The organism is Streptomyces sp. NPDC033216 (genome assembly GCF_055577115.1).
The window spans coordinates 1-44,717 of record NZ_JBVIQK010000036.1 but is presented as its reverse complement, the minus strand read 5'-3'; the positions used below and the strand labels follow the sequence as shown (position 1 = coordinate 44,717).

Below are 44,717 nucleotides of genomic sequence, written 5' to 3'. Positions count from 1 at the left end.
CGTCCCTGCGGCCACAGCGCGCAGCCACGCGGACACCTGGCGGGCCTCATCGGTGAGCAGACACGGATCGGCGAAGGACCAGCTTCCCTCAGGAGGATGATGTGACACAACGTGGTGCCCGATGGAGCATGCGCGGCGGGCAAGTCCAGTTCGAGGGATGGCTATGAGATCGTTCTCCGTCCAAGGGCGTGAGTTCATGGCTCTGGTGATCCTGAGTGATTACAACGACTACGAGTCGATGGAAGTCGTCGAGATGATTGACGGGAAGCGGGGAGACCTCCTGCTGGAGTTCCGCATGGACGACAACTCGGCCAGACTGAGCTACGTCCGCCCGGAGATCGACATTCCTCTGCTCAGGGCTTCCCTGGACGTGTTCCGGGAGGAGTTCGTGGACCCGAGGAAGGCGAGTGGCGCGCCGTGCCCACCCTGGTGACAGGGCCTGACATGGGGCGCTGACAGCCCCTTGCGAACGAAGGTGAAACGACGGCTCCCCCGTGGGTTCATCCGGGGGGCCTCACAATCTGGACCGCTCGACTATGACAGCGCCGACACTCGCCCGGCGCTGCTCCTTCGGGCGGCACTGCCGCTCCCCTACCACCTGAGGACACCACAACGTTTACACGGAATTCTGGGTCGCCTTCGGCACTGGAGTCGTTGACCTCATCGCACTGATCACCAGCTCAGCCGGCGCCGCCAAAGCCCGCGTCAAGACCATAGAAGACGCCTACATCGCACGCTACTGGCAAATCCTCGACCGCTTCCCTGTCCCGGCCCTCGTCGCCGATGACGGCACAGCATGCAGCGACGAGGAACTCCGGCGCGGCGTTGGGGTCGGCAGGGTCGATGGTTTGTCACCCGCCCAGTGGCAGCGGCTGGAGGGGGAGCTGAAGCGGGGAAGCGCGTGGAGTTGCTGATTGGCCGGCTGTTCCACGTCGGCTACGCCGTCCAAGTGTGTGGCGGCTGCTGCGGCGGCATGGCTGGGGTTGCCCGGTGCCGGCCCGTCGGGTGCTGGAACGCGACGAGGCGGTGATCGAGGTGCGGAAGCCCGAGGTGTGGCCGCGGGTACAAGTCCGCGCACAACCTTGGCGCCAACGCCACCCCCGGGCCCATGAGTCCGACCAGTAGCTTTCCGCCAAGGCCCAGAGACACCTCCCCTCGGCGTGATGTCCCTCGGCGCCGCTGCGATGAGGCCGTAGACACGCTGCCCGCGGACTCAGCAGCAGCCGCCCGGCGGCATTCCCAGCCCCGGGCCCGGGCGCCCAACTCGTACCCGAACGACTCTTAAGGCTTGCGCTCACGTCGCGTCACCCATAGAGTCTTAAGAGTCACATTCTGCTAGGGTTCGCGGAGGACCTTCACGACGGCCGCCGCTCCTCGCCTTTGGAGAGCCGTATCGATGAGCACCGAGATCAAAATCAGCGAGTACACCCGGGCCGCCGACCAGGCCCTCACTCAGACCCGTGCCTGGGAGACCCTGGCGACGTACGCCACCCAGACCCCGGACCTCGCCGACGCCCTGGCGGCCATCGACCTCACGGATCTCGACGGTTCCCTCGACGGCACCGCCATCGAGCTCGGCCTGAGCGAAGCGCGCAAGGAGTTCGAGCGCAACCAGGCTCTGGCGGAGGTCGAGACGCGCCGCATGAAAACCGGCGTCGCTCCAAATGCCCGCTGTACGTGCGGTCACCTCGGCCCCGTCCACGCCCGCCGGGTCGTCGGCGGCCGACTCCCCTGCGGAATCGCCGGCTGCCGCTGCGAAGACCTCACCTTCGGCTCCTGAGCACCGAACTACGAACGTGAAGGAGGCGGGACCGTCATGACGAACAGCCTGGTGCGGACGATCGCACGCGAGGATGCACTGGGGGGGGGGCGGGAATGCCCGCCGACGAGCGGACCACCTGCTACGCCCACAAGGCCTGGGCCTTCGAGTACACCGACCAGCACCTGCCGCTTACCGCTGGGCGAGTGCTCGCGGCGCTGCGCGAGGTCGACCGCGTCCGGTGGCACGCTGCCGGGGCCAGGCGCCGGCCGTAGCGGACCAGCGCTCGGCCAGGCCGGTCCCCGCCCTGCCGGCGGAAGCGTTCAGCCGGGGCCCCAGCCGGCCACCAGACCGAGTCGGCCTCGGCCCCGCCGGGAACGAAGCACCCACAGTCTGTCGTATCGTCGACCCGACGCAAGCTATAAGAGACAGGATTGTTAGAGATGAGTAGCACGGACGACGTAGACGTTATCGACCTGACCAAGCGGACAGAACCGCTGAGCCTGAGCGAGATCAGTCGAGCGCTAGGGCTGAAGTCGCGCACAGCCGCGCAAAAGTGGCACAAGCCGCCGGCGCAGAAGGCTATGGAGGGCAAGGCGCCGGCCAACGAGCCAGCTCTGCACGTGGTTGCCGAAGCGCTGGGGATCGACCTAGGCAACGACATCCTGGTGACCTCAACGCCGCGTTTCCCGGTGAAGGTCGTTCTGGCTCTAGGCAAAGCCCTGGGCTACCTCGACCACACCGGTCACATCGTCGAGGAGATCGCGAGCAAGGGCCGCGGCCGCTGGCTACCGGTCGCCCCGACGATCGACCCTGCTTCGGGCCGGCGCCGGGTTTACACCAACCACCTGGCCGCGAAGCTGGGCGTCAAGAACTCGTCGATCGAAATGGCTCTCCACAGGGGTCACTTCACAGCCTCGGACGGGACAGATGAGATCGGCCGCGTTTTCTGGTGGGTGCCAACCGCCAACAAGATCCTCAAGGACAAGAACATCGCGGACCGGTTCTGAGTACCAGCTCGAGCGCGCTTCAACCTGCGGTGGAGAGGGGGCCGGAAGCAGGCATTCGGCGCTCGGAGTGACTGGCCTGGCTGCCCGGGCCGGGGTCAGCGCAACCTACCGTCCTCCGCGAACCACCGGGGTACACCTTCCCCTCGGCCGGAGGTGAATCAGGCGGACGCCCGTCCCAGAGCACCCTGGGACGGGCGCCGGTGTTTCGCCAGAGGTCGTCACAGCGCCGTACCGTTCACCGCGAGGAGTGAACATGCTCCCGCTTGCGGGGCCATGGTTCCCGAACGCCAGCCCTATCCTCCCGTCCCGTAGCACACTGACGCCCCAACGTCCGTGCTACACCGAGGGAGATGTTCGAATGATGAGGCCGACCACCACGTCTGAACGACGGACGGGCCGTTGCCAGTGCGGCGACATCGCTTACGAGGTGGCCGGCGCCCCGCACGACCCCCACCTGTGTTCCTGCCAGCACTGCACGCGTATCTCCGGCTCGCCAGCGGTGGCGTGGGTCGGATTCCGCGTCGAGGACCTGACCTGGACGGGCCCCGCCGGCGAGCCGACCTGGTTCGCGACCTGGCCAACCCTGCGCCGCGGCTTCTGCCCGCGCTGCGTTATGCAAGCAGAATGTGTGTCCATGTGTCTCGTGTCTCAAGCCGTGCACGTGACCGGCATCGTGTACGGGAAGATCACAAATACACGGGCCAAGCCCCTCGAAGCTCTGCGCCAGGGGCGGGGGCTATTAGCAAGTCGCAGGACTCGAACACACGACAGAGGCAGTCACCCACCTGGTACTACAGCCGTGGTTCGCGATCTCGCTTGTCGCGGGTGGCGTAGTGGCAGCGTTGCGCGCGGGCCTGGTCGGCTCGGCGCCAACGTGACTGGATGATCACAGTCTCGACGAGCGGCGGCCTGCCCTGCACACGCGCCCCAAGCAGGAGCCGCTGTTCACCATCCGGCGGGGCTGGGCCCCGGTGCTGGCCCGACTGCGGAGCGCACCGGCGGGCGAGCCGCCGTTGACCGCGACCGCCCGCCACCTCAAGGGCATCCCGAAGTCGATCCCCTCCGACCTGCTGATGGGACTGCTCGACCAGGCGGCGACACCGCTCGGCCGCCTGGTGGTGGTCCTCGCCGCCGTTCACGCGCTGCCCGGCAAGGAGATCCGGACCCTGCACACCACGGGCCTGGATCTCTCCCGGGGAACGCTCGAAGTTCGGCGCGGTCTGCTGCGGCACACCCTGTCCCCGGTCTTGAAGATGGCTCCCGAGTAGGCCGGGGGGCAGCGGCGCGGCCTGCGCCCGGGAGGCCGCGGTCAGCATCTGCAGGGCTCCGGCCTGCTGGGATACTGTCACGGGCGTCTGGGACGGCGAGGTCTGGGCCTGGGACGACGAAGCGGCCAGGATGGCGGCGGAGGGCCACCGCTGTAGCGAGAGCGGTGCGCTTGAGGGTGAGACGAGATGCCACCGCAGGTGCTCTTCGGATGAAGGCGAGATGATTTTCGGGCGCGGGGCGGCCCGGATCGCCTAACGAATACAGATCGGTGGAGACACGGACGAAACTCCCCATACGGGTGTGGGGCGTTGACTGTGGGCACCTCGGCTGGCGCAACCGGCGCGTTGCTGCGTCGTTTACTTCTCGGGTGTAGTCGGCACTGGTGGCAGGACTGTGTCCTTGGGTGATGTTGTCGTGCTGACCTGCCACAGGCAGGAAGATCGAGGAGTCCCGTGCGCTGTTCCACCCTGTTCAAGGTTCCGATCACCGCGCACCTGATGGGCGACTGCCCCACCGGCACCGCCCCCGACCGGCATGTCGCCGATCCCTACCACCGCGTACACGGCTACCCCACCCTCCACATCACCGACGCCTCCCTCATTCCGGGCAACCTCGGCCTCAACCCCTCGCTGACGATCACCGCCATGGCAGAACGGGCCCTCGCCGCCTGGCCCCCCACCGGCGCCCCCGATCCACGTCCCCACCAGGACGAGCCCTACCGCCCGCTGCACCTCATGAAAGCGTCCGCATGCCGCACCCACTCATCTTCCGCATTGGCCGCACCCGCCTGTTCACCGCCCTCGCCCCCCGCCTGCTCCCCGCATACGACCTCGCCGTACACCGACTCACCGGCGGACGGCTGCTCCCCAGCAGCCTGCTCATCGACACCGTCATCCTGATCACCACCGGACACCGAACCGGCCAACAGCGCGCCACCCCCCTGTGCGCCCACCACGGTAGGGACGGCAGCTGGCTCGTCGTCGCCAGCAACTTCGGCCAACCCCACCACCCCGCCTGGAGCACCAACCTCCTCCACACCCCCACCGCCCGTCTCACCCACCAGAACCGCACCATCACCGTCACCGCACGACAGCTCACCGAGGAAGACAAAACGCTCCTCCGGAACCGCATCCTCACCACGGTGCCGATCTACGACACTTACGCAGCACGAGCCCGCCCCCACCGCGATATCCGCGTCTTCCACCTCGCCCCCCACCCATGACCGCCAACGGCACCGCAGGCCGACGGCAGGCTCCCCGGGGCCACCACCTTCGTCCAAGGCCGCAGCATGAGCGTCTTCGACCCCGCCCGCGGTGCGGAGCGCGGTTGGTCGGTGCCCAACAACGGCGGCGATGAGCTCCGTGGTGAGGCACCGCTACAGATCGGGTGGCCGTCGAAACCAGCGACGGCCGACGTAACCATCCTGCGCCAAGAGCACCCCGACTACGCCCCCTCCACGGCTGCGCCACGCTTGCATGCCAGCCCGTGACTGGCGCGCGGCGCCTGCACCAGGACGCGGGTGAAAGGCGGTGTCCCGAACCCTGCGTCCTGGACTATCAGGCCGTCATGTTCTCAGCTCACATCCGCCTTGAGGACCAGGGAGAGCCCCGGCGTCGCGGTACGCATGACAGACCGCTCAGGGTCGCGTGTGGAGGATGACGCGGCAGCCTTGGCCTGGGTAGATCTCCGAGCCCGATCGGTGCTTGACCTCCTCGTCTCGGCGTGAGGCCGGCTCGAGGCTGCCCCGGCGAGCAAGGGTGTGCATGAGCTCCCGGGCCTGGACGAGAGCAAGTTGGGTGGCGACGCAACCGTGCGGCCCGGTCCCGAAGGGCAGCCAGGTGCCGCGGGCCGGAGGGTCCTCCAAGAACCGTTCGGGGCGGAAGGTCTCGGGATCAGAGTGGAGATCGGGGCGGTGGTGCAGACCCCAGATGCTCAGCACGACCCACGTGCCGGCCGGTACCCGGTAGCCTCCGACATCACAGGGCTGGTGAAGATAGAAGGGGGTCGTGGGGATCGGCGGACGCAGCCGCAGAGCCTCGTTGATGACGGCGTCCGTGTAGGGCGTCGGGTTTCCGTCCTGGGAGGCCCCCTCCGCGGAAACTTTGGCCCATGCGTCCGGGTGCCGGAGCGCACGTTCCACGGCCCAGGCTGCGGCGAGGCTCGCGGACTGACCACCAATCAGGTACAGGGTGACCTGGTCGATCACCACGTCCTGCGTCATGATCCCTTCCTTCGACGCCAGCATCTGCCCCAGCGTGTCGTCGCCCGGTACACCCGCGCGATGCCGACGGGCGATCTCCCCCCTGATGAGCCCGCTCAGTTTCTGACGTGCCCAGCGCGCCGGCGGATAGGGAAGGGGAAAGCCCACGGCATGAGACGCAGCCAACGGGTTGGCCGCTTTCCTCCGCACGCGCTGGACAGCGTCGCTCCACACACGCAGTTCACCAGGATCGTCAATGCTCACGCACGAGGCAATGTTGGCTTGCAAGACAGCCCTGTCCAGCAAAGGCAGGAGAGGAAACGGCACACCGTCGGGGCAGGAAGCCGCCATCTCCCGGGCCGCTACCGCGATGCTGTTCCGGCAGCGGCCAAGGGCCTGGCCACGCACGCTGGCCGCGAACACGCGACGCACAGCACGATGCTGCTCTCCATTGAGCTGCAGCAACAGCGTCGACGCACCGACGGCACGTCCGATGCATCGCCCCATCGCACTCGTCTCAACCCCTGGGCTGCGAAGGACGTGTGCCATGTGCTGCGGATCGCGCAGCCACACGATGCGGCCCGGGCCCGGAGCCCAATCAGGGACGACCTCCCCATGCCGGGCGAAACGGCGCTCCATGTACCGCGGCCCGACAAGCAAGTGCCCAAGGGCAGCCGGAAATGCGGAAGGAGACGGCAGCGGCTGGATCAGCAATTGGGACAAGTCGGCTCCTCGCAGGCATGAACGGTAAGGCCGCTGAGCAGCAACGCGTCAGTGGCGGGACAGGCTGCAGGACTGCACGCCGAGCGCAGGCGTGGTGCACATCCTCGGCTCCAAGTCCGTCCTCTCCGCATGCCGGAACCGGCCCTGTCCGATTCCATAACGACGTCGGGGGTGAGATCGACACGGCCCTCCGCTGCCAAGGGCGTGGCCGAAGAGGGTCGGTTGGGAAGAACGTTCGCTGCCGCCGCGCGGCCCGAAGACGATTCTTCAGCGGGTGCCCCAAGGCGGCAGCTCAGGCTTTCGAAGCACGCATTTGGATGGCGGCGAGGCGGGCTGGATTGCAGCGGGAGCGTTCCGAGGTGCTGGCGGCCGCCGCCAGCACCCGCTCGCGGTCCGGCGTGCACAGCACGGTGAACGCGTTGTGGTTGCAGGTCAGAAAGGCCGGACCCGGTGGGGTGAGATGCCGTGCCCATTCCGCCTCGTGATCGTTAGGCCATTCGGTCGCGGTCGGTTCAGGTGTACGGGGGGAAGACGGGCGTGGCAGTCAAGGATGTGCACCATGCCTACCGGCGGCGCGTGGTCTTGCAAGGCGTTGATCTGCGGCTGCAGGCCGGGACACTGTGCGGGATCGTCGGAGAGAACGGCGCCGGCAAGTCCACGCTGCTGAAGATCCTTACTGGTGAGCTGCGGCCCACGCGCGGCTCCGTCCGTCACGGCGACCGGTTCGGGTACTGCCCGCAGCACGTGGTCCTCAATGACGCGCTGACCGTCCGGCAGCACCTGACGTTCTTCCAGACGGCGTACCGCCTGGCCGATGTGCGGTACGCAGAGGAGATCATGGAGGTGCTGGGCTACACCGGGTACGCCGATGAGCGGGCCGGGGTGCTCAGCGGCGGCACGCGGCAGAAGCTGAACGTGACGCTGGCGCTCATGCACCAGGGACTACGCCATCCACTTGTCGAGCGAGGCCAGCATCCGGTTCCAGGTGACGACCTCGATCCGTTCGTCGGGGTCCGCCGCGAAGAGTCGGGCTTGCTTGAGAGCACGCAGGTCCGCTCCGGTCATCTCCCAGATCGTCTTGCTGCCCCTGCCTTCGTGGAGGAATCGGCAGACGAGCGTCAGATCCGAGCAGTACGCCTGTTAACCGTTGGCCGAACGCACACCCCAACTCGGCAGGTCTCGGATCATCCGATTCAGATCCAAGTCGTAGGAGCCGTCCGGCCCGAGGATGAATCGCTGCCCCTCCTCCACACCGGCCCGGTGCAGAACCCCGGCTGCGTCGGCGCGGTCCACGGCTGCCAGACCCACAACGGTGCGATGCCTGTCAACCACCGCCTCGGCGACTGCTTCCTCCACGGCGTGGGACAAGCCGCTCTCCTGACTTCCGGTGAGACACGTAGAGAGACCGCATAAGTTCGCGATCTCTGAGACACCTCATCATGCCGAGATAAGCTGCGGGACGCACCTCGCATCTGTCGCCGACGGATCAGAAATGATCATGGTGACGATCTTCAGCCTCGCCGAGTCGACCGGCCTGAATCCCGTAGGGCACAGCTTCCGCGATGCCGCCGTGCCATGGATGGCCGTCACGCTGCCCCTCGACCCGCTCGGCAAGTAGCGCCGCAGGGAGCCGGCGCCGGCGGATGACCATCCCCTCCGGCGCGATCGCGAACATCACTTGACCGTCTATGCGGCACGCAGAGATAAGCGCCTCGCTGTCGGACCGCATGCAAGATTCCAGTGGGCGAGGCTGTGACCTGAGCGCTGAAATCTTCCGCGCGGCGGTTCATGACGCGCCGGGCGCACTGGTTGCTTCAGTGTCCGATTTGGCTGCCCGATTCTGCCGAGCCCTGCCGTGGAAGCGCTGGGGTCAGCGTTTGACGCGGTTGCGGACGGCCAGGACCGCCAGGCCCAACAGGGCTGGCTCGGTCACGCGGGACGCCATCTCGATGTAGGTGCCGGCGGTGGTCAGGTCCTGGCCGGAGGAGCGGAACACCACCGAGTTGAGAGTGACGTTCAGGGCCTTCTCGAAGCGCTCGCCGGTGAACCTTTTCCCTGTGGGGTTTTGGGGATCAGCCTTGTCGATCTCGAATGTGACCCTGCCGCCGCCGGACGGCACAGTGCCGGTCGCCTCCTGCTTCGGGGAGTCCTTCGGGAGCCCGAAGCCCATCAGCAGCATGATGGTGATGAGCATGGCGGCAGCGAGCCAGCCCAGGGCCCGGGAGGCGCGCAGGCCGTAGCCGGACAGCATCCAGTAGCCGTGCAGCAGTCCGCGTTCGGCGGGGGAGGTGCCGGTGCGGTCGTGGCGGCGCATCTCCATCTCGCCGTAGTAGAAATCCGCCGCCCCCGGCTCGTCCTTGCTATCCTCGAACGCCTTGCGCAGCGCCCGGTACACCGGCGCCAGCTGCGCCGGTCCGACGCGTCGGGCGTCGAACACCGCCACGTTCCAGCCCCGGACTGCTGTCGGCCGGCTCGCGCGCCAGTGGTGTTCTTCGGCGAGAGTGCGGCGCTGGGTGAACCGTACGGGGTGCCGGCGCATCGTGTTGAGCGGGACCTTGTCGAAGGAGCAGGTGCCCTCCAGCCGCAGCTGGTCCAGGTGCACGGTCCCGGTGAACAGGCAGCCCGACAGGTCGACGCCGGCGAGGACCAGGTGGGCCGCGTCCACGCCACGCAGCGAGGCCATGCGCACCGTGGCGTCGGGTGCGCTGGCAAGAGGCTGCTCTGCCACCGGCCTTCCGTTGGGGAGCACGAAGGGGTCGGCCTCCGCGGCTATCGTGAGGGGGTACTCGACGCTTCACGCGGTATGTCCCGCCGCCGTGCCCGGTGGCGCCCAGGATCGCGCGGACCGTCCACCGTCGCTTCCCGCGCCCGTCGCGAGCGATGACCCCCGACGGGGTGTCGCTGCCGTCAACATAGACAGGCGTGCGCCCGTCCTCGCCGGCCTGTCCGAACCGGTACCGCTCCGTCGTCGTGGTCATCGCACGCGCTCTTCCGATGTGGGGTGTTGGGAGTCCCCGGCGGGTGTCGGCGGCCCGGAGCGCCGTGCGGCTCTAGCCGTGGTCAGTCACGCCCGGCCCGTCGCTGCGCGCACCGAGGCCGGCCAACTTCGCCGCGATCAGATGAGGTCGGGGATAGCCCGCCATCACAAGGCGCCGGTCGAATTGGCTGCCGTTGAACGTCGCGGCGAACATCAGGGATCCGGTGATCAAAGTGACCGGCGTTCAGCGCACCGCTGACGGTGGTGAGCTCATTGCCATGGGGTGCCAGGAGCTCCCTTGTGGCCTGGAGCCGCACAGCGCCTCCAAGAGCGGCCTTCGAGGGCGCCGACGAACACGGCACCCCTCTGGCGGACTGGCTGCGCTCACGGAAGGTGGAAGAAGTCGACGTGGTGGGCATCGCCACCGACCACTGCGTGCGCGCGACCGCCCTGGACGCCGTCAAGGCCGGATTCCGTGCCCGCGTGCTCCTGGACTACTCGGTCGGCGTCGCCCCGGACACCACAGCGTCGACTCTGGAGGACTTCCGCCGGGCAGGCGTGGCCGTCTCCGGCCAGGCACCGGTCCCGCAGTAGCAGCCGGAAGCCGCGCCCCCAACGGGGTATGAAACCAACGGGCTCCCAGGATTGCCTGAAGGGGGCGCGGGAGCCCGTCTGGCGAGCTGCGATACGCGCGCCACCGCCGGCGGCCGCACCACTGACCCGGGCCCATCAGTCATCCGTCCCCTTCGCCCGGTCCTGGAGAAGCCTCCGCATCCCCACGACCGGTCCGGGCCGGCCACGCAACACGCCCGACGGCCCGGCCTGGTGGCCGCCCGCGTCGATGTGAGCGGCCGGTGCCATCTGAGCGTGACACCGGCCGCTCACCTCGGTCACCTGAGTCCGAAGGCCCGAGTGATGGTCTGGGTGATGCCGCCGCCGTTGTGCTGCTCGGCCACCACCCGGATGGAGACGTACCCGGTGCGCGGGGCCGCCTTCAGTGACGTGTGCCAGGTCCCGTTCTTCTCCCGCAGGGCCTGATGCCGCCAGGTCGCCCCGTCGTCGTAGGACACCTCCAGCTCGAGCGAGGAGACCGCGTCCCGGGGGGAGCCGCCGCCGAGCACGGTCGGGGTGACGGAGAAGGGTGATGTGCGTCGGGCGCGTCCTGCCGGGTCCAGGTCGGCTGCGTAGTCGAGTTGCACCAGCGGGACGGGCTTGTTCTCCGCGGCGCCGGAGATGAAGCGCCACTCCGTGTGGGTGGTGGTGGAATAGCGGAGCGAGTCGCTGTTGCCCGCCGTGTCGACAACAAGCCGGTAGGGAAGGTTCTGCGGTTCCAGGTCACCCACTCCAAACTCGGGCCGTGGCCCGCTCTGTGCCAGGAGCCTGTCTCCCTGATGGAGCGAGAAGCTGCGCGACATCAGGAAGCTGTCGCCGCTGTGGGCGGATCCCCCGTCTCCGAAGCCCGCGATCATCCCGCCCATACCGTTGCCGACCCGGTGCGGGACCTCGAAGCTGACCATGCGCGGCCTGATGACGGGCCCGAACCAGCGCTCGTTGTGCACACTGCGGGGCTGATAGCCGACCACGTCGGTGAACGTGGACCAGCCGTCGACGGACGCGTACTGCTGCCATTTGACGCCGTTCCCGGCAGACACCCAGTCGGTACGGTGCCCCGGCGCGACCGGCTCCTTCGGGAACGGAGGCACGCGCGTCATCCCATAGCCGGCGTAAGGGTAGGCGGCAGGCCAGTGCTCATACGACGGGCTGTCTTCCCTGCTCTCCCTGATCTGCATACCGGCGGGCGGGGCGAAGTCGTTCTCGATACGGGCGAGGCTGCCGGGATCCGTGGCCGCGGAGGGGTCCTCGGGCACACCTCCCCGGTGATAGTCGGCCAGGTCGTACAGGTAGCGCGGGGTGGGATGGGCTTCGACCGCCAGCTTTGTCCGGCTCTTCGCCGCGGTCGTGATCCTCTTGATGAGGTCCTCGCCCTCGTCCATCGTGAGCGAGGCGACCGGAAGGGAGCCGGCTGTTGTGCCGTCCGGCTCGCCGTACCAGGCGCTCTTGCGCCCGACGCCGTCGTTGACCACCAGGAGCATCGCCGCCCCGGCGCCGCGTGCCGCGGCTGCCTGCTCCCTCGGTGTCACGGTTGCGCTGCCGCGGACGACCACGGCCCTGCCGCGGGCGGCCAGGCCGGCGTACGCGGCCTCTTCGCCAAAGCCGGCGAACACGGCGTCGACATGCGTGGTTCCGTCACGGAACGGCGCCGATCCGGGCTGCACCAGCAGCGTGTCGTCGAGATGGTGTCCGCCGTAGGTGATCTTCAGCGGGGTCTGCTTGGCACGAATGCGGGTGGTGAAGACGAAGCTGCCCTTCTTCACCCTGCTCTTCGTCGGCAGCGCCCACAGGCTGTCGTACTGGTCGGACGGCATGAGGATCTGGTGCAGCGCCCGCTCATCGTCGGGAGTGGGCTCACTGGAGGTGAAGGAGCGGTAGAGGTCGAGCCTGCTGGCGGTGACGGCCGCGGGCTCAGGGGTGTCCACCTTGACCCGGCGGGCGCGCGACGCGTCCAGTTCCACCACACGGTCGGTCGTGAGGTCGACTTCGGGAGCGGTCAGCACCGCGTATCCGAGAGAGTGCGGACCGCGGCGTCCTTCCACGTCGAGGACCGAGACCACGGTGTAGGAGCCGGGAGCCCAACGGCTGGTCAGCGTCCCGTTCCTGACCCACATGACGGTGGTCTGTCCGTCGCTGCCGGTGATCTCGACCTCGCCGTCGACGGGCCTTCCGGCCCGGTCCTTCACGTGGATCGTCAGGTTGTGCCTCTCGGACTCCACGGAGAGCCCCGCGACCGTGTGCACGGCCCCGAAGGCGGAACGGGCGGTGACCTGGGCGGCGTACTGGCCCGGGGCGAGCCCTTCCGGTCTGGCCACGAGGCCGACCGTCGAGACTCCCCGTGCCGGTACGGTGACGCTGTCGGCCGCCGGCGTGAAGACCCCCGCGGGCGAGGCACCACGGTCGACCGACAGCCGCAAGGTGACAGGACGGTCCGTCGTGTTGGTGTAGGAGATCTTCCGCTTGACCGGCTGCCGTTGCCCGCCGGGCGCGTAGCGCACCAGCCCCGCGTCCACCGATCCGCTCGCGATCACCTGGCCCCCGAGAGACGCGGAGCCGATGTCGAGGCGACCGCTGCCGGCCTCGTAAGGGGTGTACGCGGGGGTTGGCGCACTGGTGCTCATCAGCGCGTCCTTGACCTGGCGTCCGGTCCACCCCGGGTGCTGCTGGACCAGCACAGCCGCCGCCCCGGCGACATGGGGAGCGGCCATGGAGGTGCCGCTGTCCGAACGGTAATAGCCTTCCCCGCCCCCGTTCATGTGCTGGGAGCGCGCGGCGAGTACGTCCACACCGGGAGCGGTCAGATCGGGCTTGAGGCCTTCGTCCATGAAGCGCGGCCCGACGCTGGAGAACGGTGCGAGCCGGTCGGAGGAGTCGACGGCACCCACGGTCAGCGCGGCGTCCGCGGTGCCCGGCGCGCTCACACTGTGCGGGCTGCTCCCGGAGTTTCCGGCGGCGACGACGAAGAGCGCACCCGTCTCGGCACTGAGCCGGTTGAGGGCCTCGCTGAGCGGATCATCCTGGGTGTGCCAGGCGGGTACACCCAGACTCATGTTGATCACCTTGGCGTGCTCGGTCCGCGCCGCCCACTCCATTCCGGCGATGATCCCCGATATCGCACCTGATCCGTTGTCACCGAGGACCTTGGCCACGACCAGGTCCGCATCCGGAGCAACGCCCCGTTCCCTCCCGTGGGAGGCTGCGCCGGTCCCACCGACGGTGGACGCGGTGTGCGTGCCGTGGCCGTTGCGGTCGATGACGTCTTCGTCCGCGACGAAACTGCGCGAGGCCACGATGCGCGGGGCGAGGTCCGGGTGCGTGAGGTCCGCCCCGGAGTCCAGCACCGCGACCCGTACACCTGCGCCTGTAGCCCCCGCCGCCCAGGCCCGAGGGGCGCCGACTTGCGCCGTGGTGTCGGCCAGGGTTGCCGTCGCTCTCACGTCGAGCCACACCTCGTCGATACCGGCTGCGAAGGACGGGACGCCCTCGGCGTCCGTGGTGGTCCCCGCGCCGGCCCGGGAACCCGGCTGCCCGCCGGTCAGAGTGGACCAGAAGGCGGCGGCCTTCGACCGCTGGGTCCGAACAGCTGCTCCGCGGACGGACGGAAGGCTCAGCACCTGCTTCGTTCCCGGCAGCGCAGTGCCGAGGGATGAGCGGGAGGAACCTTGGGAAGCACCGTGACCTGGGGGAGCGGCGTGCTGGGAGCGGATGACGAGCAGGGGGAGGCGACTCGCGTGTGCGTCGTCATAGCGGTGGGACACCAACTGGGTGATGTTGAACAGCTGCTTGTCGAGCCGTCCTGCCGCGACGTAGGCCATGGCCTCGTCGGGATAGACATAGGTGTCTTTGCCCTCGGTGACCACCCGCACCGACCCCCGCGCTCCCGGCGCGCGTTCCACATTCACCAACGGAGCCGCCTGAGGGCCGTCCTGAGTGAATGTCACCTTGTCACCGGTGATCAGCGTCACCGCGATGGGCTCTCGCCGATCGCTGCCGTCGCTGCCGTCGCTGCCAGAAGCAGCCGCCGCACCGGCGGCAGGACCCGCGTGAGCGGCCACCGGGGTGACCAGCGCGGCGACAAGCGCAGCGGCAACTGCCATTGCCGGTCTTCGGGTTGCGGACTGCACCGTGCCTCCAGAACAGTAGATTGACCGAATCCGATCATCTCCGGCGGCACAATGTAAGTACTTGACATGGCAAGCGAACTGCTTTACGGGTCAAACGGGTTCCTGTCCTGAGCGGGCCATGGACGTGTTGTGGCAGCTCCAGGGCGAACCGACTCATTCCAGGGGCCTGGTGGTACCCGGACCCCGGCCAGGTGGACATGTTCCGCAAGGGGGTGGCAGTCGAGGGGAGCGGCCGTGAACTGCCCTCCGTCGTCGAGGACTTGGGGAAGACGGGATACGACAGCTGCGGGGACGTGATGAAACGCCCCTCACGCGGCTACCCGACGAGCCACCCCCGTACGAACCCGCTGTGAAGCGCGACGCCTGACGGAAGCCGCACCGTTGACGCGCGTAGTACTTGGGCTCAGGCTGGGTCGACGGCCGCGCGTGAGCGGTGGACGCACCGACGACCCGGAGGTCTGGATGTTCAGACGGTTCGCACGCCTCTGCACTGTGATTGTCATGTTCGCGTCAGGATTGGTGGTGGGTGTGGGCGCCACCGCGGGCACCGCACACGCCGACGAGTGCTACACCTGGAGCCGCCCCCTTTCCCAGGGCACCTCCGGAAGCGACGTCACCCAGTTGCAGATCCGGGTCGCGGGCTGGGTCACGTCCGGGGAGCGCCTCTCCTACGACGGCCAGTACGGCGCCCGCACGGCCGCCGCCGTGCGCACGTTCCAGTCCGCGTACGGCCTCGCCGCCGACGGGGTCGCGGGGCCGGCGACCTTCAGCAAGCTCTACGCGCTGCAGGACGCGGACTGCACGCCGATCCACTTCTCCTACGCCGAACTCAACCGCTGCAACTCCGACTGGTCGGGCGGTGCCGTCCCAGCGGGCACCGCCAAGGCGAACGCGCTGAAGACCATGTGGAAACTGGAGGCGATGCGTCACACGCTCGGGGACGTCCCGCTCACCGTCTCCAGCGGCTTCCGCTCCCACGCCTGCAACAGCGCCGTCGGTGGCTCCTCCACCAGCCGCCACCTGTACGGCGACGCCGCCGATCTGACCGGCGCGCCCACCCTCTGCCGCCTCGCCCAGCAGGCCCGCACGCACGGCTTCTCGGAGATCCTCGGTCCGGGCTACCCCGATCACAACGACCACACCCATGTCGCACTCGACCCTTCCCCGTACTGGTCCGCCCCTACCTGCGGCATCTGAGCCGCGTCGTCGGTGCCGGCGGACGTCAGTGCCCGTGAACGAGGCTTCTCGGGACAACCGTCCGCCGCCGCCGGCCGCACAACCGCCCGCGGCGCCCTGCTGATCACCGGCGCTCCCACACCGCGCTGTCCACGTCCGGCCGGGCAGCACCACCACCGGCACGCATGCCAGCCGTCGAAGGCACCACCACCCGCCCGGCTTCGGCGCACCACAGCGGGTCTGGGAGGATGGCCGGCAGCCGTCCCTGAGCGGATCCCCATAGTGCACGGATCCGGAAAAGCCGCGGGGCGGCGCGAGAACGGGCGGGTACGGGCAGCGCGGCCCGGCGGGCGGGAGAGCGGAGCGGTGCGGCACATGCCGGAGTACCCCGAATACCTCGCCGCGGTCGCGTTCGCCGCGGGTGGCGTCCTCAACGCTCTGCCGGCACCGCACCGGTTCTCCACCGCCGTCCTGTTCAGCCTGGCGGCGACCTCTGCCGGACTCGGCGTGGCCGGTCGCAGTACGGCAGCCCACCCGGCCATCGCCACCGTCCTCGCCGTCGCCGCCCTGCTCCCGGCGCTCGCGCTGGGCCTGCTGCTACTCGCCGACGGCGTCCTCCTCGTCCGGCGCTACGGACCGCAGGCAGCCCTGCTGGCAACGGGAGGCGCCGGCTGCGCGGTGCTGGCGGTGCTCGGCCTCGACGCGGCCTTCCACGCGGTCGGCGGCGAGGCGTTCGGTGCCTTCGTGATCGCGGTCAACGCGGCCGCGGGATACCTCACTCTGCTCTTCCTCGTTTTCGCCGGCTACGTCTTCCTCCGGGGCCGCAGCACCCCCCTGCCGGGAACCACCCACGTCGTCGTCCTGGGCGCCGGCCTCGACGGCGACCGGCCCGGCCCGCTGCTGACCCGCAGGCTGGAGCACGCCCTCGCGATCGACGCCGCCCGGGCACCGGACACGCCTCGTGTCGTGTTCGTCGTCTCGGGCGGCCAAGGCGACGACGAGACCCGCTCCGAGGCGGACGCGATGGCCGACTACGGCCGGGAGTGGTGCCGTCCATGAGGGCCGCGCTGAAGCGGAGGTTCTGGCCGGTGTTGACGGAGCGGTCCTCCCGCGCGATCCGGTCGGCGGGCACTCCGCGTCCGCGCACTCCTGCGCGACGGTTGAGTCATACTCCACGCGTGACTATGCCGACCGGCGCGTGATCCTCTTCGATGACGATCACCACATGTACGTCCTGCAGGATCACGCCTCGGCCGAAGGGTGGTGGGAGATGCCCGACGAGTACGCCTGCGGGTTCGATGCTCTGGCCAGGCCGTTGCGCATGACCGGTGAGCCACATCGAGTCACTCTCGAACTTACGGGCGATGGACCGGCCGAGTCGGACCTGCGCCGTCTCGTCACCAACCACTACCAGCGATTTCTGCATGGGCAGCTATGGGGACGCACCACGGCGGCCGCCTCGTCTGCCTCGCCCGCCTGCCCCTCGGTTCCGGCGTGCCCAGTGCACAGCGGCCGCCAGTCGGCCCCGTGGTGCTCCTGCAGCAGCACGGCCATGCGGCCCGGTTCCGGCTGGGCGGTGCGCTCGGCCCGCAGGCGGGCGGGCCCGCTGCCGCACTGCGGCAGCTCCTCCTCGGCGGGCTGCTCGTCGCCCTGGTCCTTGACTTCGGCGGCAGCGGCGGCGGGGAACTCGGCGAGTAGCTCGGCCTCGGCGTGCGTGCGGATCAGGGCCCATGCCGCGCGAGCGTGAGCGGTCGCGCCCACCTTCGCGCCCGGCTCGCGGTCGTTGAGCACATGGACCACGAACGGCGACTTCCGGCGCCCGTCGCGGTCGACGCGGTACCGGTACCCGTACGCCGTGGTGACGTCGATTGCGTACCCGTCGGCCTCCCCGTGCTGGTACGTCGACTCATCGCACTCCGCGCCTTCCGGGCCCTCCTCGACCTCCGGCACGGCCGCGCACCACCATGCGCAGTAAGACAGGCGCTGCGCCCGCTCGTGAGCGGCCTGAGCGCGCCGTACCTCGGTGGCCGTGTCCATTGCGTCCGAGATCCCGCTGTACCCGCCCACGGCGAGGGCGAGAATTTCGGCGTCCTGCTCGCCGCCGGTCAGCCGGCGGGCCACGTCGTGAGCGTCGGTGTAACGGCCGAGGCACCACCGGTCAGCCTGCCAGGGCGTCCCGTCGTGCTCACCCGTGATCAGGAATCCGTACCGCTTGCCGCACAGGTCGCACTTGCCGCCCCACTCGAGCACGCCCGTCGCAACGGTGTTCGCCGCAATCGGCGTTTCGTCGCTGGCCTGGGCGGCCGCCTGCAGACCCTCCCACGACGCGACCGGCACACGGTCAAGCGGGACCACGCTGCCCGGGATGAACTCCGGGCGCGGCGCGTCGGCTTCCGGCGCCGGGCCCTCTTCGCCCGTGATGTGCCACACCCACAGCGCAAGCGCCGCGTCCAGCGTCGTGCACCAGCCGATACGGCGGCCGCCCCGGTAGATCTCCAGACCCATGCAGTCCTCGCACATGCAGCACGCCGCGTACTTGCCGCGGTGCTGCGTCGCGATCCCCTTGTACGTGCGCCCCCGCCACTGGCCCCACTGCAGCCGGAACGCGGAGCGCTTGGCGTCGGCCAGCTCGGCATCCGTGACCACCTTCACGCGGTCGATGGACTCGCACAGCCACGACTCACGCTCGGTGCCCTCGTGGGCGCCGGCGCGCACCATCCAATTCCCGTTCTTGAACAGGTCGACGACACGGTGCGCGGTCTGCTGCTCGTGGAAGTCCTGAATCACCCACGCCCCCGGCACGACTTCCGGGCGCAGCTTCCCGCCGTACTCCTGCGGCTGCTCGTTCACGTCGTAGCCCCCGGCGCGGACCTCCCAACCGTCCACCGTGCGCGGGTACTTGGGCGCAGCCTCTGCCTCGTCGCTATCCGCCGCCCCCGGGCCGGCCGGGACCTGGAGGGTAGTGACGGGCCCGGCGTCGGCGGCCTCCCGCGCGGTCACGATCGCCTCACACGCGGCCCGCGCGTGCTCGTTCGCCTTGTCAGCGCGCTCGCGGACCTCGGCCACGAACACGCCCGCGTGCTCGGCGGCCTCGGCCGCGTCCAGGGCGTCTACGGCGTGCTCGGACGCCTGCCCGGCCGCCTCCTCGGCCTTGCTCCACTCCCCAGCCTGGGCCGCCTCTACGGCCGTCTTAGCGTCGGTGTGCGCGCATATCTCGGCGTAGCTCGCAGCGTCCAGGGCGAACGCCCCGGCGACCAGCGCGGCACGGTCGGCGCGCTCCTCGACTGCGGCGGCCGCCGCCGCGTCCTGGACCTTCTTGCCTGCCCTGGGCTGCTTTTCGCGCACTGTCGCGCGGGCGGCACGCTTGGCCCGCTCGTCGCCCTCTCGCACGCTTCGGCGAGCAGCTGCTCCACCATGTCTGCGGACGGCCACGGCGCCACCTGCCCGGCGCTCAGAGCGTCCGCGAGCATCTGCCCGGCAAGCTCTGATGCGCGGTCGCACCACTGCTGCCAGTTGAGCTTGCACAGCTTCGGCGACGGGTCACCCCCGGCCAGCCGGCCCACGACGTCCAGCGCGGTGCGCCCGTGGCGACGCTCGCCGTCGAGCATCCAACCGGCCAGGCATCGGCCGCACGTGACGATCTCGCCGCGCTCCCCGTCGGGCCCGACACGGCCACCCGGAAGAACTCTCCGGACCGCTTGCGGCTGCACTTGCCGACGAACGGCGCGGACGTCGCACAGGTGGGCTTCTCGTCCTCGGCCTCGGTGACGACCGCGAGCACCTCGAACGGCCGCTTCGAGAGCGACGTGAGACCGGACGACCACGCACACCACGACCGCGTGTAGAGCGCGTGGTCCACCTGCCGCCGCTGCCATGTCTCCGGCGTCGAACCGTCCATGTCGCCGCCGCGCGCGTGGTCCCAACCCCACCGCGCTTCGACCAGCAGACCGGCCACCCCGAACCGTGAGACGAGCATGACGCCCGCCTCCACCTCGGTGCGCTTCTCGTCGGCCGACCAGTCGACCTCGCCCGTACGGTCGCCGTACCGGGCCCACACGTCGGCGAACCGCGCCCGGGTCTGTGCGTCGCACCGGATACGGCGGAGCAGGGCGGAAAGCGCGCGGTCCTCAAGGTCACCGTTCCACCAGTAGGTGTCCTCCCCGTGCCCGGCCTCCCACAGGTCATCGCTACCCGACCAGCCACAGCGCCGCACCCGGTACACGTAGCCCTCGACCGTCACCAGGTGCCATCCCTCGCCCCCCGCGAACCCGGTAGGCGACAGGGTCTCGCCGGGTTCCAGCGCCCCATCAGGGAAGCCGTGCCCGGCCTTGGCGACCGGAGCCGTCTCCTCGTCGCTGGCCCGGCCCGGCCGTGGACGGGCCGGGCCGAAGAGCGCCAGTTGGGTGGTGTGCGGGGTGATCGGGGGTCATGCTGTCGATGCTCCAGAGATCGAATGTGCAGGAGGGGTACGGGGCGGTGGGCCGCTGGGAAGACCCGGACGATCAGCGCCGTGGAGCAACCGCCGTAGGCGGGGAACGGGGCATGCGAAGCGGGGACAACCCAATTGACTCTTAAGACTATACGTAACCGCGTGGGGTGATGCAAGTTTTAAGAGACGAGTAAGTGGTGTGGTCGGATGCGTACGGCTTGAGCGCCGGAACGAGCGCCGTGCAGAGCGCCGCTGAGCACGGGGTTCCAGCGGGACGAAGAGGCGGCGGCGTCTGCCCGGCACTGCGAGGATCGTCCGCATGGATCGCAGGGACTATCTCGGCCAGTCGATGATGACGCCGCCGTACTGCCGGCGCGTGCCGCCTATCTCATCCGTACGGGCAGCCACACCGGCTTCCGCCGGGCCGTACAGGAAGCGAGCACCCGGTGGGGCGGGATGACCGAACCCATCCTCGCCGTGCCGGACAACGGCGAGGTCCCCGACGAACTGCGCGAGACCGTAGCCGCGGCGAAGGTCGAAGCCGTAGTCAACGTGGACGTCGACGACGCCCTCGCCCAGCGCACGGCTGACGCCCTCGGCCTGCCCTGCGTCCCGATCGCCAAGATCGACCAGGCCGGCTCCGCGAGGTTCACCTGCCACCCGCTGCACGTCAACCTTCCCGTGCAGCCGTCCACCCTGCCGGTCGTCGCCGTGCGCGGCGCCCCGCTGTGGCAAGTCGCCGCTGCCGGCCTTCTCAACGAGGACCAGGCCGAAGAACTGCGGCCCACCACACTCGCCGTCCGCCCTGGCCAGCCTGACGAGTACGGCCGGAACCAGATGTACGGAGCCACCCATCTGCAGAGCACGATCGCGCAGTTTGGCGAGCACCGCAGCAACGCCATCGGGGCACTGCCCGCGGCGGTATGGGTCACCGATCCCGACGACATCGAGGACTGCGTCGCCTTCTGGAACGCCCGCGCGCTACGGCCGGTCAGCCACCCCCAGATGCCCATGCTGCTCCTGCCGACCGGAGAGGTTCAGCACTGGATCGGCCTCGCCCAACAGCTCGCCGGCATGCTCGCCCGACCCGCGGAGTTCGCCCCCGACGTGATGCTGCTCAGCAAGAACGTCCCCCAGGAGCACCTGCACGAGATCGCCGAGATCCTGGAACTCCAGCGCACAGACGCCGAGGTGAAGATCAGCGAACAGTTCCCCACCCCGGAACTGCGGCAGCCACCCTTCACCTACCGGACTGGCCTCGATCCGCGCCCGTGGCTCCTGCGAGACCGCGAGTACGGCTTGCCGACCTCGTTCGACGTGCACGTGTTCACCAGGGACACAAGCACACTCCGGTTCACCTCACCCGTCCACTTCCACACCCAGGGCAGCTGGACGCTGGTCCGGCTGTGGGGCAACCCGCTCGACGGCCTGGCCCGGCGCGACTGCGTCGCCTCGCTCGTCGAGCCGAACGCGCAATGGCGAGGTGACAGCATCCAACTGCACACTCGCGCGCAGAACGAGTACACCTTCGGGCTCACCGTGCCCACCCTCGCCCAGGCGACCGAGGCCGTGCTCGAGGAGGCGAGCGCCCGCCACGCGCTGTCGGACAAGGGCAAGCTCGGGGTCGCGTTGCAGGCTCAGGCTGACATCGCCGCTCTCCTCGAACCGGGCGTGCACGAAGCCGTGATCGCCCTCACGACGCCCCGGTCCAAGGAACTCCTCAGGGAACTGCGGAAGCTCAAGGCCGAAGGGACGGACGACGCCGCGCACCTGGTGGAGCTGGCCTCAACGTGGGGCGGCCGCGCCGAGCGCCGCTACCGCCCCATCACGAAACTGGACCTGCCGCCGCAGCGGGCCTCCGAAGCGGCTGAACGCCTGTGCGAACTCGGCTGGATCGAACGCGGGGTGGAGACCAACTGCGCCCAGTGCGGGGTCCGCACCTTCCACCCCTTCGAGCAGACGCAGCGCCGACCGGTGTGTCCGGGCTGCTCCGCATCATCCCGCTACGAGACCACCGCGGACGGCCTTTCCGTCTTCTACCGGCTCGACAGCTTCGTCGACCGCGCCAGCGACCAGGGTCTTCTTCCTCACCTGCTCGTGATCGCCGCGCTGACGAAGAAGGAGCCGAACTCCTACTTCCTCCCCGGCGTGGACCTGTGCTTCGCCGACCAGTCGCGCGGCGAGGCCGATGTCTTCGGCCTCTACGGCGGGCGCGTGTTGTCGGGCGAGGTCAAGACGTCGGCGTCCCAGTTCACGACCGACCAACTCACCCACGACATCGCGCTGAGCACCCGCCTGGGAACCGACATCCACCTCCTCGCCGCGGTCGACACCGTCCCCGAGGCGATCCGCGAGCAGGCCGGCGAGCTCTGCGCGGACGCCGGGCTGGAGCTCCTTGTCCTCGACGCGAAGGAGCTCCGCCACACCTAGCACCAATACGTCCGGCTCGCAGGGCGCATTGGACGAGCGAAGGCAACGGGCGTGGTGGCGCCGTGTGAGGAACACGCCGTGCGGGCCGCAGGGTAACGGCTCTCGGTGTACGCGGGGGACCCTGCGACCCCCGGCCGGCCGCCTCGCCCGGCCGGTCCGGAGTTGAGGCCGAACACGGGAGCGCCGGCGCCCGCTTCGGGAAAGGGGAGCGTGAGCCCGCAGCATCGGATGAGCCTCAAGAGGCGCTTGGTGTGGGTTCCTCGGGGTCGGGGAACCTGGGGGTGGGCCGGACCTCGGGCCGGCCGAGACGGATGCGCTCGCGCTCGCGGCGATTTCTGCCGAGCCTGAAAACATAGCGGTGGGCTCCGCGGTGCCTCAGAAGGCGTACGCCGACTGCCTCCAGGGCTTCGTTCAGCCACAGGCCCGGATCGCACCCAGCCGGCGGCACCGGAGCTCCGAGGGAGATCAGCTTCTCCTCGACGTACCGATGGCCCTGCTCCTGCCTGCGGACCTTCTGGGCCGCCCGGTCGTAAGCGCGCGGGTTCGTCGATTCCCGAACCTAGGAGTGGCAGAACCGGCACGACGTTCTGCTACTTGAGTGCGGTGACGCGTGGGTTCGCGCCGCTTGTTCCGACCGCGTATCTGCCGTCCGGCGTGACCATTGGCTGTCTGCGGCGTTCTTGGTGGGAGACCGGGTTTGATCACAGGGGGCGTTGATGAAGGTGGCGGGTATCCATCACGCCTATGGCTGCCGGGCGGTGTTGCGTGGGGTGGATGTCGAGCTGCCGCGGGGCGCGCTGGTCGGCATCGTGGGGGAGAACGGTGCGGGGAAGTCCACGCTGCTGAAGATTCTCGCCGGTGAGCTGCGGCCCGACCGTGGGGTGGTGCGGCACGAGGGACGGTTCGGGTACTGCCCGCAGCAGGTGGTCCTCAACGACGCGTTCACCGTCCTCCAGCATCTTGAGCTGTTCAAGGCCGCTTACTCGCTGCCCGACCTGCGTCGGGCCGAGGAGATCATGGAGGTGCTGCGCTTTCGCGAGTTCGCGCAGGAGCGGGTGGGGGTGCTCAGCGGCGGGACCCGGCAGAAGCTCAATCTGGCCCTGGCGCTGATGCACGATCCGGATGTGCTGCTGCTGGACGAGCCCTACCAGGGTTTCGATTGGGAGACTTATCTGCGCTTTTGGGAGTTGGCCGTTCAGTTGCGTGCCGCGGGCCAGTCCGTGCTGGTGGTCTCGCATCTCGCCTATGACGTCGATCGGTTGGACGTCCTGTGGCGCCTGGAGGAAGGCGTGCTGCGCGCCGGGGCGCTGGTGGCGTCGTGAGCCCCTCCCCCTCGCTGGCGCGGTTCGTGCTTGCCACCCGGTTCGCGGTGATTGAGCAGGTGCGCAATCAGTTCGCGATGGCGCTGGTGATTCTGTTCGTGCCCGTATGGATCTCGCTGGGGCAGTTCATGATCGTGGATGTGCGGGTGTCGTTCAGGCTCTGGGCCACCGGTCAGAACCTCGTCGCGCGCGGCAACGAACTCACGCAGATCAGCGGCGCGCTGAACGCGGTGACGCTGATCGTCGGCTTCGCGATGTTCTCGGCCACCTTCAGCTCGGGCATCTTCGACCGGCGGCTGGCCATGGCTGGCTACCCCCGCCCCCAGCTCTTGCTGGCGAAGGTCGCCTCTTTGGTTCTGGCCTCGGCTGTGGTCAGCGGCTACGCCACGGCCGTCATGTGCGTGTACTGGTCGCCCCGTCAGCCCGGTGTGCTGGCCCTTTCGCTGTTCAGTGCCGCGATGACCTATGGGGCTGTCGGCGTAGTCCTGGGCACGGTGGTGCGCCGGGAGCTGGAGGGCGTCTTCCTCGTCGTGATGATCAGCGTCATCGATCTCGCCCTGCAGAACCCCATCGCCAGCAAGGGGGCCGGCAGCGCCATGGTGCGCCTGCTGCCCTCCTACGGTGCCATGCAGTCCGCCTCGGCCGCCGGCTTCTCCGACTCCGTGGTCCTCAGCTGCCTGGGCGTTCAGGTGGCGTGGTTCGCCGGTGCCGCTGCCTTGAGTCTGCTCGTCTTTCGCTGGCGCACCCGGTCCGCGGTGACCGGCCAGCCCCCGCCCCCTACCCAAGGAGCACCGTGTTCGCTGCCGACTGCGCGCGGGCCGGAATCGACGATCCGGAACTGAAGGCCGCCTACCGGGTCTGCCGCGACTATGTGCGCTCGACCAGGGCCGATGACTTCCTGGCCTCGCTGTTGATGCCCTCGATGCTGCGCCCGGCGTGCTGGGCTGTGCTGGCCGCCATCAGCATCACCGATGACTTGGTGGACACCAGCGAAGGCAGCGGTTCCGAGCGCCTGCGGGCGTGGCAGGACGCCCTGGCGATCGATCTGCTGCGCGGCACCAGCAAGGACCCGGCCCGCCGGGCGCTGGTCCATGCCGCCCGCCACTGGAACCTTGATGTGCGCAAACTGGACGCCACTTTCGCGGCCTACCACTTGGATGCCTTGCGGCCCGCCTCGCTCGCGGTGCCGTGGCAGGAGTGGCGGACCAGGAGCCGGAATAGCTACGTGCCCTTCCTCGAGCAGTGCCTGACGATGGTGCGGCAGGCCGGCCTGGACGTCCCTCTCCACCTCACCCGCCTGGATGCTTATCAGCGCCTGTCTGACGGCTTGTTCCTCACCGATTCACTGACCGACCTCGCCGAGGACCTCGGCCAGGGCGACATCAGGTTTCCCGCAGAGGAACTGCAGCGTTTTGGCGTAACGGAGGAAGATCTCTTGGCACGTCGCTGGACCCCGCAGGTGCAGGCGCTGATCAGCAGTCACCTCCGCCAGGCCCGAAGTTGGCTGGACCAGCCCCAGATCTGGGGCAGCCTGCCCCCCGGCCCTGCCGTCATGCTGCGTACGGGCTGCAGCCTCTACCTCACCCGCCTGCGCGCCGCCGAAAAGGCCGGACCCGCGCTGCTGCACCGCCCCGTGGTGCGCCCCTCCCGGGTTACACGTTGGCGCACCGCAGGCCAGGCCCGTCTCCTGGCGGCCGCGGCCTGGCGCCTCTTCCCTCTTCCCACCTTCCCCACCACTGCCCCGCCCGCTCCCGTGACGCTCCCGTCGCCCCGAACGGCATCCTCCGAGCCCCTGCTCCCACCTCGACCCCACGAGAGCGGGGCCCGCCCCCCGCAGCTCCGTGCCGAGCGGATGCCCCGGCATGTCGCGATCATCATGGACGGCAACGGCCGCTGGGCCACCGCACGCGGCCTCACGCGCAGCGACGGACACAAGACCGGCGGGGACACGCTGGTCGATGTCGTGCACGGCGCGCTGGAGATCGGGCTGCCTCACCTGACCGTGTACCTGCTGTCCACCGAGAACCTGGAGAAGCGCCCACGGGAGGAAGTCGACTACGTGCTGACGGTCGCACGGGATCAGCTGCTGTCCAAGGAGTTCCTCCGCTACGACGTGCGGGTTCGTTGGGCCGGGGCTCCTGACGGCCTGCCGGGCGAGTTCGTCGACCTGATGCGCAGCACTGAGCAGGCCACCAAGGACCGCACCGGTCTCAGCCTGACGGTCTGCCTCAACTACGGCGGCCGCAACGAACTCACCCAAGGCGCCGACTCCCTGGTCAGCGACGCACGCGCCGGCCACCTCGACGCAACCAGGGTCTCGGAACATCTGCTGCGCTCCCACCTGCTCCTGGGTGACCTGCCTGACGTCGACCTGCTGTGGCGTACCGGCGGCGAGCACCGCATCTCCAACTTCCTGCCCTGGCACACCGCCTACGCCGAGATCCTCTTCTCGGACAAACTCTGGCCGGACGTCGACCGCCGCGACCTGTGGCAGGCCATGACCCAGTACACCCACCGCGCCCGCCGCTACGGCGCGGTCCCTGCGCCGCAGCCCGCGGAACACAACCACGACGCCCACGTTGCAAGCCACCCCTAGAAGCACGCCTCCCTGGCCCACATGGGTGCTGATCAGCACTGCCGCGGAGAACGTCACCAGCGGCAGTACCCCGGAGCTCCCCCGGAGGCACCCGCAGTGACCGGGCCTTCCTCTTCCGGGTGATCTTCCGTGTCCTGTGAAGAGCGGCGGCCGTTCTCCGACAGAGCAGTGGTCTGTATTGGGCCGGCGCTCGCCCTGTCCCTCCCACAAAGGAGCCTGCTGACCGCTATGAACCCCACCCGTATCCTCAAGCGCCCCGCCGTTGCCGCGACGGTCCTCTCCGCGGCCATCCTGGGCGCATGCTCCCTCGCCATGACCTCCACGCCGGCGGGCGCCCAGTCCGGCCATGTTCTGGACACCTCTCAGTTCCTGGCCAAGGACACGCGCCTGCAGGCGGCCCCGCTGCCGCCCGCCTGCCAGGAGGCGATCTTCAAAACCGGAGAGAAGTTCCCCACCACCCACTACGCCATTCCCGACGAGCCGTGGAACGCTACTCTGGCCGCCCTGGGCAACCTGAGCGAGGAAGAGCAGGCCCTGCTCACCGAGCCCGCGTGCGCGGCCTGGAACAAGTGGGCCGTCACCAACGGCCCCGCTGTGACCGCCGAACTCGACAACCGCTACCGCAACGCCGCCGCTCCGGCCTGCAACAAGTGGGCCGTATCCACCCTCGCGACGGTCAAGAAGCACGCCCCGGAGTTCCCCGCCGCGTACGCGGCACAGCAGACCCTGGCCAAGAAGGTCTGGAAGGACGTCATGACCAAGCTCTCCACCACGGCCTCCGACCCCGCCTGCCGCACGTCCTACAACACCGCCAAGGCAGGCTGGTAAACGCACAGGGAAGCGAGACCTGGCGAAGGGCTGCCCGCCGGCGCGGAAAACACCTGCGCAACGCATGGCGGTCTGCTCGGTGATGCCGAACACGCGCATCAGCCGCAGCCGGTCGGCGCTCGCACCCGCTCATCCCCACCGGGGTGAGCGGGTGCGGACCGTCGGCGGCACCGCTCACCGGCCCTCGCCTTCCGGTGGCTGCGGTTCGCTGAGGGCCAGGAGCTCTGCCGTGAGCGCGGCCACGGTCGTGCGGGCAGAGGAAGGTGACCTGGTCGTTGCGTCGCGTCGCGTCATGGCCGGCTGCGCTGTTCCAGGGTCATCGGCAGGGGGCCGGGGCAGAGGAAGATGCGGGGCGTCGGTCGGCGGATTCGTCGACCGGACCGGGGGCGCAGGCGCCATTGGGCGCCGATGGTGGCCAGGACGGTCAGCATGTGGGTCATGGCGAGGTTGTCGCCGATGCATCTGCGCGGCCCCGTTCCCAGAGCGAGGTAGGAAGAGGGGGCGAGGGTTCTGGCGCGCTCGGGCAGCCAGCGGTCGGGGTCGAAGACCTCCGGGTCGGCGTACACCTGGGGGTTGCGCTGCAGTTGGTAGGCGCTTAAGGCGATTTCGGCACCGGCCGGGAGGTGGGCGTCGCCGAGCTGGACGGGGACGAGGGTGCGGCGCGCGAGGATCCACACCGGCGGGTACAGGCGCAGCACTTCCTGCAGGACACGCCGCGCGTAGTCCAGGCGGGGCAGGTCATGGGGTTGGACGGGGCGCCCGTCAAGGACGGTGTCGAGCTCGTCATGGAGGCGCTGCTCGACATCCGGGTTGAGGGCTAGTTCGTGGAAGGCGTGGGGCAGGGCGTCACTGATGCCGTGGACTGCGGCGAAGAGATAGAAGGTGACCTCGCGGACGACCTGGACGTCCTCCAGGGGCTCGTCGGTGTCGGCGTAGCGGGCGCCCAGGAGCTGGGACAGGACGTCGGGGGTGTCCTGGTCACCGGAGGCGCGGCGGTCCTCGATCGCAGCGGTGATCGCCTTCTGCAGGCGGGCTCTTGCCCTGTTGAAGGCCCCGGTGCCCGGCACATGGGGGAGGGTGGCCACGCGGGGCAGGGCCAGGCGCCAGTACAGCCCGCGGGTGATCTGTGGGAGGAGGTCGGCCAGGGCGTCGGCCACCGCCTGGGCGGTCGGTCCCTCGCCGCAGAGGGTGCGGGCGTTGACCGTGCAGGCCAGCCGTCCCAGCTCCCGGTCCACCCGCAGGGTCTGCTCGGGCTGCCAGCGTGCGGTCTGCTCTTCGGTTGCTTCGCGGACGGTGGGGATCTGAGCTGCGATGCGGTGCCGGTGGAATCCGGACTGGACGGTGCGGCGGTGGCGGCGGTGGGACTCGAAGAGCGTCAGTCCCTCGAACCGCATGTCCATCCCCACGCTGAGACCGAACTGTGACCCGATCCCTTGCGTCATGCGGCCCTTGGCGTAGTCGCGCGTTTCGGTCACCAGGATGCGGTGGATCAGTTCGGGCGAGGTGACCATGTAGGTATCGGGCCCGGGGCTCAGCATGCGTACGACGGGGCCGTGTTGGTAGAGCGAGGCGGTGAAGGCCAGCGGTCTGAATAGCATGTGGTGTCCGTGGCCGATCAGCGGCAGCGCGCCCGGAGCTGTGGGAACGGGGTGGGTGGTGACTGGGCTGGTCATGGGTCCTCGTCGTTGACGCCAAATGGACTGTCACAGAAAGTTACGCCTAGTGTTCCCCGCGTGATGACCCTTCCTTGTTCTGCCCCGTTGCCGCCGCCGCCCGCTGTACTGCGGCATTGCGCCTACGCGGGCCTGCAAGGACAGCGATGAGCGGGAGCGATCCGGCCCTGCGCGTACGGGACGTGCACAAGAGCTACCGTCGCCGGAAGGTACTCCAAGGAGTGAACTTCGACCTGCCCCCGGGACAGTTGGCGGGCATCGTCGGCGAGAACGGCGCGGGTAAAAGCACCGACTTCGACTGGGAGACCTATCTGCGCTTCTGCCTGGCCCAGAACCTGCGGGACCGCGGCTGTTCAGCGCTGGACGTGTCCCACCTCGCCTACGATGCCTCCCGCCTGGACCGCATGTATCGCCAGCATGACGGCAGCGTGGGCGGCCCCGGCCTAGCTCTCCTTGCCGCCGGATCCCGGCCCGGCACCGGCCCGCGCAGCATCCTTTGCGACGAGCGGCCGGCAGAGGGGTACAGCCGTCACGATTCCCCTACCGGATAGGGCTTCAGCATGCCCAAGCCCTCGACCACCGCAGTTGCCGCACTGGACGTCCTGGTGGTCGGCTCGGGTTTCGGCGGCAGCGTCGCAGCGCTGCGCCTGGCCGAGAAGGGCTACGGCGTCACTGTCATCGAGGCCGGATGCCGCTTCGCCGATGAGGACTTCGCCACCTCACCCTGGCAAATTCGGCGTCTGCTGTGGGCTCCCCGGTTGGGGCTGCGCGGCATCATGCGGGTTCATCTGCGGCGCCGGCTCCTGGCGCTGACCGGGGTGGGAGTCGGCGGAGGATCACTGGCCTACGCTGCGGTCCACTACCGCCCCGCCCCTCAGACATTCGGTGCGGAGGGCTGGGATCCGGCGGTTGACTGGGCCGCCGAACTGGCCCCGCACTACGACGAGGCCGAGCGCATGCTCGGAACAACGACCGCCCCCGGGACGTCGGCGGGGGACCTGCTGCTGCGACAGACCGCCGTCGAGCTCGGCGTCGAAGCGACTTTCCACCCCACCCGGGTCGGCATCCACTTCGGACCGCCCGGTCAGTCGGCCGGCGACCCGTACTTCGCCGGACAGGGGCCCGCCAGGAAGGGCTGCACCCAGTGCGGGCAGTGCACCAGCGGCTGCCCCACCGGTGCGAAGAACACCCTGACCAAGAACTATCTCCACCTCGCCGAACGCGCAGGCGCCAGGATCCGCTCGCTGACCACCGCCGTCTCCCTGCACCCGCAGCCGGACGGCACCTGGCACGTCCACACCCGGCGCACCGTGCTCGACCACGGAATCCCGCGCCGCAGACGCGAGGTCCTGACAGCCGGCCAGGTGGTACTGGCCGCCGGCGCCTTCGGCACCACCGAACTCCTCCACCGCTCCCGGCCCCACCTGCCCCTACTCTCCCCCGCCCTGGGCACCAGAACCTGCACCAACCGCGAAGTGATCACCGCCGCCACCGCACCCGGCCTCGACACCGGCCCCGGCCCCGCCATCACCTCCGCCATCCGCCCCACCCCCACCACCCTCCTCCAGCTGTGCCGCGTCGGCCCCGGCACACACCCCCTCGCCGCAGCCATCCGGCCCTTCCCCCTGCCGTTGCGCAGCTTCGGCCGACGCACCGCACTGCTGTTCACCATGGAACTGGGGAACTCCGCCCTTACCAGCCACTACCGGCCCAGGCCCTTCGGCAGACGGCTCATCTTCCGCCCCGGCACCGCCCGCCCGGAACCCGTCCGCAGCCCCGCCGCGGAAACCGTCACGCAGACATATGCGGCGGCTATCGGTGGCCGCGCCCGCCGCCTGTGGACGACGCTGCTCCGGGTGCCGATCACCGCACATCTGATGGGTGGCTGTCCCCTCGGCACAGATCCCGCGCGCAGCGTTGTCGACCCCTACCACCGCGTGCACGGCTACCCGACCCTGCACGTCACCGACGCCTCCGCGATCCCGGGAAACCTGGGGCACAACCCGTCGCTGACCATCACCGCCATGGCCGAACGAGCCCTCGCCGCCTGGCCCCCGGCCGGCACCCGCGACCTCCGACCGCACCAGGACGACCCCTACCGCCCCCTGCCCCCGCTGAAAGCACCGACCCTCCCTTGCCAAACCACCCGCTCATCGTCCGTCTCGGCCGCACCCGCCTCTTCACCCGCATCGCCCCCCACCTCCTGCCGGCCTGCGACCTCGCCGTCCACCGCCTCACCCGCGGCCGCCTGCTCCCCAGCCGCCTGTTCATCACCACCGTCATCCTCCACACCACCGGCCACCGCACCGGCACAACCCGCACCACCCCCCTGTGCGCCCACCACAGCCCCGACGGCAGCTGGCTCGTCATCGCCAGCAACTTCGGCAAACCCCGCCACCCCGCCTGGAGCACCAACCTCCTCCACACCCCCACCGCCAGGATCACCACCGGCCAGCACTCCCACGACGTGACCGCCCGGCTGCTGAGCCCCGAGGAAAAGGCAACCCACCGTCACCGCATCCTCGCCGCCCTGCCCGTCTACGACACCTACACCGCCCGCACCACCCGCGACATCCGCGTCTTCCACCTCACACCCCGGCGTTAGCGGACCCTCTCGTCCACGATGGTGTGACCATGCCGAATGCGTCTCCCGCCTCCTCTTCCAAGCCCGACCTTGTGGTCCGCCATCCAGCGTTCGGGCTGCGGCTACGGGAGCTCCGTGCCCACGCCAATCGCACGCAGGCCAGCGTTGCCGCGGAAGCCCGGGTGGATCGAGCCTTCTACGATCGGCGTCGGGGTCGTCGGCCGGCGCCGGATCGGTCGGCCATGGTTGGGCCCCGGCCGGTCCGGCACCGTGCCGGCCGCTGTCACTGGTCAGGTCCGTCGCCGCTTCTTGTCGGAGCACGCCCGCACCAGCCCTGACGCACACTGGCACTCGGCCGACACCTGAACACCACCCCGTGCCCGGCGGCAGACAGCCGTACGGCGCACGCTCCGCCCAGCGCGCGGTTGGCGCTACCGGGGCAACTTCGCGGTGCGCTCAGGGTGGGCGGCGGTGACATACCGCATGGCGGTCTGCTCGGTGATACCGAACAGGCGCATCAGCCGGAGCGGGTCGGCACTCTCGGCTGCTTCGTTGAGGCTGCGGTCCTGTCTCAGACCGCTCAGAGTCAGGCCGCGGGGAAGGGCTCCCCTCAGGGTGCCGATGCTGACGGCGGGGTGGTCGGGGTCGACCGCGGTCTTCTGGCTGACCAGCAGGTGGGGGTTGGACGAGGTCGGCCAGCGGTGATGGCGGTAGGTCGTCCAGTCGGCGGCGAGTTGGTGGGTGAGCTCCTCCAGGTAGAGGGCATGTCGCAGCAGACCGCGCCGCACTTCGAGGGTGCCGCGGGAGAGATCCAGGCCCGTGGCGTGCAAGGTCCGGATCTCCTTGCCTGGCAGCGCGTGGACGGCGGCGAGGGCCACGATGAGACGGCCGAGCGGTGTTGTCGCCTGGTCAAGGAGGCCCATCAGGAGGTCTGAGGGGATGGACTTCGGGATGCCCCTGATGTCGCCGACCGGGAGGTCCCGGGCGGGGTTGCGGAAGATCACGCGTTCACGCTTCAGCGCGCGGAAGAGGCTGCGCAGTGCCGTGGCCAGCCCTCGGCGGGCGTAACCGGACACTCCGGCCACGGTGTCCTCCACCTGCTCCTTGGTGATCTCCCTCAGCGAGGTCACACGGGCCGTCGCGGTCCAGGCGGTAAGGGTGGGCTGGAGGCGGCTGAGGTAGCGGCGGATGCCCTCGTACCCGCGCGGCTCGCCCTCGCGGGGGCCCTGCTCACGCAAAACCTTCACCCAGGTGCGCACTTCGCCAGCGACCGGTTCCGGCAGCGCGGCGAGCGTCGCCTCGATCCACATCTGATCAGCGTCCCGGTGCAGGTCGGGGTCCCTCACCAGCAGACCGCAGATGCGCAGGAACTGGCAGACGGGCTTGGCCGCGAGGTTCACGTCGATCCGGGCGAGGTCGTACACGTCGCGCTCGAAGACGGCCGCGTCGGCGCCGAGCCAGTACAGCAGGATCGTGAGCGTGCGGGTGTTCTTCTTGTAGTCCGGCCGCTGTGCAGGTCGATCGCGGGTGAACTCCTCCACCAGGTGGCGAGCGTTCGCGGTGAGCGGTGGCTCGCCCGCAGGCGCGCTCCGCAGCCGGGCCAGCACCGGGGCCCAGTCCCGCCGGATGGTGAACAGCGGCTCCTGCCCGCGGCTCGTGTGCAGAGCAGGCCGCCGCTCGTCGTAATCCGGCACCTCCCTGTCGCCGACCGGAATTGCCTCGAACGGGCCTCCCTTGCCGGTGGGCAGGGAGATCACCAGTTGTGTGAACCGCCGGGAGGCAGGGCGGGCTTCGTCGAGGAGGCGGTAGGGGTGGCAGCTGCGACAGCGGTCGTCGCGCAGGGCCAGCCCGTCGCGGCCACAACGGCAGCACCGGCCCCGCCCAGTCCGCTCCCGCCAGTGCCGGCACGGGTCGCAGACGAACCCTGCCCGGCCGGCGGCGGGAATCCAGGCGTAGCAGTCCCTGCATTGCCGCGGCGCCCGGGGCGGCAGCGGCGCCGGCGAGGAGATGTAGGGGGTGCGGGAGGGCTGGTCCGTCCTGGAGAACCGCATGGGCTCGGGCGCCTCGTCCAGGAGCCCGGCCCGCAGCAGGACCAGGCGGACCGCGTCGCCGTTGCCCGGAAGGTCTCGCAGCATCGCCTCGGGCAGCCGCTCCGCGCCCTCGGCCTCGCGGACGGCCAAGGCGAGGCGGACCATCTCGGCGACCTTACGGCGCCAGCCCGCGGTCATCCCGTGCTCGGCCTCGATCGCCTCGATCACCTGCCGGGCCTGCTCCCACCCGTCGACCGGCCGGCCGACGATCGCGCTGACCGTGGCGTCGCCCAGCACCCGGGCACCGTGAAGAGCGGGATCTGACCCCGGACCTGCGCCTCAAGTACCGGCGGCCCGACGGGATCGGCCCGCTGCTTGCGGAGCTTGGTCCACCACTCGACCCCCACGCTCAAGCCGTTCTTGGTGGGCCGGCGCAGCGGTCGGGACGACACCGACCGGTCGCCGTACGTGCCGCCGACCGTGAGCTGCACCGGCCGCGGCCGCGCCTCCTCCAGGCCCAGGGCCCACTCGGCGTCGTCCTCGGCCCGGATCGCCGAGAGGCACGGCTTGCACAGCCCGTCCGTGTTGAGGTGCGCCTCGTGCCGACACCGCGGGCACACCCCGAGCTCGGGGTACTTCCTCACCCAGGGCCGGCACACGCCGCACACCCGGTACCAGTGCACCACCAGGCACACCGGGCAGCTCCGGGCCAGGCCCTTCCCACGGTTCACCGCCACCGGCCGTCCCTCAGCTCGGCGGAAGCGAGCGCGGACCGGCGCCACGACGGCCGCGCGGCACGGGCCGCACCGGACCCGCACCTAGCCCCTCCTCGGCGCCGACCGCGCGCTGGCCGGACTCCTGCTCGGCCTGGCCCGTCGCGAGCGGCTCCGCCTGGAGCAGGTCGGCGACCGTGCAGTTCAGCGCCGCACACATCTTGTCCAGGTCTTCGAGGCGCACCGTGACCGGCGTACCGCTCCATAGTGCGGCCACCTTGCTCAGCGACGGGTTGAACCCGACCTGCTGAAAGGCGGCGAGCACCTCGGTCGGCCGCCACAGGTCCCGCTGGGCGGCCACCATCCGCAGATTCCACTTCACCGAAGGTTCCCCTTGTCCATCACCAGTCGCTGAGCGGCCCGGGAGCTGGCCGCCAGATTCGCGACCTCCGGGTCAGCATGCGCAGTCGCTAATGGTGTGCTCGGGCATTGGAACTCTCGGAATACCCCGTGATCAGAGGGGATCGAGGAGCATCAGGACCTCGTCCCGGGTGTCGTCGGGCGCAAGGCGAAGGGCTCCGGGCCAGCGACCGACCTCACGCCATCCGAGCCGGCTGTAGAAGCTCTCCAGCCCTTCTTCTCCTCGGGCCGCGAGATGGAGCTGTTCGAGTCCCAGTTCGTCACGGGCGATCTTCCGCAGCTCACGCATGAGAGCGGATCCGACACCACGGCTGCGGAAATCGGGGTGGGTCTGAAGGTGGTGAACCGTGCCCCAGTGCTCGACGAGCCGGTAGGGATCACGGTTGAGGACGACCCACCCGGCAAGACCGTCACCGAATCTGGCGGTGATGAGTCGGCTGTGCTGCGGATGGAGACGGTCGAGGAGCTTGTCCGTGACGGCTGCGACGTCGTCGTCTTGGACCGGCGGGAAGGGGAATCCGGCGGCGCCGCCCGAGTTGGTGACCGCGATCCAGCAGTCGATCAGCTGGCGTCGAAGGTCGGGAGTGATCTCGCGGGCGTCGGTGATCTGGACGAGGTCGGGCTTACTTGCGTGTGTCATGAAAAGTAGCATGTCAGCGCGGTCTGACATCGGTATGGGTCAGGTTTTCGAGTTCCGGCGGCTGACCTCGGCTGCGTAGGCGGCCCAGTCTCCGGCGGCGGCTCGCTGCCATTTGACGGCGACGGTGATGTCGATGCCGAGGGTGCGGGCGAGGACGGCGGCGGGCAGCTCGGTGGCGAGCTGGAACAGCGCGATTGAGCGGGCTTCCGCGAGCCGGATGCCGAGTTTGCGGAGTCGTTCGCCCATGGCCCAGGCACTGATCGGCCGACCGGGCTGGCCGCCAGGGAAGAGCCAGCACGATGAGGTTCCAGATCGGGCAGCGTGCTGGTGAGAACCCGAACTCCGGCCGGGACGCCGAATACGGCGACGCCGCACAGCTGCCGCTGCTCTCCGGGCAACCGGGAGTACAGCCCGAGCCGCCGGGAGGCCGAAGGGATTATCTGCACCTGTCAAGCTCCGCTGCTGGTAGCAGCTATGAAAGCTGTGCAGGCACGTTAGGCACGGTCAGTGCGGTCCCTTGTCGACGTCACTGTGTGGGTCGGAGTGCGACCGAAGTACCACCCGAAGAGGTCACGAAGCGCCGATCAACGGGCCCTCGCGCTGCCGCAGTGTCGCCCGTGCTCTCTCGGGAATACGGCCTTCGGTAGTGGCACTAGGCCGTGTATCGAAAACGCTGTTCGCGGTGCTCATCGGTGGCTGCGGGCGGCCCTGGATGCACGAGCCGGGGGTGGTACGCGACATCCCTTCAGTCGCATATTTGAACACGTTCAACAAGTCTGACAAGGTATCCCTCCACGGCCCGCTCCTATCAGTTGGCCGAGACGGACTGAGGGCGGGAGGTCCTGGTGGCGGGCGGAAGCAGGCTGCGTGCGTGGGGGGCGGCTGTCGGTGGCTTGATGGTGGTTTTGGCTGCTCTGACTGCGTGCGCCGGCCCCTATCAGTACTACGAGGGAACAGGGATCCACGACGCCACGACGACCGAAGTCGCCGGAGGCTGGGAAAGCGTCGAGGGGATCCGTGTAGTGCTTCGCAAAGACCGAACGGCTCTCTTCGAAAAGCTCGACGGGCAGGACTTCGACTTCGAGGACGGCTGGCGCCTCTCCGGTACGGGAACTTGGCAACTGACGGACGGCGGCGGCGGACAGGTCGTCCGACTCGCGCTGACAGCCCGGACCCGAGTGGAGAGCCGTTCCCCCGCGACGGCCACTGGCACCTCGCCTCCTGAACCCCCATCGGCATACGCGTGGTCCTTCTATGTGGACCGCGATCAGCACGACGAGTTGAAGCTGTTCTTCTTCTACGGCGATCCCGACATCGGGAACACTCACGTGATGACGCGTGAGACAGGGTCATAGCCATTCGTTGATCGCTGCGACCAGCACAGTCGCCTCGTAGCGGATGGCGAGCTTGTCGTAGCGCGTGGCGACAGCGCGGTTCCTCTTGAGACGGTTTATCCCGCACTCGACCGCATGGCGTTCGCGGTAGTCGACCGGGTTGAAGCGGCGGCCGGCCGCCGCGGGAGCCGAGCTTCTGGCGGTTGCGGACCTGGTCGGCCTTGTTCGGGATGGTGCAGCGGATACCGCGGCGGCGCAGGTAGGCGCGGTTCTTGCGGGAGGCGTACGCCTTGTCAGCCCGCACGCAATTGGGCGGACGCGTGGCCGGCCCGGCCCGATGCGGGGCACTCGGACCTTCTCCAGCACGGGTTCGAACTGCGGCGAGTCCCCGCGCTGCCCGGCGGTCACCACGATCGACATGGGCTTCTGGCCCTGCTCAACTGCCAGGTGAAGCTTGGTGGTGAACCCGCCGCGCGAGCGTCCCAGCCCGTGATCACCGGGCTCGGTAAACAGGCCGCCCGGCGGTTCCTTCTGTGAAGGTCGCCCTCTTTCCGGGCCCCAGCCGCATGCTGATGAGCACGGCACACCGTGGAGTCGACGCTCAGGTCCCACGTGATAGCACCTTCCGCGTCGGCCAGGGACTGAAGACGGGTGAGGATCCGGTGCCAGGTGCCGTCCCGCTGCCACCTGCGGAACAGGTCGTAGATCCGTCCCCACGGCCCGTACTCGGCGGGCACGTCCCGCCACGGAACACCGGTCCGGACCCGGAACCGTATGCCGTCGATCAACCGCCGCCGAGGCCAGACCGGCGGCCGCCCCGCCCTGGCACCGTTCGGCAACAACGGCTCCAGCACCGCCCACTGCTCGTCCGTGAGATCTCCCCGCCCCATGAACCGTGATCATTCACAGCCCAAGATCCACTTTCGATACACGGCCTAGTGACCTGACCCCCATCGCAGGGATCCACCAAACACGCTGTGACCTGCGGGCCCTGGGATTAGGCATCGCGCCGGGCAGGACCACCCTGCCCGGCTGCTGCCGCCGCTCGGACGTCAGGCGGCGCTGAACTCGTGGGCGGGGCCGCCGCGCCACTCCACCCACTGCGGGTCGTCCAAGACGCCTCGGGTTCGGCTACGCCGTCGTCCTCGAGGAACACGACCAGGTCGTGGTCGCTGCAGGCGGTGCCGAGGATGCTGGAGGCGTGACCAGCGCGCCGATCGTCGTGCACCGCCCTTCGCTCTTGGGCGGCCGGAGAGTCACTGTGCACAGCAGCGGCCGGGACGACACCGACGCGGCGCCGCGGTGCTGTCCGGTGCCTTCACGCTCCGCTCCTTCGTCGGTACGCTCCGACCGTCATAGTGGGACTCCGATAGAGCCCAGACTCGGGGGATGCTTCGTGCCCGGTATCACACAGGCGTACGTTCAGGCTGGCGACAATCCCACGCCGGCGCTCAAGGACATCAAGGACCGGATCGCGACGGCGGTGGACTCAACGGAGGGCAGTACCGGTTTTGAGCGGCTCACGTGCTGGCTCCAAGTGCCGTGCGACTCCGCGTTCGGGAAAATGATGGACCGCGACTGCATGCCGCGCGCCAAGAAGGTCGGCGCTTTGCTGAGCCCTGGCAAGGGCGGACTTTTCACCCCCGCCGACCTCGGGTCGATGCTCAATCCCTCGGTCACGTGGGCTGGCATCGACACGGCCCTGAAGGCCGGGCGCGCCGTGTACGTCAACGGTCCGGCCGAGCATGTGGGCGGGGCCAAGAGCACGTTCACCACCGGATTCCACGCGATCGTCTTCCTGGCCGTCGGGAAGGACGCCGACGGCAACGTCTACTACCTGGGCTTCGACCCGGACGTCAGCGCCACGACGGAGTCCCGGGAGGTGTGGGAGGCATGGGTTGCGGGGGACCCTGAGAGGAAGCCGGAGGACTTCACCGCAGACGAGAGTCTGGGGGCGGTCAAGTCGCTGATGCTCGGCGATGAGGAGGATGGCTTCGGCCCGCTGGTCCGCAAGTACTACGTCATCACCACCGACAAGTTCCCTAAAATCAACCGCTTCGGTTGAACGCATCCGGCGCCGCCGAGCAAGACCTGACCGGGACCGGGCCGAACGCGATCGCGTCGACCACCTCACGGTGATCACGCCACCACCCACCCCGCTTCGGCGTCCTGTCCGGCAGTAGCGGGTCGATCCGCGCCCCACTGGGCATCAGTCAAGATCCGGAGGAAACGGTAGTGCTTCGTTACCTCGGGTGATCTCGCCTGGTGGTGGGCATCTTCCTGGCATGAGGTGGGGGAAGTGGAACGGCTCCGGGGTGAGTTATCGGAGTTCGTTGCCGATGTGTTTGGGTCGTTGCCGCGGCGGGATCAGCGGCGGTGGGGTGAGTGTTATCTGCGGGGGCTGATGCTGGACGGTCGGCGCAAGTCGATCCAGCCGATGGCAGATCGGCTGCCGGACGGGAACATGCAGGCCCTGCAGCAGTCCCAGCGGCTGTCCGAGGTGATCGCCCCTGAGGAGTGGGTGATCGACGACGTGTCGTTCCCCAAGTGCGGCCAGGCGTCGGTCGGGGTGGCCCGCCAGTACTGCGGAGCAGTCGGGAAACGGGCGAACTGCCAGGTCGCGGTCAGCGTCCACGCGGCCACGGACACTGCATCCTGCCCACTGGACTGGCAGTTGTATCTGCCTCGGGAGTGGACGGACGAGCCGGACCGATGCAGGAAGGCCGGAGTCCCGGACGGCGTCGGCCACCAGGAGAAATGGCGCCTCGCGCTCGGTCTGCTCGACACGCTCACCGAATGGCGGCTGAAGGCCCCAATCGTGGTCGCTGACGCCGGCTACGGCGTCAGCACCCCGTTCCGGGTTGCCCTTGAGGAGCGGGATCTTTCCTATGTACTGGCACTGACCGGCAAGGAAGTCGCCCATGAACAGGGGGTCGAGCCGCACCGGCCCGACTACGGTGGTCTCGGGCCGCCGACCCTGCCGCGTTACCGCACTCCGCCACGAGCAATCTCTCTCCACGCGGCCGAGACCGGCGCGGAGCAGTTTACCGAGGTGACCTGGCGGCAGGGCAGCAAGGGCAGGATGACCTCACGGTTCGCTGTGCTGACGGTGCGGCCGGCGGGCAAGCAGTCTCTGGCCGCCGCCCAGGAAGCAGGCGGCGGCCGCAACCGATGGGACGGTGTCCTGCCCACCCGGACGCTGCTGGTGGAATGGCCCGCCGGCCAGGACGTTCCGACCGGCTTCTGGATATCGAACCTGCCCGCCACCACCTCGATCGCCGACCTGGTGCGGTGGGCGAAGATGCGCTGGCGTATCGAACACGACTACCGCGAGCTCAAGCACGGCCTGGGCCTGGACCACTTCGAGGGCCGCACATGGCGCGGCTGGCACCACCACGTCACCCTCGTCACCACCGCTCAGGCATTCCTCACCCTCCGGCGGCTCGACCCAAAAGTCCGTTCACCGGCCTGACCCTCTACCAGGTCCCCGATATCCTTCAGGACCTGCTGAGGTGCTGGGCCGGTTCCTGCACCACCTGCGGCCGCCCCCTGCCGCGCACAAGAACCAGACCCAGAACCTAACGAAGCACTACTAGGGCCTGTCCGGCGGATCAAGTCCGCGACAGATGAGCCCGGGCAGTGATCCACCGGACGCGACCAGCAAGGGGGCGTCAGGCCATGGAGAACTTGGCGACGTACTCGTCGAAGGGCTCGATGCCGATTGCCGCACGGAGTACGTCCATGCGCTCGGGCTCTTCACAGGGCCACGGAACCGGCGCCCCGTCCTTCACGCCGGCGATCTGAGTGCCGTAGACCTGCTTGCGTCCCTCATTGACCAGCGTGCGGTCGCGCAGAAAGGCCAGCTCGCGCGGGCTGGCCGAGCCTGCCGACACCGCCTGCTGCATCAGATGGAGGGCGCGACGCTGAACGTCGAGCTGCCGGTCGGCATGCTGAGCGATGAGCCATGCCGCGCGTGCGGCCTCCTCCCCGACCAGTTCCGCCGTCGGCCAGCCGTACTCCTCCATGATCTCGTTGAGCCGGTCACCGTGCCGAGCGGTCAGCCGCCGCCACGCCAGCTGCTCGGCGGGGTCATCGCTGTTCGCGCGGACTGCGGACTCGTGATCGGCCGCAGCCATCTCCGTGAGTTCCACCGCCAGCGCGGCAACGTCGTGCGCCACTCTCAACTCCCAGGTCAGATCCGTGCTTTGTATCCGCCCGCAAGCCTAGAGGTGCAAATCGGATGTAAAGATCATTCCGGAGAACGGTGACAGGCGCCTCGCGCACCGGGATAATGGATCTACCCCCGGAGCCAGAGCCGGATCGCTGCGACGTTCACGGTGCCCTGGAAGACGTAGACACGCTTGTCGAACCTCGTGGCAACGGCCCGGAAGTTCTTGAGGGCGTTGATCGTGCGCTCGACTTCGTTTCTGCGCTTGTAGATCGTTTTGTCGAAGCCGGCGGGCCGTCCGCCCTTGCTGCCGCGGCGTTGCCAGTTGGCCCGCTGGTTCTTCGGCTCGGGGATGGTGTGCTTGATCTGCCGTCTTCGCAGGTAGCGGCGGTTACGCAGGGAGGAATAGGCCTTGTCGCCGCCGAGGTGGTCCGGCCGGGTGCGGGGGCGCCCGCCGCCGGGCCGGCCGACACGGATTCGTTCCATGACGGGGATGAGCTGCGGGGCGTCGCCCCACTGGCTCGGGGTGATCAGCAGGGCCAGGGGGCGGCGCCCGCCTTCTCCGGCCAGGTGAATCTTGCAGGTGAGGCCGCCCCGGGAGCGTCCGAGCCCCTCATCGAGGCGGTGCTGCCGGGGCGTGCGTCTTTTCCCGGCACTCGCGGTGGTTTCTTGCCTGCTCCGGCGGCGTGCTGGTGGGCCCGGCAAGTGGTGGAGTCCACGCTCACCATGGACCAGTCGATGCGGCCCTGGGCATCCGCGTCGACCAGGACGGCCGCGTAGACCTTGTCCCACGTGCCATCCGCCGACCAGCGCCTGTGCCTCTCATACACGGTCTTCCACTTGCCGAACCGCGCAGGCAGATCCCGCCACGGCACCCCAGTCCGGTTCCGGTACAGAATATGCGGTCCATCGAAGAGATCCACGAAGATGCCCGCGCCGAACTGAAGAACGCGGACGAGGAACGCAGCAAGGGCGAGAAGCCTACTGTCGGGCCAGCCATCAACCAGGTTGCTGTCCGCGCCGCGTTCTACCTCACATGCGGCACAGGTAACAAAGCGCCGCTGCTCGCGCGTAGCGCTCACGGCGCAGGCAAGGGTGAGGCCCATGAACCCGCCGAGCTCATGCGCAAGCTGGCGTCCACCCCCCGCGGCCTTGAGCAGCTTGTACAGGCTGTCCTCGACGGTCGCCAAGGACAGCCTGTACGACTGCTAGACAAAGACCAGACCGCTCAGGCGCTGCCGTCGGCGGCCTCGAAGGACGAGCAGTTGACCAGCGAGAAGCTGCGTGCTATGGCCCTGGAACAGCGGGTCGAGATCAAGGATCCGACCGCCTCCGCGCAGGTGGCTGAGGACACTGACGGTATTCGGGACAGCGTCACTGCCCTCGAGGGAAAGATCGAGGTGATGGCGCAGCGCAAGGACGAGGGCGCGGTCCTGCCGTACGTCGATGACCACGGTTGGGCCGACCCGCATGCCTCCATTCCGAAGCTGAAGGCGATCACCGGCAAGCTAGAGGACTGGGAGAGGCTGCACCGCGTCATGAACCGCAACCGGTTCCCCGGAACGGGCACCGAATGAGATCACTGGTGCGCTTCAACCAAGCCCTTGCCGATCACATCGACCGCCTCATGAGTATCGAGGTTCCCGGAATTGGTGATGGCCAGAGTGCCAATGGGGTCATCCGGGGCTGGACGCGACCACGGCTTGTGCCCATGATCGAAATCCTCAACCGGAACCAGTGGAACCAGATCCGCACGGCCGTTTATGTCGTCTGCACTGTCGAGGCGGCCGTACTCTACGTCGGAAGTGTGCGGCGTAGCCAGGCCGCGCTGGCCCCGCGGCTGCGGAAGCACTTCAGCGAGGATCCCAGCCGTGGGAGTAGGTGGAGCCATCTCGCGTTGATAACACTGCCCGACGCGTTAGACCTCCAAGCGGTACGACGTTGTGAGGGGCGGGCCGGCCGGGCTTTGGACCCACTGGACAATCTGCAACTGCCAGCAGTCCCGGGACGCGGTCCCTGGATCCCGCGGCAGCGTCAGACATAGCTGCGATCTGTTGGCTTCGGATTAGCGCGGCCGTGGAAGATCGCACATGAGAGGCGCTGCCTGGATGCGGCAGGCTACGTCGGGTCGGGATGCAGCAGGTGCATCCCGACCCCGGCGCCGGTCAGCCGATCAGCTTGTGCAGCACGGGAACGCTGCCTCCAGTGGTCACCAGGCCCGTCGCGACGGCCGCGGGCACGGACTTGTCGTGGAGGAACATGAGGCCGCCCATGACGAAGCCGATGATGACGGCCGCCAGGAACACCACGGCGGCGTGCACCGACAGCAGCGGGGCCTCCGACGACAACCCCGCGCTGGGCGGGCCGGGCGGTTCGGGCCGGGCGGGTACGGGGGAGTGCGGGGCGGGTCCCGAGCCATCGGGAGTCTCCTACGCGGCGGAGGAACAGAGACGGCGGACACCTGCGTGGTGTCGTCCGCGTGGGGGTGGCGCGCGCCTCGCGGTCGGCGGTCCTGCTGCTCTCTGCCTGAGAGCGTCCCTGCGGGGCTTCTGCCCGAGCCCAGGGTGGCATGTTCAGCGTAGCGGCGATCGGCACGAGTGCTGCCCCGGGTGCTCTGGCGGGTGGTCATGGGTACTGCCTCCGGGGTGAGTTCGGCTGAGCGAGCGGGACAGTGATAGGACTCAGGTGCTTGCGTCTTGTCCTGGCGGGCACGGCTCCTTCAGCCCGTAGGGTCGGAAGCCGGGACCCGGACAGCGGTGTCGGGGAGAGGAAGGATGTCGGGGCACGAAGAAGGCCCGGACTCCTGGTCCGGGCCACACTCTCTCGAGGTTCTTCTAGCGGGTCGAGTGCCAGTAAGAGAGTCGGCCTTCCCCTCCCGCCCTCAAGGCTTGTAGGCAGCCGCCGGTGTGAAGCGCTGTCCTTCAACGGTGCAGGCCGGCGTCAGCCTCTTGCGGCGCTTCCAACCGCTTGTCCACGCTGGGCGCTGAGTTCGGTGTGCCGGAGGGGGCGTCAGCCGCACTGAGCCATCACCGAGTTGGGCCTCCGGCTGCCCAGCACTCGCCAGTGTGCACGGTGTCGAGGTCCGTGCTGGATCAGCCACTCAATTGTCAGTGCCCACTGTCAAACTGGTGCAAGCGCCACACAGAGGAGATGCCCGAACACACCCCCTGAGCCTGAGGAGTAGATCCTGACATGCACAACAATTTGATCTACCTCACCGACGGTCGGGGAAAGACCGACGCTGCCGAAATGACGGGTGCCGACTGGGACCAACTTGTCTTCGACAACCGCAACTCCACCCGCCGCAGACTGGTGAAGTGCGCCTGGTGCTGGGACGACGACCAGATCACTCACTGGATGAAGACGTACAACAACGCCCACGGCAAGCGTGTCGTCTCCCACCAGCCCGGCGAAGCTGGCGACCACCCCTACCAAGCGCTGGAGAGCGACGAACACAAGGCCTACTGCGACCGCGTCGAACGCGTCGGTACCGAGGAGGGTTACCCGGCTCGCCGCGAGGCCCGAGCCGCCGACGGGCGCACTCGCTCCGACGTCCTCCTCCTCGGCACCCGCCACGTCGCCTACGAGATGCAGCACTCCCCGTTTAAGAGGTCCTAACAAAGGCGCTGGACGTGTCTGTGGGTGATCAGGCAGACGGCGAGGCCGAGGAAGGCTTCGTGGATGTCATCGCGTCGTTCCC

39 protein-coding genes and 8 pseudogenes are annotated in these 44,717 nt (G+C 69.0%); 28 read left to right on the top strand and 19 right to left on the bottom strand.

The window, feature by feature from the left end; genetic code table 11:
* Positions 1-93 (bottom strand): annotated as a pseudogene (locus ACZ5Y0_RS34500) (WapI family immunity protein); the annotation flags it as partial.
* Positions 94-157: 64 nt separating this feature from the next.
* Here ACZ5Y0_RS34500 and ACZ5Y0_RS34495 point away from each other — a divergent pair.
* From ACZ5Y0_RS34495 to ACZ5Y0_RS34455, 9 genes are all read left to right on the top strand, one after another.
* Positions 158-433 (top strand): hypothetical protein, encoded by a 276-nt coding sequence (locus ACZ5Y0_RS34495; protein ID WP_469132604.1) that lies wholly within the window; start codon positions 158-160, stop codon positions 431-433.
* Between the two features lie 518 nt (positions 434-951).
* Positions 952-1,125, top strand: a complete 174-nt coding sequence (locus ACZ5Y0_RS34490; protein WP_469132603.1) for a hypothetical protein — start codon at positions 952-954, stop codon at positions 1,123-1,125.
* Between the two features lie 271 nt (positions 1,126-1,396).
* A complete protein-coding gene (locus ACZ5Y0_RS34485) occupies positions 1,397-1,780 on the top strand; it encodes a hypothetical protein (protein ID WP_469132602.1) in 384 nt (127 codons plus the stop codon).
* Between the two features lie 95 nt (positions 1,781-1,875).
* On the top strand, positions 1,876-2,034 hold the full coding sequence (locus tag ACZ5Y0_RS34480; protein WP_469132601.1) for a hypothetical protein: 159 nt from the start codon (positions 1,876-1,878) through the stop codon (positions 2,032-2,034).
* A 168-nt stretch (positions 2,035-2,202) separates the two neighbouring features.
* The gene (locus ACZ5Y0_RS34475; RefSeq protein ID WP_469132600.1) at positions 2,203-2,769 is read left to right on the top strand and encodes a hypothetical protein; all 567 of its coding nucleotides are present in this window, start codon (positions 2,203-2,205) and stop codon (positions 2,767-2,769) included.
* Between the two features lie 253 nt (positions 2,770-3,022).
* Complete coding sequence (locus tag ACZ5Y0_RS34470) at positions 3,023-3,655, top strand: GFA family protein (protein WP_469132599.1); 633 nt, start codon at positions 3,023-3,025, stop codon at positions 3,653-3,655.
* A gap of 127 nt (positions 3,656-3,782) precedes the next feature.
* Positions 3,783-4,037: a hypothetical protein gene (locus ACZ5Y0_RS34465; RefSeq protein WP_469132598.1), complete on the top strand. Its 255-nt coding sequence runs from the start codon at positions 3,783-3,785 to the stop codon at positions 4,035-4,037.
* Between the two features lie 498 nt (positions 4,038-4,535).
* Positions 4,536-4,937 carry a GMC oxidoreductase gene (locus ACZ5Y0_RS34460; RefSeq protein ID WP_469132606.1) on the top strand — a complete coding sequence of 134 codons (402 nt, stop codon included), beginning with the start codon at positions 4,536-4,538 and terminating at the stop codon, positions 4,935-4,937.
* Positions 4,826-5,260, top strand: coding sequence for a nitroreductase/quinone reductase family protein (locus ACZ5Y0_RS34455; RefSeq protein WP_469132605.1), 435 nt, complete (start codon positions 4,826-4,828; stop codon positions 5,258-5,260). Before ACZ5Y0_RS34460 ends, ACZ5Y0_RS34455 begins: the two co-directional genes overlap by 112 nt.
* A gap of 414 nt (positions 5,261-5,674) precedes the next feature.
* Here ACZ5Y0_RS34455 and ACZ5Y0_RS34450 read toward each other — a convergent pair whose 3' ends face one another.
* Positions 5,675-6,961 (bottom strand): cytochrome P450, encoded by a 1,287-nt coding sequence (locus tag ACZ5Y0_RS34450; protein ID WP_469132597.1) that lies wholly within the window; start codon positions 6,959-6,961, stop codon positions 5,675-5,677.
* 537 nt (positions 6,962-7,498) lie between these two features.
* On the opposite strand from ACZ5Y0_RS34450, the pseudogene ACZ5Y0_RS34445 reads away from it, so the two are divergent.
* Positions 7,499-7,897 (top strand): annotated as a pseudogene (locus ACZ5Y0_RS34445) (ATP-binding cassette domain-containing protein); the annotation flags it as partial.
* 556 nt (positions 7,898-8,453) lie between these two features.
* Positions 8,454-8,579, top strand: coding sequence for a hypothetical protein (locus tag ACZ5Y0_RS34440; RefSeq protein WP_469132596.1), 126 nt, complete (start codon positions 8,454-8,456; stop codon positions 8,577-8,579).
* A 252-nt stretch (positions 8,580-8,831) separates the two neighbouring features.
* Here ACZ5Y0_RS34440 and ACZ5Y0_RS34435 read toward each other — a convergent pair whose 3' ends face one another.
* A complete protein-coding gene (locus ACZ5Y0_RS34435; protein ID WP_469132595.1) occupies positions 8,832-9,689 on the bottom strand; it encodes a hypothetical protein in 858 nt (285 codons plus the stop codon).
* 364 nt (positions 9,690-10,053) lie between these two features.
* Positions 10,054-10,252, bottom strand: a pseudogene (locus ACZ5Y0_RS34430) (ABC transporter permease); the annotation flags it as partial.
* A 16-nt stretch (positions 10,253-10,268) separates the two neighbouring features.
* On the opposite strand from ACZ5Y0_RS34430, the pseudogene ACZ5Y0_RS34425 reads away from it, so the two are divergent.
* A pseudogene (locus tag ACZ5Y0_RS34425) lies at positions 10,269-10,532 on the top strand (isochorismatase family protein); the annotation flags it as partial.
* Positions 10,533-10,828: 296 nt separating this feature from the next.
* On the opposite strand, the gene ACZ5Y0_RS34420 reads toward ACZ5Y0_RS34425, so the two are convergent.
* Entirely contained in the window at positions 10,829-14,647 is a 3,819-nt protein-coding gene (locus ACZ5Y0_RS34420) for a S8 family serine peptidase (RefSeq protein ID WP_469132594.1), read from the bottom strand.
* 224 nt (positions 14,648-14,871) lie between these two features.
* On the opposite strand from ACZ5Y0_RS34420, the gene ACZ5Y0_RS34415 reads away from it, so the two are divergent.
* The 3 genes from ACZ5Y0_RS34415 (at position 14,872) to ACZ5Y0_RS34405 (ending at position 16,909) form a co-directional block, all read left to right on the top strand.
* Complete coding sequence (locus ACZ5Y0_RS34415; RefSeq protein WP_469132593.1) at positions 14,872-15,027, top strand: hypothetical protein; 156 nt, start codon at positions 14,872-14,874, stop codon at positions 15,025-15,027.
* Between the two features lie 109 nt (positions 15,028-15,136).
* Positions 15,137-15,871, top strand: coding sequence for a D-Ala-D-Ala carboxypeptidase family metallohydrolase (locus tag ACZ5Y0_RS34410; RefSeq protein ID WP_469132592.1), 735 nt, complete (start codon positions 15,137-15,139; stop codon positions 15,869-15,871).
* A 354-nt stretch (positions 15,872-16,225) separates the two neighbouring features.
* Positions 16,226-16,909 (top strand): YdcF family protein, encoded by a 684-nt coding sequence (locus ACZ5Y0_RS34405; RefSeq protein ID WP_469132591.1) that lies wholly within the window; start codon positions 16,226-16,228, stop codon positions 16,907-16,909.
* A gap of 106 nt (positions 16,910-17,015) precedes the next feature.
* Here the strand turns inward: ACZ5Y0_RS34405 and ACZ5Y0_RS34400 are convergent, their stop codons facing one another.
* The 3 genes from ACZ5Y0_RS34400 to ACZ5Y0_RS34390 all read right to left on the bottom strand — a co-directional run bounded on the left by ACZ5Y0_RS34400 (position 17,016) and on the right by ACZ5Y0_RS34390 (position 20,090).
* Positions 17,016-17,276 (bottom strand): hypothetical protein, encoded by a 261-nt coding sequence (locus ACZ5Y0_RS34400; protein WP_469132590.1) that lies wholly within the window; start codon positions 17,274-17,276, stop codon positions 17,016-17,018.
* A complete protein-coding gene (locus tag ACZ5Y0_RS34395; protein WP_469132589.1) occupies positions 17,258-19,240 on the bottom strand; it encodes a hypothetical protein in 1,983 nt (660 codons plus the stop codon). Before ACZ5Y0_RS34395 ends, ACZ5Y0_RS34400 begins: the two co-directional genes overlap by 19 nt.
* Before the next feature lie 61 nt (positions 19,241-19,301).
* Complete coding sequence (locus ACZ5Y0_RS34390; RefSeq protein WP_469132588.1) at positions 19,302-20,090, bottom strand: hypothetical protein; 789 nt, start codon at positions 20,088-20,090, stop codon at positions 19,302-19,304.
* A gap of 645 nt (positions 20,091-20,735) precedes the next feature.
* On the opposite strand from ACZ5Y0_RS34390, the gene ACZ5Y0_RS34385 reads away from it, so the two are divergent.
* From ACZ5Y0_RS34385 to ACZ5Y0_RS34365, 5 genes are all read left to right on the top strand, one after another.
* A complete protein-coding gene (locus ACZ5Y0_RS34385) occupies positions 20,736-22,709 on the top strand; it encodes a hypothetical protein (RefSeq protein ID WP_469132587.1) in 1,974 nt (657 codons plus the stop codon).
* A gap of 716 nt (positions 22,710-23,425) precedes the next feature.
* The gene (locus ACZ5Y0_RS34380) at positions 23,426-24,031 is read left to right on the top strand and encodes an ATP-binding cassette domain-containing protein (protein ID WP_469132586.1); all 606 of its coding nucleotides are present in this window, start codon (positions 23,426-23,428) and stop codon (positions 24,029-24,031) included.
* The gene (locus ACZ5Y0_RS34375; protein WP_469132585.1) at positions 24,028-24,873 is read left to right on the top strand and encodes an ABC transporter permease; all 846 of its coding nucleotides are present in this window, start codon (positions 24,028-24,030) and stop codon (positions 24,871-24,873) included. Before ACZ5Y0_RS34380 ends, ACZ5Y0_RS34375 begins: the two co-directional genes overlap by 4 nt.
* Entirely contained in the window at positions 24,825-26,627 is a 1,803-nt protein-coding gene (gene uppS / locus ACZ5Y0_RS34370; RefSeq protein WP_469132584.1) for a polyprenyl diphosphate synthase, read from the top strand. The genes ACZ5Y0_RS34375 and uppS overlap by 49 nt, the downstream gene beginning before the upstream one ends.
* Positions 26,628-26,855: 228 nt before the next feature.
* A complete protein-coding gene (locus tag ACZ5Y0_RS34365) occupies positions 26,856-27,455 on the top strand; it encodes a hypothetical protein (protein ID WP_469132583.1) in 600 nt (199 codons plus the stop codon).
* A gap of 290 nt (positions 27,456-27,745) precedes the next feature.
* Here the strand turns inward: ACZ5Y0_RS34365 and ACZ5Y0_RS34360 are convergent, their stop codons facing one another.
* Positions 27,746-29,128, bottom strand: a complete 1,383-nt coding sequence (locus ACZ5Y0_RS34360) for a cytochrome P450 (RefSeq protein ID WP_469132582.1) — start codon at positions 29,126-29,128, stop codon at positions 27,746-27,748.
* 146 nt (positions 29,129-29,274) lie between these two features.
* Here ACZ5Y0_RS34360 and ACZ5Y0_RS34355 point away from each other — a divergent pair.
* The 3 genes and pseudogenes from ACZ5Y0_RS34355 to ACZ5Y0_RS34345 all read left to right on the top strand — a co-directional run.
* A pseudogene (locus tag ACZ5Y0_RS34355) lies at positions 29,275-29,553 on the top strand (ATP-binding cassette domain-containing protein); the annotation flags it as partial.
* A gap of 135 nt (positions 29,554-29,688) precedes the next feature.
* A pseudogene (locus ACZ5Y0_RS34350) lies at positions 29,689-31,146 on the top strand (GMC oxidoreductase); the annotation flags it as partial.
* A 116-nt stretch (positions 31,147-31,262) separates the two neighbouring features.
* Positions 31,263-31,733, top strand: a complete 471-nt coding sequence (locus ACZ5Y0_RS34345) for a nitroreductase/quinone reductase family protein (protein ID WP_469132581.1) — start codon at positions 31,263-31,265, stop codon at positions 31,731-31,733.
* Between the two features lie 410 nt (positions 31,734-32,143).
* Here the strand turns inward: ACZ5Y0_RS34345 and ACZ5Y0_RS34340 are convergent, their stop codons facing one another.
* The 5 genes from ACZ5Y0_RS34340 to ACZ5Y0_RS34320 form a co-directional block, all read right to left on the bottom strand.
* Complete coding sequence (locus ACZ5Y0_RS34340) at positions 32,144-34,039, bottom strand: hypothetical protein (RefSeq protein ID WP_469132580.1); 1,896 nt, start codon at positions 34,037-34,039, stop codon at positions 32,144-32,146.
* On the bottom strand, positions 33,967-34,473 hold the full coding sequence (locus ACZ5Y0_RS34335) for a hypothetical protein (protein ID WP_469132579.1): 507 nt from the start codon (positions 34,471-34,473) through the stop codon (positions 33,967-33,969). The genes ACZ5Y0_RS34340 and ACZ5Y0_RS34335 overlap by 73 nt, the downstream gene beginning before the upstream one ends.
* Before the next feature lie 16 nt (positions 34,474-34,489).
* Positions 34,490-34,837: a helix-turn-helix domain-containing protein gene (locus tag ACZ5Y0_RS34330; RefSeq protein ID WP_469132578.1), complete on the bottom strand. Its 348-nt coding sequence runs from the start codon at positions 34,835-34,837 to the stop codon at positions 34,490-34,492.
* A 132-nt stretch (positions 34,838-34,969) separates the two neighbouring features.
* Positions 34,970-35,515: a GNAT family N-acetyltransferase gene (locus tag ACZ5Y0_RS34325; RefSeq protein WP_469132577.1), complete on the bottom strand. Its 546-nt coding sequence runs from the start codon at positions 35,513-35,515 to the stop codon at positions 34,970-34,972.
* Positions 35,516-35,554: 39 nt separating this feature from the next.
* Positions 35,555-35,761, bottom strand: a complete 207-nt coding sequence (locus ACZ5Y0_RS34320) for a hypothetical protein (protein WP_469132576.1) — start codon at positions 35,759-35,761, stop codon at positions 35,555-35,557.
* A gap of 599 nt (positions 35,762-36,360) precedes the next feature.
* Between ACZ5Y0_RS34320 and ACZ5Y0_RS34315 the strand changes: the two genes are divergently transcribed.
* Positions 36,361-36,870 carry a hypothetical protein gene (locus ACZ5Y0_RS34315; RefSeq protein ID WP_469132575.1) on the top strand — a complete coding sequence of 170 codons (510 nt, stop codon included), beginning with the start codon at positions 36,361-36,363 and terminating at the stop codon, positions 36,868-36,870.
* Here ACZ5Y0_RS34315 and ACZ5Y0_RS34310 read toward each other — a convergent pair.
* Positions 36,865-37,739: pseudogene (locus ACZ5Y0_RS34310) on the bottom strand (IS5 family transposase). The gene ACZ5Y0_RS34315 and the pseudogene ACZ5Y0_RS34310 sit on opposite strands and share 6 nt — an antisense overlap.
* Before the next feature lie 506 nt (positions 37,740-38,245).
* Here ACZ5Y0_RS34310 and ACZ5Y0_RS34305 point away from each other — a divergent pair.
* Together ACZ5Y0_RS34305 and ACZ5Y0_RS34300 are read left to right on the top strand one after the other, a co-directional pair.
* Positions 38,246-38,914: a hypothetical protein gene (locus tag ACZ5Y0_RS34305; protein ID WP_469132574.1), complete on the top strand. Its 669-nt coding sequence runs from the start codon at positions 38,246-38,248 to the stop codon at positions 38,912-38,914.
* A gap of 225 nt (positions 38,915-39,139) precedes the next feature.
* Positions 39,140-40,321, top strand: a complete 1,182-nt coding sequence (locus tag ACZ5Y0_RS34300; RefSeq protein ID WP_469132573.1) for an IS701 family transposase — start codon at positions 39,140-39,142, stop codon at positions 40,319-40,321.
* A gap of 199 nt (positions 40,322-40,520) precedes the next feature.
* On the opposite strand, the gene ACZ5Y0_RS34295 is transcribed toward ACZ5Y0_RS34300, so the two are convergent.
* Both ACZ5Y0_RS34295 and ACZ5Y0_RS34290 read right to left on the bottom strand, forming a co-directional pair.
* The gene (locus ACZ5Y0_RS34295) at positions 40,521-41,027 is read right to left on the bottom strand and encodes a DUF6624 domain-containing protein (protein ID WP_469132572.1); all 507 of its coding nucleotides are present in this window, start codon (positions 41,025-41,027) and stop codon (positions 40,521-40,523) included.
* Between the two features lie 119 nt (positions 41,028-41,146).
* A pseudogene (locus ACZ5Y0_RS34290) lies at positions 41,147-41,916 on the bottom strand (IS5 family transposase); the annotation flags it as partial.
* Between ACZ5Y0_RS34290 and ACZ5Y0_RS34285 the strand changes: the two are divergent.
* Entirely contained in the window at positions 41,917-42,594 is a 678-nt protein-coding gene (locus tag ACZ5Y0_RS34285) for a hypothetical protein (RefSeq protein ID WP_469132571.1), read from the top strand. It begins immediately after the preceding pseudogene.
* Between the two features lie 2 nt (positions 42,595-42,596).
* Here the strand turns inward: ACZ5Y0_RS34285 and ACZ5Y0_RS34280 are convergent, their stop codons facing one another.
* Positions 42,597-42,869 carry a hypothetical protein gene (locus ACZ5Y0_RS34280; protein WP_469132570.1) on the bottom strand — a complete coding sequence of 91 codons (273 nt, stop codon included), beginning with the start codon at positions 42,867-42,869 and terminating at the stop codon, positions 42,597-42,599.
* 313 nt (positions 42,870-43,182) lie between these two features.
* Positions 43,183-43,365 (bottom strand): hypothetical protein, encoded by a 183-nt coding sequence (locus ACZ5Y0_RS34275; protein ID WP_469132569.1) that lies wholly within the window; start codon positions 43,363-43,365, stop codon positions 43,183-43,185.
* Between the two features lie 844 nt (positions 43,366-44,209).
* Between ACZ5Y0_RS34275 and ACZ5Y0_RS34270 the strand changes: the two genes are divergently transcribed.
* A complete protein-coding gene (locus tag ACZ5Y0_RS34270; RefSeq protein ID WP_469132568.1) occupies positions 44,210-44,635 on the top strand; it encodes a hypothetical protein in 426 nt (141 codons plus the stop codon).
* Positions 44,636-44,717 lie beyond the last annotated feature (82 nt).

Bases quoted from the DNA above. Each gene is read 5' to 3' on its own strand.
- ACZ5Y0_RS34495 (WP_469132604.1), top strand. From the start codon at position 158: ATGGCTATGAGATCGTTCTCCGTCCAAGGGCGTGAGTTCATGGCTCTG.
- ACZ5Y0_RS34485 (WP_469132602.1), top strand. From the start codon at position 1,397: ATGAGCACCGAGATCAAAATCAGCGAGTACACCCGGGCCGCCGACCAG.
- ACZ5Y0_RS34480 (WP_469132601.1), top strand. From the start codon at position 1,876: ATGCCCGCCGACGAGCGGACCACCTGCTACGCCCACAAGGCCTGGGCC.
- ACZ5Y0_RS34475 (WP_469132600.1), top strand. From the start codon at position 2,203: ATGAGTAGCACGGACGACGTAGACGTTATCGACCTGACCAAGCGGACA.
- ACZ5Y0_RS34470 (WP_469132599.1), top strand. From the start codon at position 3,023: ATGCTCCCGCTTGCGGGGCCATGGTTCCCGAACGCCAGCCCTATCCTC.
- ACZ5Y0_RS34460 (WP_469132606.1), top strand. From the start codon at position 4,536: ATGGGCGACTGCCCCACCGGCACCGCCCCCGACCGGCATGTCGCCGAT.
- ACZ5Y0_RS34440 (WP_469132596.1), top strand. From the start codon at position 8,454: ATGATCATGGTGACGATCTTCAGCCTCGCCGAGTCGACCGGCCTGAAT.
- ACZ5Y0_RS34420 (WP_469132594.1), bottom strand. From the start codon at position 14,647: ATGGCAGTTGCCGCTGCGCTTGTCGCCGCGCTGGTCACCCCGGTGGCC.
- ACZ5Y0_RS34415 (WP_469132593.1), top strand. From the start codon at position 14,872: ATGTTCCGCAAGGGGGTGGCAGTCGAGGGGAGCGGCCGTGAACTGCCC.
- ACZ5Y0_RS34410 (WP_469132592.1), top strand. From the start codon at position 15,137: ATGTTCAGACGGTTCGCACGCCTCTGCACTGTGATTGTCATGTTCGCG.
- ACZ5Y0_RS34405 (WP_469132591.1), top strand. From the start codon at position 16,226: ATGCCGGAGTACCCCGAATACCTCGCCGCGGTCGCGTTCGCCGCGGGT.
- ACZ5Y0_RS34400 (WP_469132590.1), bottom strand. From the start codon at position 17,276: ATGCAGAAATCGCTGGTAGTGGTTGGTGACGAGACGGCGCAGGTCCGA.
- ACZ5Y0_RS34385 (WP_469132587.1), top strand. From the start codon at position 20,736: ATGACCGAACCCATCCTCGCCGTGCCGGACAACGGCGAGGTCCCCGAC.
- ACZ5Y0_RS34380 (WP_469132586.1), top strand. From the start codon at position 23,426: ATGAAGGTGGCGGGTATCCATCACGCCTATGGCTGCCGGGCGGTGTTG.
- ACZ5Y0_RS34365 (WP_469132583.1), top strand. From the start codon at position 26,856: ATGAACCCCACCCGTATCCTCAAGCGCCCCGCCGTTGCCGCGACGGTC.
- ACZ5Y0_RS34360 (WP_469132582.1), bottom strand. From the start codon at position 29,128: ATGACCAGCCCAGTCACCACCCACCCCGTTCCCACAGCTCCGGGCGCG.
- ACZ5Y0_RS34325 (WP_469132577.1), bottom strand. From the start codon at position 35,515: ATGACACACGCAAGTAAGCCCGACCTCGTCCAGATCACCGACGCCCGC.
- ACZ5Y0_RS34320 (WP_469132576.1), bottom strand. From the start codon at position 35,761: ATGGGCGAACGACTCCGCAAACTCGGCATCCGGCTCGCGGAAGCCCGC.
- ACZ5Y0_RS34285 (WP_469132571.1), top strand. From the start codon at position 41,917: ATGCGGTCCATCGAAGAGATCCACGAAGATGCCCGCGCCGAACTGAAG.
- ACZ5Y0_RS34270 (WP_469132568.1), top strand. From the start codon at position 44,210: ATGCACAACAATTTGATCTACCTCACCGACGGTCGGGGAAAGACCGAC.